Genomic DNA, 55648 nt, shown 5'->3' with positions numbered 1-55648 from the left:
GACCGCGAGGACATTCTGAACAAGCGTGCCTTCGGCCACGTGGCCACCATCGGGCCGCACGGCGAACCCCAGTCGAGCCCGGTGTGGATCGACTGGGACGGCCAGTACCTGAAGTTCAGCCAGACCAAGACGCGGCAGAAGTACCGGAACCTCAAGCGGGAGCCGCGCATCTCCGTCTCCGTGCACGACCCGGACGAGCCCTACCGGTACGTGGAGGTGCGCGGCAAGGTGACCAAGATCGAGGACGACCCGGGCAACGCGTTCATCAACAAGATGGCGAAGAAATACCTCGGCGAGAACGAGTACCCGTGGCCCCAGCCCGGCGAGGAGCGCGTGGTGGTCTACGTCGAACCGGAGCACTCGACGAGGCAGTGACCGCCGCGATCCGGCGATGCGCGAAGGGCACCTCCTGCCAAGCCACTCGGCGGGAGGTGTCCTTTACCTCGTTCACGTCGCGGGGAGGACCTGGGTGCCGGTGCGGTCGGTGGCGCCGCAGGTAGTAGCGGCTCGCCCGACGACCGCCATCAGCGGCGTCGTCCACACCTGGAGCTTGCTCAGCGCCGTCCATGCCATAGATGACCAGAGGCACCACGATCGGCGTCGTGATCAGGTAGGCGATGCCGACCAGCGCGGTCGTCGCCACCACTCCGGGCTTCTACCGGTGATAGCTGGGCGGGGCGAACCGGAGGGTGTAGTCCTCCAGCGTCTCCCGCACCGCCTGCCCTTCTGCGGACCGCTTGGGCAGAAATGTTTCGATCAAGGACGGCAGGTGTTTCGGTGTGTATGACACCGGGCGTGAATCGCATCGTCACCGCGCGGACCTGCAATTACCCCTTTCGGAGTAGTTGGGCTCGGAGGCAACCTGGGTATGAGTTTGCCGCGTCCTCCGAGCGGAAACCCAGAAGACGCCCATTGACCTGCGCAAGCAGCGGTTAGTAAGTTTCCCACATGGCCACTGACGACACGTTCCGCGAATCGGGCGAGTCAAGCCCGCTCGTCAAGATTCGCTCCCTGCTGCCCGGCCTCGCCCGAGCCGAACAGCGCGTGGCCAACATCGTGCTCGCCGACCCGGCTTCGATCGCCCGGCGCAGCATCACCGAGGTCGCCGAGGCCGCGGGCACCAGCGAAACCACTGTCACCCGGTTCTGCAAGGCGATCGGCGTCGGCGGCTACCCGGATCTGCGCATCGCGCTCGCCGCCGACACGGCGCGCACCTCCACCCGGGACCGCGAGCTGGGCAGCGACATCGCCCCGGACGACGACCTCGGGCAGATCATCGAGAAGGTCGGTTACGCCGACGCCAAGGCGGTCGAGGAGACCGCGGATCAGCTGGACGCCGCGATCCTGGGGCGGCTCGTCGACGACGTCGCCACGGCCCGCCGCATCGACGTCTATGGCGTCGGCGCCAGCGCCTTCGTCGCGCTCGACCTGCAGCAGAAGCTGCACCGCATCGGCCTGACCTGCTTCGCCTGGGCCGACACGCACAACGCGCTGACCTCGGCGGCAGTGCTGCGGGAAGGCGATGTCGCCGTCGGCATCTCGCACACCGGCGCCACCACCGAGACGGTCGAGGCGCTCCGCGAGGCGCGGCGGCGCGGAGCCACCACCGCCGCCCTGACCAACTTCGCCCGCTCGCCCATCACCGAGGTCGCCGACCACGTGCTGACCACCGCGGTGCGCGAGACCACCTACCGCTCCGGCGCCATGGCCAGCCGCATCGGGCAGCTGACCGTGATCGACTGCCTGTTCATCGGCGTCGCGCAACGCCACCTGGACCAGGCGAAGGCAGCGCTGGAAGCCACCTACGAAGCGGTGGCCGGCCACCGCCTCGGCAGCCGGCCGGACCGCCGGCGGCAGAAGGAGACGTGATGCGCGCCCCCCACCCGCACCCCGACCGGGTGTCCGCAATGGCCGCAGGAGGCGCGATGAGCCGGGATCGCGCGGTCCGCGTCGACGCTCCCACCGAACGAAACAACCCCAGAACCAGGGACATCGACCTGCTGCCGACCCTGGACGTCCTGTACGTCCTCAACGGCGAGGACCGGACGGTGCCGGTTGCGGTCGGCCGGGTGCTGCCCGAGCTGGCCCGCGCGGTGGACATGGCCGTCGCGGCGCTGCGCGCGGGCGGCCGGGTGCACTACGTCGGCGCGGGTACCTCCGGGCGGCTCGCGGTGCTGGACGCCGCCGAACTGATCCCGACCTTCAATGTGCCGCCGAACTGGGTCATCGCGCACCAGGCCGGCGGCCCCGACGCCTTCCGGCACGCCGTGGAGAACGCCGAGGACGATGTCGAATCCGGTGCCGCGGCAATCCGCGAGGGCGCGAGCGGGCTCGACTTCGTCCTGGGGCTGGCGGCGTCCGGGCGGACGCCGTACGTGCTCGGCGCGTTGGAGGCCGCGCAGGAGCTCGGGGCGCGGACCGCGCTGGTGACGTCGAACCCGAACGTCGGGAAAGTGCCCGCCGACGTGGTGATCGCGGTGGACACCGGGCCGGAACCGATCAGCGGGTCGACGCGGATGAAGGCGGGCACCGCGCAGAAGCTGGTGCTCACCTCGTTCTCCACCGCGGTGATGATCCGGATGGGCCGGACCTACTCGAACCTGATGGTCAGCATGCTCGCCACCAACGCGAAGCTGCGCGGCCGCACGATCAGCATCCTGCAGGAAGCGACCGGGGCTTCCGAAGAGGTGTGCGCGGCAGCGCTCACGGCGGCGGACGGCGACCTCAAGACCGCGCTGGTGCACCTGCTCACCGGCGTCGACATCGAGCGAGCGACGGCGGCGCTGGCGGTCTCCGACGGCCACGTCCGCGACGCGCTCCGAGCCGTCGAGGGCTGACCGGGAGCCCTGTTTCCCGCCGCGTCGGCGACCAGGGGCTAGAAGGCTTCGGCGTCGAGGTCCGTGAGTGTTTTCCGGGGCTATCGCACCCGAAAACACTCACGGGCCACGACCGGGCAAAACCAGGTTCCCGGCCCGCTCAGCCCTCCTGGACGGCGTCGGCGATCGACTTCGCCTCGCGCGCCCCGACCTCCAACGCCTGGCAGCAGTACACGATCCAGGCCGCGACCTCGTCGATCTCGCCGGTGGCGAAGCCGAGGGCCCGCTCGGCGTACTCCTCCTGCCGCCGGAAGTACGCGACCTCGGGAACCACCAGGCCCTTCGGGTCGAGCCCGCTGCCGATCACGCTCAGCCGCGCCGCGGCCCGCGCGATCACCCCGTCGGCGGTGCCGAACGGCTGCAGCGCGAGGAGCTCGCCGTGCACGACCGCCGCCAGCACCGGGCCCGGCCCCTGGGCTTCGCGGTCGGTGATGATCTCGGCGAGCAGGTCGAGCCGCTCGGCGATCAACGGGTCTGCCTGCGGACGGCCGAGCCGGTCGGGGTCGTCGATCAGGTCGGCCGCCGCGAGCACGTGCATCCGGGCCAGCGCCTGCCGCGGCGCGCGCTGCCAGGTAGGCAGCAGCGTGCCCACCGCCTCGGCGATCCGCAGCGAACCGGCTAGTAGCGGGTCAGTGACCTCGCCGGATTCCGGGATCTCGGCCGCGCCGCCCGCGATGGCCGCCGACGCGCGGGCGGCCCGGACGGACGCCTCGGCCGCGGTGGCGGGCCAGCCGCGCCGATTGGCCGGGTGCCGGTGCACCTCGTCGATCGCCGCGCGGGCGGCGGTCACGGCGTCGGCGACGCCGTCCAGCTCCAGCAGCGGCACCAGCGATGGCTTCTCGGTCACGCCCGACGACGCTACCGGCACGTCAGCCCCCCGCCGCCGACCCGGGTTGCGACATGTGACACAGTGACGGCGCTGCCGGCCTCCGCAAAACGGCGATTTCGGACCGTATCGCGTGATTGGTCTGAACCATTCGGACGAACCCCCTGTTGTAGTGAGCCTGACCGCATTACGGTTCCACTGGCAATGGCATCCATATCCAGGGAGGTTCTCGGCAATGAACCAGCCCGACGGGCAGAGCAACACGCTCGACAACCTGCTCATCGAGAGCAGGACATTCCCGCCGTCCCAGGAATTCGCGGCGCAGGCAAACGCCACGTCGGCGCTGTACGAGGAAGCTTCGGCGGACCGGGAGGCGTTCTGGGCCGAACAGGCTGGGCGGCTGCACTGGGACAGCAAGTGGAACCAGGTCCTGGACTGGTCGAATGCCCCGTTCGCGAAGTGGTTCGTCGGCGGCAAGCTGAACGTGGCCTACAACTGCGTGGACCGGCACGTCGAGGCCGGCAGCGGTGACCGCGTCGCGATCCACTGGGAAGGCGAGCCTGGGGATTCGCGCACGATCACGTACGCGGAGCTGCAGCGGGAGGTCTCCCGCACCGCCAACGCCCTGGCCGCGCTGGGCGTCGGCGCCGGCGACCGGGTCGCGATCTACCTGCCGATGCTGCCCGAAGCGGTGTTCTCGATGCTCGCGTGCGCCCGGCTGGGCGCGATGCACAGCGTCGTCTTCGGCGGGTTCTCCTCGGAGGCGCTGCGCACCCGTATCAACGACGCCGAGGCGAAGGTGGTGATCACCTCCGACGGCCAGTACCGGCGCGGCAAGGCGATGCCGCTGAAGGCCAACGTGGACGAGGCCGTCGCGGAGACCCCGAGCGTCGAGCACGTGGTGGTGGTCAAGCGCACCGGCGGCGAGGTCGCCTGGGACGACGCCCGCGACAAGTGGTGGGATGACGTCCTGCAGGGCCAGCCGGAGACCCACGACCCGGAGTCCTTCGACGCCGAACAGCCGCTGTTCATCCTCTACACCTCGGGCACCACCGGCAGGCCCAAGGGCATCCTGCACACCTCCGGCGGCTACCTCACCCAGGCCGCCTACACGCACCAGACCGTCTTCGACCTCAAGCCGGAGTCGGACGTGTACTGGTGCACCGCGGACATCGGCTGGGTCACCGGCCACACCTACATCGTGTACGGGCCGCTGGCCAACGGGGCGACCCAGGTCATCTACGAGGGCACCCCCAACACGCCGCACGAGGGCCGACACTGGGAGGTCGTGCAGAAGTACGGGGTGACGATCTACTACACCGCCCCGACGACGATCCGCACGTTCATGAAGTGGGGCGCGGAGATCCCCGCGAAGTACGACCTGTCCTCCCTGCGCCTGCTGGGCTCGGTCGGCGAGCCGATCAACCCCGAGGCCTGGATCTGGTACCGCAAGAACATCGGCGGCGACCGCACGCCGGTCGTGGACACCTGGTGGCAGACCGAGACCGGGGCGATCATGATCTCACCGCTGCCCGGGGTCACCGTCGCCAAGCCCGGCTCGGCGCAGCGGCCGCTGCCGGGGATCTCGGCGAAGGTCGTCGACGAGACCGGGGCGGAGGTCGGCAACGGCGGTGGCGGGCTCCTGGTGCTCGACGAGCCGTGGCCGTCGATGCTGCGCGGCATCTGGGGCGACGACGACCGCTACCGGGAGACCTACTGGTCGAAGTTCGCCGACCGCGGCTTCTACTTCGCCGGCGACGGTGCCAAGTACGACGCCGACGGCGACATCTGGCTGCTGGGCCGGGTCGACGACGTCATGAACGTCTCCGGGCACCGCATCTCCACCACGGAGGTCGAGTCCGCACTCGTGTCGCACCCCAACGTCGCCGAGGCGGCCGTGGTCGGGGCCTCCGACCCCACCACCGGCCAGGGCATCGTGGCGTTCGTGATCCTGCGCGGCGGCATCGACGACACCGCCAGCGGCGAGGCCGCGCTCAAGGAGCTGCGCGAGCACGTCTCCCACGAGATCGGCCCGATCGCCAAGCCCCGCCAGATCATGGTCGTGCCCGAGCTGCCCAAGACCCGCTCCGGCAAGATCATGCGGCGGCTGCTGCGCGACGTCGCGGAGAACCGCGACGTCGGCGACGTCACGACGCTCGCCGACTCCTCGGTCATGGACCTCATCTCCAGGGGCCTGAAGAAGTCCAGCGACGACTGACCGCACTGGTGAAGCGCCGGGGACGTCCTCTTCGGAAGGCGTCCCCGGCGCTTCCCTCCATGTCAACGGGTCGTGAGCTTTCCGGCCGAACCGCCCGAGAAATACGTCTTTACCTGCACGAACACCGCTCCCCCTGTGCTTGCGAAGGCAATCAGCCGGATCGGGGATGTTAAAATATCGGGAAAGGTGTGCCGGGAAGACTGGTCGGCGTTGTAGCTCGTGCTACCCGCGATCGGAGCCGCCAGTGTCGAAAGCCGCCCACAACAAGTCCCGGCCCGCCAAGGCCGCGCGATCTGCGCGAACGTTCGACTTCGGCTCCTACTTGCGGACCGAAACCGTCGGCGGCATGGTCCTGCTGGCCGCCACCGCCGTCGCGCTGCTGCTGGCGAACTCCCCCGCAGCGGGGCTCTACCACGCGATCCGTGATTTCGAGATCGGGCCGGCGGCCCTGCACCTCGACCTTTCCATCGGCGACTGGGCAAAGGACGGGCTGCTCGCGATCTTCTTCTTCGTCGCGGGGCTGGAGCTCAAGCGCGAACTCGTGGTCGGCGAGCTGTCCAACATCAAGAGCGCGCTGCTGCCGGTGATCGCGGCGATCGGCGGCATGATCGTGCCCGCCGTGCTCGCCTTCTCGATCAGCCACGGAACGCCCGGCGCGCATGCCGCGTGGGCGATCCCGGTCGCCACCGACATCGCCTTCGCGCTGGGTGTGCTGTCGCTGACCGGCTCCTGGATGCCCACCGCGGCGCGAGTCTTCCTGCTCAGCCTCGCGGTGGTCGACGACCTGGGCGCGATCGTGGTGATCGCGGTGCTGTTCACCGACGGGCTCAGCGTGCTCGCGCTGCTCGCTGCGGTCGTGCTCTGCGTCGCGTACTGGTACCTGCAGCGCAAGCGGATCACCACGCCGTGGCTGTACGTGCCGCTGGCCGTGGCCACCTGGATCGCGGTGCACACCAGCGGCATCCACGCGACGATCGCCGGCGTGGCGCTCGGGCTGCTCACGCGTGTGAAGCGCGACCCGCACGAGCCGGCGTCGCCGGCGATGCGCCTGGAACACCGGCTGCAGCCCTGGTCGGCCGGGCTCATCGTGCCGGTCTTCGCGTTCTTCGCCGCCGGGGTTCCGGTGAACGGCGAGGCGCTGGCCGCGATCGGCGCGGACCGGGTGGCCATCGCGATCATCATCGGACTGCTGGTGGGCAAGCTGATCGGCATCTTCGGCAGCTCCTTCCTCGCGGTGAAGCTGGGCATCGGCGCGAAACCGGACTCGGTGCAGTGGCGCGACATGGCGGCGCTGGCGATGCTCGGCGGCGTCGGCTTCACGGTCAGCCTGCTGATCGCCGACCTGTCGCTGGCCGGTGCGGCGGCGGAACGCGCCAAGGCCGCGGTGCTGATCGCGTCCGCCATCGCGTCGCTGCTCGCCGCGGCGGTCCTGCTGCGGCGCGGCCGCAAGCTCAAGAACGCCGACGGCACCGACGCCTGAACCGCGCGGCCTGACCTCGGGAGAACGCAGTTTCAGCCGAAACTGCGCCGCAGGGCCCCGGCACGAGGTTCAATTGAACCTGCGGAACACCTGCCGATGCGGGTCACTCACGGGTAACGCACCGCGAGTCGCCCGGTCGCCCGTTGATCGCGCGTGGCACGATGGGGCACGTGAACAGCGCCCAGAAGAGCACCAACGGCAGCCGTGACGGTGCGGGGTGGACTGCGGTCACGTCCATCCCGCTGTCCGAAGAGGGCACTGCTCCCGACGGGCAGTCCATCGGCGCGTTGGTCCGCGATGCCACGACTCACCTGTCCACCTTGGTCAGGTCCGAGGTGGAGCTGGCCAAGACCGAGCTCGCCGGCGAGATGAAGAAGGCCGTCAAGGGCAGCGTCTACTTCGTACTCGCGCTGACCGTGCTCGGCTTCAGCCTGTTCTTCCTGTTCTTCACGCTGGCCGAGGGGCTGGCCCAGCTCGGCCTGTGGCGGTGGGCGGCCTTCGGCATCGTGTTCCTGGTGATGCTGCTGGTGGCGGGCCTGCTGGCGCTGCTCGGCTACATGCGGGTGCGCAAGATCCGGGCACCGAAGCGCACCATTGAAACGCTCAAGGACACCAAGCAGATCACCAAGCGCCACCACGCCGAACCCAAAAGCCCGTGAGTGCTTTTGGGTGCCACAGCCCCCAAAAGCACTCACGGGCTTTTTTGCCTTTGAATCAGTGGGTGCAGGGGCCGGTGGCGACCTCGGTGGACAGCCGGGGTGCGGCAGCCACCTCGTCAGCGACCTGTTCCGCGGTGAGGGCGAAGCCCGTCTCCGGGTCATCCACCGCAGCGCCGAAGACCACGCCCACGACCTTGCCGCTCGGGTCGATCAGCGGCCCGCCGGAGTTCCCGCTCTGCACCTTGCCGCGCACCGTGTAGACGTCCCGGACCACGGTGTTCGCGTCGTAGATGTCCGGCCCGCGCAGCCTGATCCGCTCCCGGATGCGGCCCGCCGACGCAGTGTAGGGCCCGTCCAGCGGATAGCCCAGCGCGATCACGTCGTTGCCCGGGCTGGCGGGACCGGGCGCGAAGGTCATCGCGTCCGCGTCCAGGTCCGGCACCGCCAGGATCGCGACGTCTTCGTCGGGTTTGTAGAGCACGACCTCCGCGTCGAACTCGCCGCGGCCGATCTCGATCGCCACCCGGTCCGTGCCCGCGACCACGTGCGCGTTCGTCATCACTCGGTGCGGCGAGATCACGAACCCGGTGCCCTCCAACGCCCGCGCGCATGACGTGGCGCGGCCCCGGACCTTCACCACGCTGGTCCGCGCGTTGCGCACCGCCGGGCTGTTGGCCAGCGCCGCGTCCGGCGGCGCGATCTCCGCGACCGGGGTCTGCGAGAACGGTTCCAGCGCCTGCGGGAATCCGGACACCCCGAGCATTTCACGCAGGTCGTCCGGCAGCGCCTTGGCCGATTCGGGCATCACCGAGTTGACCGCGGTCAGCACCTTCGACCGGCTTATGGCGGCCGCGAGGCCGGGCAGCGCGGACGCCGACGTGAACGGCAACGCGATCAGCCACGCCACCACGAGGACCGCGACGAACTGCAGGACCGCGCCCAGCGCGTTGTCCACACCGGTCAGCTTCGGGGAGGTGATCCGGTCCCGCAGTTCCCGGCCGGCCCACATACCGAAGGTCTCGCCGAAGGCCACCAGCAGCACGACGATCCCGACGCCGAAGGCGAGGCGGGCGACCGGGCTGTCCAAGCGGTCCAGCAGCAGCGGCGCCACCTTCAGGCCCACGACCGCGCCGACGAACACGCCCAGGAACGAGAACAGGGCGGTGACCAGGCCGCTGCGGGCCCCCGAAAGCGCGGCGAGCAGTGCCAGCAGCACCACCAGCAGGTCGACCCAGTTCACCCGCTCACCTCATCCTCGCCGCGACGATCGGTGCCCGCACCACGTTCTCAGAACCCGTCCTCGAAGCGGCACAGCCCCGGCGCGACGCGCGCGACTCGCACCGCCGCGGCGATCAGCCGAGTTCCGAGAACAGGCTCTCAAACCGCTCAAGAACGTCCGAAACCGATGTCCTCCGCCTCCTCGGCGGCCCGCCACGCCTCGTCGAGTTCCCGCACGTCGGCGCGGTTCCAGCGGCGCGACCAGCCGGCCAGGTCCAGCAACCCGGACAGCAGGCCGCCGGTGAAACCCCACACCAGCATCCCGGGCACCAAGAACGCCGGGCTCGGATGCCGCCCGGCCAGCTCCACCCGCAGCCGGTTCGCCGGATCGGTCAGCCAGGAGATCGGCACCCGGGCCACCGCCGCCGTCTCACCGGGGTCCACCGGCGCGACCGGGGATGGTTCGATCCAGTGCGCGAGCACGGGGGTCACCCGGAATCCGCTGTGCGCCACGTGCAGTTCCGGCAGCGTCGCCACCGGGCGGACGCCCTCCGGCCGCAACCCCACCTCCTCGACGGCTTCCCGCAGCGCGGCGTCGATCGGCCCCCGATCGACATCGTCGAGCGAGCCACCGGGGAAAGCAACCTGGCCGGGGTGCGAGCTCAGGCCGTCGGCGCGGCGCAGCAGCAGCACGTCCGGACCGTTCGGACCCTCGCCGAAGAGCACCAGCACCGCGGCCGGGCGGGCGTCTGCCGGCGGACTCTCGCGCGGCCAGCCGCAGTGCCCCGGGTCAAGCTCGGCGGCGCGCTTGACCAGGCTCTGCAACCAGCCGGGTAGCTCCACCGGGTCGACCAGCGGGCCCGTTCGTCGCTGGTTCACCGGTCACTCCCCAGGGTTCGCTCGACGGCGGCCCGGACGTCGTCCGGTGACTTGAACACGACCGGCGGATCGATGCGGCGAACCTCGCCGGAGGCGGTCACCACGTAGCTCATCGGCAACACGTTCGGCGCCTTCAGCGCGACCCGGACGCGGCTGTCTCCGTCATGCACGTTGGGGAAGTGAACGCCCAACTGGGTAAGAAGGTCAAGACCGTCCGCCGGATCGCTCTGGACCTGGACACCCAGAACCCGGACCGCGCCCGGCTGGTCCGCGTAGGCCTGCAGCGCGGGCAGCTCGGTGCGGCACGGCGCGCACCAGGTCGCCCAGAGGTTGATCAGGGTGGTGCCACCGGCGACGGCGGCACCCACGTCAGCGGGCTGTCCGTCGGCCAGGCAGCTGCCGGTCACCCCCGCCAGGTCACCTGGAGCGCCGCTAGCAGCTGGGCAGGGTTGCAGCGCCGCCGCGGCCCGCTGCGCCGGGTCGACGGCGCGGGCCGCTGGCGCCGGAGCCGGTGCAGCGGACTGCTGTTGCTGCTGGTCCGCGCCACGCGGCCAGAGCGCGATCACGCCCAGCACCGCGAGCACGACCACCACGATGGTCCAGCGGATCTCATTGCGGTAGGCGCGCAGGTTCACGCGACCGGCTCCTTGGCCGCAGCCTGCTCGATGGTGCGCTCCGGGACCTCGTCGACGACCCCGGCAAGCGCCAGCAGCCGCGGCGTCTCCGGGCCGCGCACCAACTTCGCCGCCTGCGCGGGCTCGATCGGACCCACCCCGTAGGACGGGCAGTCCTTGGCCAGCAGGCAGGCCCCGCAGGCGGGTTTGCGGGCGTGGCAGACGCGGCGTCCGTGGAAGATCACCCGGTGCGAGAGCATCGTCCACTCCTTGCGCGGGATGAGCTCGCCGATCGCGTGCTCGACCTTGACCGGGTCCTCCTCCTCGGTCCAGCCCCAGCGCCGGACCAGGCGTCCGAAGTGGGTGTCCACGGTGATGCCCGGGACGTCGAAAGCGTTGCCGAGGATGACGTTGGCCGTCTTGCGGCCGATGCCGGGCAGCTTGACCAGCTGCGCCAGCCTCCCCGGCACCTCGCCGTCGTACTTCTCCACCAGGGCCGCGCCCAAGCCCATCAGCGACGCCGCCTTGTTCCGGTAGAACCCGGTGGAGCGGATCATCTCCTCCAGTTCGGTGCGGTCCGCCGAGGCGTAGTCGGCGGCCGTCGGGTACTTCTTGAACAGGGCCGGGGTGACCTCGTTGACCCGCTTGTCGGTGCACTGGGCGGACAGGATCGTGGCGACCGCGAGCTCCAGCGGAGTCTCGAAGTCCAGCTCGCAGTGCGCATCCGGGTACGCCTCGGTCAGCGACCGCAGCATCCGGCGAGCCCGCCGGACCAGCCCCAGCCGGGTTTCATCACCCGAACGGGTCGCGGCACTCTTGCGCTTGTTCCGAGCCAGGTCTGACACCCCACCAGCCTACGGATCCGATCGCCCCGGAAACCCGCCGCACCGGCGCGGCCCAGGGCCGCCGGAGTGTGTCCAACGCCGACTGCGTTGCGTATCCGGGTTAGGCTGCGCCCCGACACGGTCCGGGGACCCCCGCCGGACCATGAGAAGAGTTCGTCACGGAAGGTGGCCTTACAGTCACGCTCGCCGGGAACCCGACCCCGGTTGCACCCGCCCCGAAGGTATGAGCGAGGATTCAAGTCATGATGGCTGCCTGGTTCGTCATCGTCGTGCCGCTCGTGATCATGTTCTTCACCCTCTTCATGGAGCGCGTGGAGGCCCGCCTGCGGCACGTCGCGGTGCAGGAGAACGAGGTGGAGGAGTTGCTGGAGAACGCTCGCCCCGACGAGGTACGGGCGCTGTTCCGGCAAGGTATTGGACGCGCGCTGGAGTTGTTCCAGCTCCGCAGGGTGGGACGTGCAGGTAGGTTGCGTACTCGCCGTTCCCGCGACCAGTCTTAGAATTACTGGTAGTGATCGGCGGCACACCGCTAGATTCGCACTTGCGGGTCCGGCACCACAGACAGCCGCCGCGTCTCAACATGGAGGGACGAGGTGGACGAGACACTGGCCCGGGCCGGCATCTTCCAGGGCGTTGAGCCGGCCGCGGCAGAGGCACTGGCCCAGTCGCTGGAACCCGTGGAGTTCCCGCGAGGACACGTGATCTTCGCCGAGGGCGAGCCGGGCGACCGGCTCTACATCATTCAGTCCGGCAAGGTGAAGCTCGGACGCAAGTCGCCCGACGGTCGCGAGAACCTGCTGGCGATCATGGGCCCGTCGGACATGTTCGGCGAGCTGTCCATCTTCGACCCGGGGCCGCGCACCTCGACGGCGACCACGGTCACCGAGGTCCGCACACTGAGCATGGACCGGTCGGCCCTTCGGCAGTGGATCGCCACGCGCCCGGAGATCGCCGAGCAGCTGCTGCGCGTGGTCGCGCGCAGGCTGCGCCGGACCAACGGCATGCTGGCCGACCTGATCTTCACCGACGTGCCGGGCCGCGTTGCCAAGGCGTTGCTGCAGCTCGCGCAGCGCTTCGGCAGCCAGGAGGCGGGACTGCTGCGGGTCACCCACGACCTGACGCAGGAAGAGATCGCGCAGTACGTCGGCGCTTCGCGGGAGACCGTGAACAAGGCGCTGGCGGACTTCGCGCACCGCGGTTGGCTGCGACTCGAGGGCAAGAGCGTGCTCATCCTCGACCCCGAGCGGTTGGCCCGCCGCGCTCGCTGAGCACTGGTGCAGTAGCGACGCCGTGAACTGACGCGCGTCGGCCGACGGGTTCGGGACCCCTACCCGGACTTTTCAGCTGACGTGCGTCTTTTTCGTGCCCGAAAGTCAACCCGATGGCCGCCTGCGGCGTGTAGAACCTTGATCGGTCGATCGAGAGGCGGGCGGCATGCACTGGATTGGTTACGTCGGGGCGGGCATGTTGCTCTTGCTCGGCATCGGCATCGTCAGGGACCGGTGGGTCGCTCGCGCCCGGCGGCATCGCCGGCGCGTTGGAGCCGACTACGCCGCCGCGCGCCGACGGGCCGCCGCACGCCGGAAAGTTTCCAGGCGGAGCGACAGCGGATCCAGCGGCGTCGACACGAGCTGGGGCTGGGGCGAAGGCAGTTCGTTCGACGGACACCACGGCGGCGGACACCACGGCGGGTGGGATTCCGGCGGTGGGTGGGACTCGGGCGGTTCGGGCGATTCCGGCGGCGGCGGTGGCGACTGAGGCTCCTTCACGTTTCGTGCTCGACCTGGAACCCCCGGTGGCCGATGGGCGTCCTACGGACGACCGAGGAACGGAGACCTGAGGGGGCAAACCGATGGGCGGAATCTTCGCAATCGCGATCGTGGCGGCGTTCGCGATCTTGATCGCCGCGTCCGTGCGCTCCAAGGGTGGTCGCGGCCGCTGCTACACCGGCAGTTCCGGCGGGGCCTACTACACCAGCGACACCGGCAGCTACAGCGACACGCGCGATGGATTCGGCGGGAGCGACAGCGGGGGCGGCGGCTTCGGGGCCTGTTCCGACGGCGGCGGTGGCGGTTTCAGCGGGGGCGGCGACGGCGGTGGCGGCAGCTGCTGACGCCCGAACCGGCTCCAGCACATGTGTGAAGGGGCCGGACGCCGCCCCCGACGCGGCGCTCCGGCCCCTTCACATGTGCGTGGTTCGTCCCCCGACGACTAACCACGCTCCCCCGATCCTCCGATGCGTCGGCCCCGAATCCTTGGCACCAGAGGAAAGCCTTCTTGTCGAAGATGCTGGACGGCCGGTGCCGCCAGCAACCCCTCTCACCTTCCAGGACGCGGCTGTCCGCAGCTCGGTTGCAGAGTTCACCCGAATTGCGTAGCCACTCTTATTTAAGTGTGCCCTCTTCGGTCGGCGGCCGAACCGGGTAGAAGGTCCCTTTTTTCTCGTGTGAGGGGATTACCCGAATCCGTGAGAGAGATAACCCGAATCAAAGTTGGTACTGTCGTACCAAAATTGGAATACTGTTCACGTGTCCCAGTCCACGTCCCTAACCGACTACCGCACCGCCCTGACCGCTCCCGGCGCCCGCGGGCCCGTCATCGCCTCCCTGCTCGGCCGCCTGCCGATCGCGTTGGTCGGCCTCGCGCTGATGCTCTACGTACAGCAGGAGACCGGCTCGTTTGCGGCGGCGGGGCTGGTGTCCGCGGGTGCGCTGATCGGTGTCGCCTGCGGCTCGGTCGCGCAGGGCCGGGTGATGGACCGGGTGGGACCGACCGTGCCGCTGTACGTCATGTCCGGCGTGTTCGCGGCACTGGTGACCGTCGAGGTGGTGGCCATCGAGCTGCACGCCCCGATGGCGCTGATGACCGCGCTGGCGTTCCTGGTCGGGATCAGCGAGCCGATGGTGGGCCCGGCCTCGCGGGCGCTGTGGCGGCGGCTGCTGCCGCCCGGCCCGGCGCGAGACGCGGCCTACTCGTACGAGGCCATCAGCATGGAGGTCTTCTTCATCCTCGGCCCGGGCCTGGCCGGCCTGATGGTCGCGATGCCGTGGCCGGGGACCGGGGTCGTGGTCGGCGCCGCCTGCATGGTCATCGGCAGCGTCGGCTTCGCCTCCACCCGAGCCGCCCGCGGCCATCGGCCGGACCCTGCGGAGCGGGTCGGCAGCAGCCTCCTCGGGGCGATCGCGAGCCCGGGGATGCGGACCGTGGCGCTCGCCGCGCTGGGCTTTGGCATCCTGATCGGCTTCATCGAGGTCGGCGTGCCCGCGACGGCCGTGGAGGCGGGCCACCCCACGGCCGGCGGCCTGCTGCTCAGCCTGCTGTCGGTGAGCTCGGTGGTCGTCGGTGTCGCCTACGGGCTGCGCCCCTGGCCGCGACCGATGCACCTGCGGCTGCCCGCGCTGCTGTTCGGCTTCGCCGCGCTGCTCACCCTGCTCGCCGTGCCATCGACGCTGTGGGGCTTGTGCCTGGCGCTGCTGGTGGCGGGCAGCCTGATCACGCCGCAGTCCACCGCGCACTCGGTGGCGATCGAGATCGCGGCGCCGGCGGGCACCGCCACCGAGGCGTTCGGCTGGGTGGTCACCTCGGTGACGCTGGGCGCGGCCATCGGCCAGTCGATCAGCGGTCAACTGGTCGAGATCAGCGGCCCGGCGGCGTCGTTCCTGACCGCGAGCGCGGTCGGCGTCGTACTCGCGGCGGTCCTGTGGCTGCGTCGCCGCACCCTGGCCCCGCCGTCCCGCTCCGACCTCACCCTGGCTGGCATCTGACCTGGTCAGCGCCCGTGATTGCCCTTTGGCGGCCCGAGCGGCTGCCGGGAACGCGCGTGGTACGGGGCGAACGGACTGTTCACCTGATAGGCGACCCAAACGGGCCGTTCGCTCCACACCAAGTCACCACGTCCACAACAGGCGTACCGCGCCTGAAAGTGCTCACGGGTGATCAGCTGCGGAAACGACCGGTGTCGGCGCCCGAGCTCGCCGGGGCGGTGCGCCGCGTGGCGCCGTTCGCCGGGGCTCAGGGCACGGTGTTGTTGGAGGTCGGCGACGCCGAGGTCCGGGTGCGCGCGGCCGATCAGCAGTTCGGCGAGGCCGAAGAGGCGGTCAAGGCCACCACCAGCGGTGATCGCTTCACCACCACCTACCAGCCCCGCTACCTCGCCGATGCGCTGCAGGCGTTCGGCGCGCAGGCAGTCCGCATCGGCCTGCGCTCCGAGACGCCGCTCGACGATGATCACCGGCGCGGAACCGGACCCGTCCGGCGCCGAGCTGCACTACGTCCTGATGCCGAAGCGGTCGTGAGTCAGTCCCGGAGTTCGCCCTGTTCTCGCAGGTAGGCGAGTTGGGCTTGGACGGTCAGTTCCGCCGCGGGCCAGACCGAGCGGTCCACGTCCGCGTAGACGACCTCCACGACCTGGTGCGGCGTGGCCGCCGGTCCGAGGTCGCGGACGGCCGAGCGGACCTGGTCGAGGCGCTGTTCGCGGTGCTGCAGGTAGGCCGTCGCGATCGCTTGGGCGTCGGGGAGCTCCGGCCCGTGGCCGGGGAGCACCCGCAGGCCGGGCGGCAGCGCGGCCAGCAGGCGCAGCGACTTGAGGTAGGAGCCCAGGTGGCCGTCGGGGTGGGCCACGACCGCCGTTCCGCGGCCGAGGATGCTGTCGCCGGTGAACACGGCGGGTTCGTCGTGGTCGGCGATGAAGCACACCGAGTCGGCGGTGTGGCCCGCCGTGGCGACCGCACGCAGGTCCACGCCGCCAGCCTTGATGATCTCGCCGTCCCGGATCGCTTCCGCTGCCCTGCACAGCGCCGGGTCCAGCGCGCGCACCGGAGCGCCGGTGAGCTCGACGAACTGCTCGACTCCGTCGGTGTGGTCGCCGTGGTGGTGGGTGAGCAGCACCAGCGAGACCGAGCCCTGGTCGGCGACGCGGCGAAGGTGCTCGGCGTCGGCCGGGCCGGGGTCGATGACCACGCAGTCGCCCGCGTCCCGCTCGCGCACCACCCACGTGTTGGTGCCTTCCAGCGTCATCGGCGACGGGTTGTCCGCCAGCAAGACCGATGCGTACGTCGTGACCTGGCGAAATGCCCCGTAGGCGGGGTGCTGCATCACTTCGCCTCCTGGAATCCGGGTTCGCCGGGCAGGACCGCATGCCACCGGTCGTTGCGCCGCACCAGCTTCGGCAGGATCTTGTCCAGGGTGCGTTCGGCCGCGAACGCCGTCGGCAGGGTGCCGCACTCGGCTAGCTCGCTGAGCGTGACACGGGTCGGTGGGAGCAGGTGGCAGCGGCCCTGCTCGAAGTCCTCCAACACCTGCTTCGGCGTGGCCCAGTACGCCTCGGCCGCCTCCGTGGTGACCGCGTCGGCGCGCTGCCCTTCGGGCATCGCGGCGAGGAAGAACCGGGTGTCGTAGCGCCGCGGCTCGCGTTCCGGGGTCACCCAGTTCGCCCAGGGGCGTAGTAGGTCGGCGCGCACGACCAGGCCCTCGTCGGCGAGGAACTTCGCCAATGAAACCTCGCGGGAGACCAGCGCGGCACGCACATCGGCGTAGCGGCTCGTGTCGCCGACGACCGTCGTGTGATCCGGCCCGGCCAGCAACACCCCGGATTCCTCGAACGTCTCGCGCACGGCCGCACACACGAGCGCGCGGGCCACGTCCGGTGAGCAGCCGAACCGCTCGGCCCACCAGTCCGCATCCGGCCCGCTCCAGGCCACCGAGGCGTCAGCGTCGCGCTGGTCGACGCCGCCCCCGGGGAAGACCGTCATGCCGCCGGCGAACGGCATGCCCTTCACTCGGCGCTGCAGGAACACCTCTGGACCCGTCGCGCCGTCGCGGAGCAACATCACGGTCGCCGCGTCCTTGGGCGCAGCCGGCTGCTCTGGCGGCGTTCCGGGGACGAATCCCGTTGGCAGGGACCGATCTTCGGGCAGTTGCACCATGCAGGTCACCCTATGCCGGAAAACCCTTGGAATGGGATTCCAGAATCAATTTCGCACGGAGAGCGCAGCGTCCGACACGCCCGCCGCGCCAGGGCCCCCAATGGCCGCAACAGCGATGGTTCAACGGCACCATTGCGGCATGGACGAAGCACTGCGGGTCGGCGTAGTCGGAGCCGGTCCCTGGGCCCACCGAGTGCACGGCCCGGGTTTGTACGAACATCCAGGAACGCGGTTGGCGGCCGTGTGGGCGCGACGGCCGGACGTGGCCAAGACCTTCGCCGAACCGTACGACGCGGCGGTCGTCGACGGTTTCGACGAACTGCTGGAGTCAGTAGACGCGGTGGCATTCGCGGTGCCACCTGCGGTGCAGGCCGAGTTCGCGCCGCAAGCTGCCCGCGCGGGCAAGCACCTGGTGCTCGAAAAGCCGTTGGCCGCCGATCCGGCCGGTGCCCGCCGGATCGTCGAAGCGGTGGACGACGCCGGGGTGGCCGCGCTGATGATGCTCACGCGCCGGTTCGCGCCGGAGGTGCGGGAGTGGCTGGCGGGCTTGCGGGAGCGCGACGGCTGGCAGGGCGGCACCGGTCGGTGGCTGGCAGGAGGGCTGCTGGCGGGTGATTACGCCATGTCGGAGTGGCGCCAGGAGCAGTACGGCCCGTTGATCGACGCGGGCCCGCATGCGATCGACCTGCTCGACGCGGCCCTCGGCGAGATCGAGCAGGTGCACTACGCGCACCGCAGCAGCGACGGCCTCTGGCAGATCGTGTTCGGCCACGCCGGCGACCTGACCAGCACGCTGACGCTGTCGCTGCGCATGCCGGTGCAGCCGTCGCTGGTCGACTTCGCGGTGTACGGCGAGCACGGCCAAGCACCGCTGCTGGGTCGGCGGACGGCGGCCCGCGAGTGCTACGCGCGGATGCTCGACGACCTCCTCGCGATGGTCCGCGAGGAGCGCACGGAGCACTCGTGCGACGTGCGCCGGGGCCTCCACCTGCAGCAGGTCCTCGCGGACGTCCAACAGGCGGCCTAGAGAGGCACTGCTTTGCTGGTCAGCTGCCGCGAGTGTGTTTGGGCATAGAGCCTGTTCGGGAACTGCGTTCCGCGGACTGGTGCATCCCCGTTGGCTGGTGTGGAGCGAACGGCCTGTTTGCCTCGATAGGTGAAGTGAGTCCGTTCGCTCCATCCCACCGCACCGGCCTTGCGCTGCCGTGGCTGCGGCGAGCGGACCGTTCGCCGCACGCGCTGCGGGGTGGACAGATGGCTTCGCCGCTTCGAAGACACACACCGCCTTACTGCGACCACGTCCCACCGCATCCAAAGCGCGCTCTATGGCGACTCAGCGTGCTCATGAGTTTTTACCAGCTTTGAAACAGCGCTCCTCGGAAACCTGGTCAGGAGCGCTGTTGCTGGGGGGCGTAGGCCTGGTTGTTGGCCGGCGCCGCGCCGATCGGCGGGAAGCCGCCGGTGCCACCCGGCATGGTCGACGTCCAGGCCTCCTCGCCGTTGTTCGACCCGTTGGGCCGCCGCGTCTCGGACCGGTCCTGCTCCCGCTGCGCGAGCTCCTCGTGCAGCTTGCGCAACAAGTTGCGCTCGCGGTCGGTCAGCTTCGCGTCGACCGCCGGCGGTACCCGCATCGCGTTCACCTCGGCGGAGGCTGCCGCCGCAGCGGCGGGCAGTACCGCCACCGCCTGCGCGTGCTCCGGCTGCGCCGGCTGCGGGATCGAGCGCTCCGGCTCCGCCGCTCGCTCCGGCTCCGCCCGTGCTGCCGCCGCAGCGGCTCCGCCGCGCGCTTCTCCTCTGCGGGGCGCTCCGCCGGACGCTGCGCGTCCTCCCGCGTGACCGGGCGCTCCACCGGACGCTGCGCTTCCTCCGTCCGGTGGCGCTCCCGCGTGACCGGGCGCTCCACCGGACGCTGCGCTTCCTCCGTCCGGTGGCGCTCCGCCGGCCGGGAGGCAGGTGCGTCGAGGCGCACCCGGTGTGCCGCCGCAAGGGCTTCGCGGTGGTATTCGGGCAGTTCGGCGCCGCTGTCGAAGACGTCGACCGAGCAGTTGATGCCGACCCGCCGCAGGGCCTCGATCAGCTGGTAGGCGACCGCCGTGGTCGAGCCTTCCGGGCTCACCTCGGCGAGCAGGATGCGCCGGGGCACCGCTCCGTAGGTGGCGCCGGCCGGGGTGGTCCGCGAGGCGCACCACATTCCGCGGACGCCCTGGAGCCGCCCGGTGACCGACTCCAGCGCCGCTATCAGGTCTCCGTCGTCCTCGGCCGGTTCGCCGAACCGGTGCTCGTCGGACGGCAACGAGTCCACCACGTGCACCCGGTCCGCCAGGGTGTGCGTGGAGCGGGTTTCGTCCAGCACCCGGCGCAGGTGGTACTGCTCGGACGAGGTCACTGGGATGTGGCCGGCCAGCAGGCAGCCGGTGAGGAACTCGGCCGCGGCGTCCGGCTGGCCGATGCCGAGCAGTTCGCGCGCGCTGTTGATCCCGTCGTCGTCCACCCGTCCAGTCATGGCCAGCAAGAGGTTGTGCAGCCGGTCCACCGGCCCGGCCCCCTCAGCCACGTCCACCACGCACGCCTCCTTCACGGATGCCGCCCGCTCAACCGCGGCGGCCGGCAAGTTCTTCGGCTCCCGCGCACACCAGCACCGATTCCGCGAGGGCGGCATGGTGGTACGCGGTGGGTTCCAGCTCGGGCGGGAGCACCTCGACGCAGGGGGCGGGTTCGCCGAGCGCTCGCAGGATGCGCTGGATCTCCCCGGTGAGGCCGACGACGTCGGCGGACGCCTTAACCAGCACTACCAGCTTTGTCGCGCCGCCCTCGTCGCGCCGCCAGCTGCTGCGTACCTCGCGGACCCCGGGCCGGCCGCGCAGCGTGGCGCCGAGCACCAGCACCGCGGAGTCGCCGACGCTGCTCGCGGGGCGTTCGGGACTGAACGCGTGCTGCGGGACGGCGTCGGGTTCCGCGGGGAGGACGGCGTTGACCATCGCGAGGTCGGCGCCCAGCGGCGCCAGCGCGTCGGCCAGCAGTTGGTGTTCGGCGTCGTCGAGTGCGATCCGCTCGCGGACGAGCGTGCCCGGCAGCATCTTCGCGACCACGTCGGCGGCGTCCCCGGCCAGCCAGTCGCGGAAGCGCCACAGGCGCCGGTCCGGCAGCCGCCCGGCGAGCCGAAGAAGTAATTCGTGGCACCGCAGATCGGTTTCGCGCACCGCCACGCCGGCCCCTCCCACCCTCGTACACCATCGATGTGGGTGTCGCTCGCCGCCCCCGGCCGCTAGCTACACCCGTCCAGGTGAACTTTGGTCGCGAGAACCGGATCAATCAAGCCTTTGAACCGTCTTTCCGCAACACACTGGAATCGATACCCCTATTCGGGCTATGCCAGATCTGACCAACCTAAAGCAGGGGGTGATCGCAGCGTACTGGTCGTGGGCGGTGCTTCGTTGGCCGAGCCACCGAAAACACCGTCCGGGATATCCGCCAACAACCCGTTGTGACGTATTCGAAACGCGGCGTTACCCGGAACCGGGCAACGCCGCGCAAATTACGTCACGGGTGCTTATTCGACCTCGACGATCAGTTCCACCTCGACCGGGACGCCGAGCGGCAGCTCGGCCACGCCCACCGCCGAGCGGGCGTGCTGGCCCGCCTCGCCGAAGATCTCGCCGAGCAGCTCCGACGCGCCGTTGACCACCCCGGGCTGACCGGTGAAGCCCTCCGCCGAGGCCACGAAGCCGACGACCTTGACGATCCGCACCACCGAGTCCAGGCCGACCAGCCCGTCCACCGCGGCGAGCGCATTGAGCGCACAGATCGCGGCATGCTGCTTGGCCTCCTCCGGGGTGATCTCCGCGCCGACCTTGCCGATCCCGGCGGGCTTGCCGGCGACCATCGGCACCTGGCCGGACGTGTACACCAGCGAACCGGTGCGCACGGCGGGCACGTACGCCGCTACCGGAGGCACGACCTCCGGTAGCGGGATGCCGAGCTCCGCGAGGCGTTCTGTCCACCGACCCATGTCAGGCCTCCTTCGGGCGCTTCAGGTAGGCCACCAGCTGCTCGCCGGTCGGACCCGGCAGGACGGAGACCAGCTCCCAGCCGTCCTCGCCCCACTGGTCGAGGATTTGTTTGGTCGCGTGGATCAACAGCGGCACCGTCGCGTACTCCCACTTCTGCATGCGTGCAGCTTAGGAGACCCGCCGCCCGCCCTCCGCGTCGCCGCGCTCACGCTGTCGTCTTGACGGGCAAGCCCAACCCGCCCCAGTCCTGAATGCCTTCGCGGTACTTGCGGACGCCCGTGTAGCCGAGCCGCTCCAACTTCGACGCGACGGCCTGGCTGTTGCCCCCAGGCGGCGGTCCGCGACCTCGCGGAGAGCGCCCTGCGCTGATCGGCGCCGATCCCGACGCGTGGCGGGAGTTCACGGTCGGCAGACATTCGGGGAACTCGGCACTTACGCTGATCGTGTGACCGACTGGGACGGGGAACTGGATCAGGCGCGACTGCACGTCGTCAGCGGCAAAGGCGGCACCGGCAAGACGACCGTCGCAGCCGCGCTCGCCCTCGCCCTGGCCACCGGCGGACGCAAGGTGCTGCTGATCGAGGTGGAGGGTAGGCAGGGCATCGCCCAGCTCTTCGACACCGCCCCGCTGCCCTACGCCGAGGAGTGGATCGCCGCGGCGCCCGGCGGCGGCGAACTCCGCGCGCTGGCCATCGATGCCGAGGCGGCGCTGCTTGAGTACCTGTCGATGTTCTACAACCTCGGCTTCGCCGGTCGCACGCTGCGCAAGATGGGCGCGATCGAGTTCGCCACGACCCTCGCGCCGGGCCTGCGCGACGTGCTGTTCACCGGGAAGATCAAGGAGTGCGTCGGCCGCACCGACGGGCGCGGCCGCTACGTCTACGACGCGGTGGTCGTCGACGCGCCGCCGACCGGCCGCGTGGTCAAGTTCCTCGACGTCACACGCGCGATGGCCGACCTCGCCAAGGTCGGGCCAATCCGGGACCACAGCGACGCCGTGGTGCGCCTGCTGCACTCCAGCGACACCGTCGTGCACCTGGTGACGCTGCTCGAGGAACTGCCGGTACGGGAAACCCTGGAGGCGGTCGCCGAACTCGACGCCGCCGACCTGCGGCCGGGTGGCGTGGTATGCAACCGGGTCCGGCCCAACCGGCTGCCGCCCCGCTCGGTCGCCGCGGCCGCAGCGGGCCGGGTGGACGCGGAGCGGGTGCGCACCGGGATGGCCGCCGCCGGGCTCCACGTCGACGACGAGACCCTGGACGGGCTGGTGCACGAGACGATCGAGCACGCCATCCGGGCCGAGACCGAGGACGACGCCCGCGCGCAGCTCGCCGAGCTCGACCTGCCGACCGTCTCGCTGCCCGACCTCACCGCCGGGATCGACGTCGCCGAGCTCTACGAACTCGCCGAGATACTCACCGAGCACGGCTTCCGGAGCCCACGATGAGCGAACCGCTGCGACCGGCGCAGGTCGACGTCGACGCGTTGCTGGACGACCCGAACACGCACATCGTCGTCTGCTGCGGCTCCGGCGGCGTCGGCAAGACGACCACCGCGGCCGCCCTCGCGCTGCGCGCCGCCGAACGCGGCCGCAAGACCGTGGTGCTCACCATCGACCCGGCCAAGCGGCTGGCCCAGGCGCTCGGCCTGCGGGAACTGAGCAATCAGCCCAAGCAGGTGTCGATCGAGGGCTTCGAACCGGCCGGCGACCTCAACGCGATGATGCTGGACGTGCGCCGCACCTTCGACGACATGGTGCTCGCGCATGCTGGCCGCGAACGCGCCGAGCAGATCCTGAACAACCACTTCTATCAAACGATCTCCACGTCGTTCTCCGGCACGCAGGAATACATGGCGATGGAGAAGCTCGGCCAGCTGTCCGCCGCCGGCACCTGGGACCTGATCGTGGTGGACACCCCGCCGAGCCGGTCGGCGCTGGACTTCCTGGACGCGCCGCAGCGGCTGTCCACCGTGCTGGACGGGCGACTGATCAAGATGCTGTCCAGCCCGGCCCGGGTCGGCGGGAAGGGCCTGCGCAAGATCGTCGGCGCCGGTTTCGGGATGTTCGCGAAGGCGGTGTCCACCATCATCGGCGGCCAGCTGCTGGCCGACGCCGCCGCGTTCGTGCAGGCATTCGACTCGACCTTCGGCGGGTTCCGGGTGCGCGCCGCACAGACCTACCGGCTGCTGCGCTCCCAGGGCACCGCGTTCCTGGTGGTCGCCGCGCCGGAGCCGGATGCGCTGCGAGAGGCCACCTACTTCGTGGAACGGCTGGCCGGGGAGCGGATGCCGCTGGTCGGCCTGGTGGCCAACCGGACCCACCCGGTGGTCGCCGGGCTCGCCGGCACCCGGGCGGCCACCGCCGCCGAGGAGATGGAGGCGACCGGATCCGCGCCGCTGGCTGCGGCCGTGCTGCGGGTGCACGCCGACCGCGTCGCGGTGGCCGAGCGCGAGAAGCGGCTGCTCGCCCGGTTCACCCGGGCGCACCCGGACGTGTCGCTGGTCGGTGTCCCGGCGCTGCCGTCGGACGTGCACGACCTGGCCGGGCTCCGGGAGATCGGCCGCCGACTGGCCGGTGAATAGCAGAAGTCGGTTCGGGCAATCCGCGGTTGCGAATTGCCCGGACCGACCTCTAACGGACTAGCTCACTTGGTACTCGGTGAAATCGGCATAATCCTGCCGGGCAGCTTCCAGCAATTCCCGCCAGTTGCGGACGTCGGGCCGGCGCCTCAACAACGCACGCCGCTCCCGCTCCGTCATTCCGCCCCAAACACCGAATTCGATCTTGTTGTCGAGCGCCTCGCTGAGACACTCGGTGCGGACCGGGCAGCCGAAGCAGACCATTCGCGCCTTGCGCTGCTCAGCTCCCCGGACGAACAATTGGTCCGGATTCTGGTCACGGCATGCGGCGTTAACACGCCAGTCCCCCTGCTCGAACATAGAGTTCCCCCAGCTCCTCACTGGATCGTCGGCGACCGTATTTCGTCCGGAGCCCCCCGGCACCGGATGTTGTGCCCTGAACTGTTTTGACCACAACAGTGCTGTCGCTGGACGTAGACGGACTGTAGAGCCCGCTGGTTCCATAACCAAACAAGGGTTGTCGCTCCGTTATCTTTCGAACTCATCACATCGGGCGGATCTTGCCCGTGACACTCCGTCACGAAGCCGCCCCGACTTACTCTGGCGGAGTGCGTGCCCGAGACGGCTTGTTGAAGCTATTCGGTCTGTGTGTGCTGGCTGGCGTCCTGGTGGCCGGTTTGCTGTTCCCGATAGCGGGGTCACTCGGAGTGGTCTCCAACCGCGCCAGCGACGCCGTCAACAGCATCTCCACCGACTTGATGACCAAGGAACCGCCACTTGTGACGACCGTCACAAATCGGGACGGTCGGCCGATCGCGTACCTCTTCGACCAGAACCGGACCCCGGCCCAGCCGGACCAGATCGCCGACACCATGAAGGCGGCGATCGTGGCGATCGAGGACCGGCGGTTCTTCGACCACCACGGCGTGGACTGGGCGGGCACCGTGCGCGCCGCCGTGACCAACCAGATGTCCGGCGAGATCGCGCAGGGCGGCTCGACGCTGACCCAGCAGTACGTGAAGAACTACCTGGTGCACGTCGTCGCCGCCGACGACCCGGTGAAGCAGGCGAAGGCCATCGAGCAGACCCCGGCGCGCAAGCTGCGCGAGATCCGGATCGCGCTGCAGCTGGAGAAGCAGCTCAGCAAGGAGGACGTGCTCGCCCGCTACCTCAACGTGGTGCCCTACGGGAACCAGGCCTACGGGATCGCCGCCGCCTCCCGCACCTACTTCGACACCACGCCCGACCAGCTCACGATCGCGCAGGCCGCGCTGCTGGCCGGAATGGTCAACAGCCCGAGCGCGCTCAACCCGGAGAACAACTCCAGCGAGGCGCTCAACCGCCGCAACCTGGTGATCAAGGCGATGGAGGACCAGCACCGGATCACCCCGGAGGCCGCCGAGGAGGCCCGCAACTCGCCGCTGGGACTCGCGCAACCGCTGCGCGGCATCCCCAACGGCTGCGTCGGCGCCGGACCGTCGGACGGGTTCTTCTGCAAGTACGTCATCGACTACCTGGAGCGCGCCGGGTTTACCGAGGAGCAGCTCAAACGCGGCGGCTACACCATCCGCACCACCCTGGACACGCGCGCCACCGACGCGGCGAAGGCAGCCGCCGAGCGCGGCGTGCCGAAGACGGCCAAGGGCATCGCCAACGTGATGAGCGTGGTGGAGCCCGGCCAGGACAAGCACCGGGTGCGCGCGCTGGTCGCCAACCGCGACTTCGGGCTCGACGCCTCCAAGGGGCAAACCGCGTACGCGCTGCCCAGCGGCGTGGTCAAGTTCGGCGCAGGGTCGGTCTACAAGGTGTTCACCTCGGCGGCCGCGCTGGAGAAGGGGATGGGCATCTACAACACCATCCAGGCGCCAGGCTCCTACACGTCCTCGGTGTACAAGAACGGCATGGCGCCCTACACCGTGGGCAACGCCGAAGGCGTGGCGCCCGGCCCGCGTACCCTGCAGATGGCCCTGGCGACCTCGCCGAACACCGGTTTCGTGGCGTTGCAGGAACGCGTCGGGCTCGCGCAGACGGTGGACATGGCGGCGCGGCTCGGGATGCGCGAAACGCTGCTCGCCCACACCGCGGGCGGCGACCCGCTGGCGCCGAACGGGGCCAACGGGCTTTCCCAGGCCGAGCAGGTCAAGCAGCGCAACATCGGCGCGTTCACGCTGGGCTACGCGCCGACCAGCCCGCTGGAGCTCAGCAACGTCGCCGCCACGATCATGAGCGGCGGCGTGTGGTGCCCGCCGACGCCGGTCGAGCAGATCCTGGACCGCAACGGCAACCCGGTGTCGATCACCGAGGACCCGTGCGAGCAGGCCGTGGACACGGGCCTGGCGAACGCGCTGGCCGTCGGGATGAGCCACGACGACCTGCCCGGCGGGACCGCCGCCGCAGCGGCCGCAGCGGCCGGCTGGAACCGGCCGCTGGCCGCGAAGACCGGCACCACCGAGGCCCACCAGTCGGCCGGTTTCCTGGGCGCCACCCCGCAGTTCGCGGGCGCGGTGCTGACCTTCAGCGACGGCACCTCGCCGCAGGGCATCTGCGACTCCGACCCGCCCAGGTTGTGCGGGGTCAACGGCGGCAACATCTACGGCGGCAAGGTGCCGGCACGGACCTTCTTCGACGCGATGAAGGTCATCCACGAGGGTCTGCCGGTGCTGCCGCTGCCGCCGACCACCAAGCGGTACGAGGACGGCGGCGACGAATTTCAGGTGCCCAACGTCGTCGGCACGGACGCGAAGCGGGCCACCGACACGCTGGAGAAGGCGGGCTACACGGTCCAGCAGCGCTCGGTGAGCAGCACACGCAAGCAGGGCACGGTGACCAGCCAGACGCCGCGCGGCTTCGCGCTGCCCGGCGAGGTCGTGACGATCTCGGTCAGCACCGGATACGTGCCGCCGCCGTCGCCGGAAAAGCCTCCACCCGGCCCGCCGCAGCAGGGCCAACCGCCGCAGCAGCCGGGCGGCCGGCCACCGCAGCAGCCGGAACAACCCGTGCTGCCGCCGGGCATCTTCCCGCCGTGACCGACCGTTCCCGCCGTGACCGACCGCAAGTTCCATTGAAATCGGACCTTCGATTTCAATGGAACTTGCGGATCTCCGGCGTGTCGGATCCCGACACGCCGGGGGCTGTGGGGAACTTCCGCAAGTTCCATTGAAATTGCGGTCGTGGGACCGTCGCGCGATGGGTCGAGTCGGCGGTTCTTAGACTCGGGGCGTGACGAACACGCAGGTGAGCACAAGGCGCGCGCGATCCCGCTACCGTTTGCTGGAGGTGCGGGCGACCAAGCGAGTCACGCCCCGGATGGTGCGCGTCACGCTCGGCGGCTCGGAGCTCTCGGACTTCGTCAGCAACGGCAGCGACCAGCGGATCAAGCTGTGCCTGCCGCAGCCCGGCCAGCCGATGCCGCTGGGCCGGACCCGCGCCGAAGTGTTCGCGCTGCCACGCGAGCAGCAGCCGCGGCAGCGCACCTACACGGTCCGCTGGTTCGACCCGCAGCGGCAGGAGCTGGCGATCGACTTCGTCGTGCACGACCACGACGGCCCGGGAAGCACCTGGGCGGCGCAGGCCGCGCCCGGCGAGCAGATCGTCACCGTCGGTCCCAGCCCGGCGTACCAGCCGCAGCCGGACGCCGACCCGCTGGTGTTGGTCGGGGACGAGACGGCGCTGCCGGCCATTACGGCGATCCTGGCGGAGCTGCCCGCGGCGGCCCGCGTGCAGGTGTTCGCCGAGGTCGCCGACGCCGCGGAGGAGCAGGCGCTCCCCTCCGACGCAGAGGTGGCCTGGCACTGGCTGCACCGCGACGGCGTCCCGGCGGGCGAAAGCGCGCTGCTCGTGGACGCGCTGCGGTCGGCCGAGCTCGGCCCGAACCCGCACCTGTGGATCGGCGCGGAGGCCGATGTGGTCCATCAGCTCCGCGAGCACTGCCAGCAGGAATTAGGCCTGGAACGGCGTCGCCTCTACGCCCTCGCCTACTGGCGCCGCAACGCCGCAGGCGAATAGAAGCCGTTTCCAGGCTCATTTGGCGGTGCGGGATCCCCGGTTTGTGCAAGACCAATACGCGGCTTCGTGGACTGGCCTCGCCAAGAGCCCGACGGGGTGGACACGGTCTGAGATCCGGCGGCGTGCCAGCTGCGAGGTGGGCCAAGCGCCTCCGGCGCTTCAAACGGAGAACGAAAGCTAATCGGAGATCTCGCTCGCCCGCGGCGCCGCCGGCACGGTCCTGCGCCTGTGGTGACGGGCCGCCGACCGGCCGCGAAACCTTGGAGAGCCAGGTCTTGCGCGCCGACCCGCGCGGCCTACTGCCGTGGGTCCTGGAGAACCCGGCCGTCGCGGTGATCGCCTACGCCCAGCACGGGCGGCTCGACCTCGCCGAGGAACTCCCGCACGCCCTGACCGCGATGCTCGCCGCGCCCCTCGCGAAGACGTCACCGCACCTGGAGGACTTCCCGATCTGCGGTGCGCTCCTGCTGGCACTGGCCTGGCGGACGTCGACCGGGCCGACCGCGCCGTCGATGCGCGGGCGGCCGAGTCGGCGGGGCGCCTGAGCGCCTTGGCGGAGCGCTTCCGCTTCCTCCGGGGCCACCAGTCCACCATGTCCACCATGTCCACCGCCCGCGTTCGCTGCGGGCTGGTATGGCGCCCCGAAAAACCCACGACCCCGTGACCAGCGAGAACAAGACCTCGGGTGTCAGTCGGCGAGTTCGGCCTTGACCAGGGCTGCGACCTTGCCGCCTTCGGCGCGGCCCGCCACCTTTGCGTTGGCCGCCTTCATGACCTGGCCCATCTGCTTCATGCCCGGCCGCTCGCCGATTTCGCCCTCGACCTCCGCGACGGCGTCCCTGACGAGCTGCGCCAACTCGTCGTCGCCCAGCGGCTTCGGCAGGTAACGCCGCAGGATCTCCGCCTCGTCGAGCTCGGCGTCGGCCTGCTCCGCGCGCCCGGCCCCGCGGAACGCCTCCGCGGCCTCGTCCCGCTTCTTGGCCTCCTTGTTCAGCACGCGCTGCACCTCTTCGTCGGTGAGCTCGCGTGCCTGCTTGCCGGCGACCTCCTCCTTGCTGACGGCGGCCAGCGCCATCCGCAGGACCCCGGTGACGGTGGTGTCGCGTTGCTTCATCGCGGCGGAAAGGTCCGCGCGCAGCTTGTCCTTGAGCTCGGCCATGCGGCGATTATCCCGCTGCCGGCGCGCCGGCCGGCCACGACCTCGATCTCCGGGTCGGCACCGTCGGTAACGGGCCGTCAGTCGCCGGAGGCGGTGTCGTCGTAGGGTTGGTGGGGTGAACAAGTTCGGGCGGATTTTGCTCAGCACGGGCGCTCTCGGCGCCGCCGCGGTCGCCTACTCGGCCGCGATCGAACGTCGCCACTGGACGCTGCGGCAGGCGACGCTGCCGGTGCTCGCCGAGGACGCGGCACCGCTTCGCGTGCTGCACATCTCCGACCTGCACATGACCCCGAACCAGCGGTCCAAGCAGCGGTGGGTGGCCGCCCTCGCCGAGCTGGACCCGGATCTGGTGGTCAACACCGGCGACAACCTGGCGCACCCGCATGCGGTGCCCGCGGCGCTGCGTGCGATGGGACCGCTGCTGGACCGGCCGGGCATCTTCGTCTTCGGCAGCAACGACTACTACGGGCCGACCGCGAAGAACCCGGCCCGCTACCTGCTGCCGTCGCGGAAGGCCAAGCGCATCCACGGGGAATCGCTGCCGTGGCGCGACCTGCGGGCGGCGATGACCGAGCGCGGTTGGCTGGACGCGACGCACCGGCGGCACGAGATCGAGGTCGCCGGGATGCGGATTCACCTGGCCGGGCTCGACGACCCGCACCTGGACCTGGACCGCTACGACCTGATCGGCGGGCCCGCGCCCGCCGACGTCCAGCTGCGCCTGGGCGTGACGCACTCCCCCGAGCCGCGGGTGCTCGACTCGTTCGCCGAGGACGGCTACGACCTGGTGCTGGCCGGTCACACCCACGGCGGGCAGCTGCGGCTGCCCGGCTACGGGGCGCTGGTGACCAACTGCGAGCTGGACCGGTCGCGGGCGCGCGGCGCGTCCACCTGGGGCGAGCGCATGCACCTGCACGTGTCGGCCGGGCTGGGCACCTCGCCGTACGCGCCGGTGCGTTTCGCCTGCCCGCCGGAGGCCACCCTGCTGACCTTGCTCCCGAGGTCCGAAAAACCGACATCTACCAGCGAAAACACCCATAAGAGGACCCCGTTCGGGGCAGGTGAGAGCGTCCGCTAAACTATGATCCAGCGGTTGGACGAGCACCCGATATGTTCACCGCTGGAAGATCGGGGTGTGGCGCAGCTTGGGAGCGCGCTTCGTTCGGGTCGAAGAGGTCGTGGGTTCAAATCCCGCCACCCCGACGCAGAAAGTGGCCTTGGCCGGAGTATTCGGCCAAGGCCACTTTCGTTTCTCCAGGCTGGTTCTGCTCTACGGCAACACCAAGCTGTCCGAGCGCACGGCCGGCGATCTCCTGATGGCCCCGGAGGTCGCGGTGGTGCATGTGCGGGCCGTGGAGGTCGGCTGCTTCCCTGTTCGAGATGCGTCGCTGACGCCGACCTGGGGGGTGCGCAATTTCGCGAGAAATTGGCGTTCACCCGGGTGACGGTCAATTTCTCGCGAAATCGCGTCGCTTCAGTCGAACGGGTGATGGTGCACCTGCTCCGCAGGTGGCTGCGTCATCGGGCAGTATCGAGGCGTGAGCACCTACCCCGAAGCGCAGATCCCCAAGAAGCTGTTCGAAGACCCGGATCGCGAGGCCCGCTGGCGGGCCCGGTTCAGTGCGCCCCGCGTGTCGCTGCCGGACTGGGCGCGGGACGCGGCGCAACGCAGCCTGTACGTGTCGAACGTCAGCGGTACCTGGGAGATCTACGCATGGGACCGCGACTCCGACGAGCATCGCCAGATCACCGACCGTCCACAGGGGACGTTCCACGGCACGTTGTCCGCGGACGGCGAACAGGTCTGGTGGTTCGACGACACCGACGGCGACGAGTTCGGCAGCTGGGTGGTCGAGCCGTTCGTCTCCGGTGAGACCCGGCCGGGTCTGCCGGACACCCACCCCGGGTACCCGGCGGGCCTGGAGCTCGGGTCGTCGGTGATCGGCGTGGGGATGTCCACCGACGACGGCGTGACGGTGTGGGTGACGCGCGACGGCGGCCGTCCGGAGGTGCTCTACCAGCACGAGCAGGACGGCGGGTTGTCCGCCATGTCCTGGGACGAGTCGATGGTGGTGATCTCGCACTCCGAGCACGGCGACAGCCGCCACCCCGCGCTGCGGGTGCTGCGCGTCGACGGCTCCGAGGTCGCCGAGAAGTGGGACGGCCCCGGCAAGGGCCTGGACGCGCTGGCGTTCGCGCCGGTCACCGGCGACCCCCGGCTGCTGGTGCTGCACGAGCGGCGCGGCAAGGAGGAGCTGCTGATCTGGGACGTCGCTGCGGACACCGAGAGCGAGATCAAGCTCGACCTGCCCGGTGAGGTCTCCGCCGACTGGTACCCGGACGGCAAGGCGCTGCTGATCGCGCACACCCACCACGCGCGGACCACGATGCACCGCTACGAACTCGCGGAAGAGACCCTCACCGAACTGGCGACCCCGCCGGGCACGGCGGCGGGCGCGTCGGTGCGCCCGGACCACTCGGTGGAGTACGTGTGGTCGTCGGCGGCGACGCCTTCGCTGGTGCGGACGGTTTCGCGCGACGGTGAGGACCGGGTGCTGCTGACGCCGCCCGGCGACCGCGCGCCGGGTTCGGAGGCCGTCAACGACGTGTTCGTCGAGGTCCCGTACGGGCCGAACGAGACGGTGCACGCGCTGGTGGCGCGCCCGGCTGACGCCGGGGAAGGGCCGTTGCCGACGGTGTTCAACCTGCACGGCGGGCCGCACGCGGCCGATGAGGACCGGTTCTCCGCCTACCGGGCGGCTTGGCTGGACGCCGGGTTCGCCGTGGTGGAGATCAACTATCGGGGTTCGACCGGGTACGGCTCGGCGTGGCGGGACGCCATCGAGGGCCGGCCGGGCCTGACGGAGTTGGCCGACGTCGCGCGGGTGCACGACTGGGCGATCGAGGCGGGGCTGACCACGCCGGCGTTGAGCGTCGTCGCGGGTGCGTCGTGGGGCGGCTACCTGACGCTGCTGGCGTTGGGGACGCAGCCGGAGCGCTGGGCCGGCGGCGTCGCCGGCGTGCCGGTGGCCGACTACGTCTCGGCGTACGCCGACGAGATGGAGCCGCTGCGGGCCTACGACCGGGCGCTTTTCGGCGGCTCGCCGGAAGACGTGCCAGAGGTCTACCGGAAGGCTTCGCCGATCACCTACGTGGACGAGGTGCGGGCGCCGGTGCTGGTGCTGGCCGGGGACAACGACCCGCGCTGCCCGATCCAGCAGATCCTGAACTACCTGGACCGGTTGGGGCCGCGGGAGATCCCGTTCGAGTTCTACCGCTACGACGCGGGCCACGGCTCGCTGGTGGTGGCGGAAACTCTCCGCCAGGTCGCGGCGGAGATCCACTTCGCCCGCCGCGCCGTCGGCATCGGCTGATCCTCGATAAGACTCCGCAATGCGGAACCCAAGCTCCAGGTAGCACAATTTCAATTGAAATCGGAGGTCCGATTTCCATTGAAATTGCACAAAATGAACTTGGGTTCCGCACTGCGGAATTTGGGTCTGCTTGTCCGGGTCACAGAGTTTCGGCCCGGACCACGTCGAGGTTGTGGAAGGTCGGTTCCTCGTCGCATAGGGCGCGCATCTTGCGGGAGATCTCGTCGGTCTCCGGGAGCCGAGAATTTCGCATCGCCTCGTCGTAGGACGGGAACTCGACGAACTCGTAGTAGCTCCCCGGGTACTCGTGGTCCCGGGCCAGCACCGCTCGCTTCGCGGTGCGCTTGCCTCCAGTGGCTTCCTCCCAGTCGTCCATCAGCTTGTTCAGCTCGGCCTCCTTGCCGGTCTTGAACTCGATGAGCTGCACGAAGCTCACGCCGTCGGCGGCCTGCTCGTCAACCAGCAGCTCGCGGATCTGGTCCCGCAGTCCGGGGGTGTCCTCGTGCTGGTGCACCGACACCGCGTGCTCGGTGGCGGCGCGCAGGACCTCTTCTTCCTCGCCGATGATGGTGAGCGAGCAGTTGACCTCGCTCGGGTACTTGCGGCAGTCCGCTATCTTCCTGGCCACAACGGGTCTCCTGTCCTGCGAATCGGGTTGCGCAACCACCCCAGTTCGCGCTCGTACTGGGGGTCGGGGTGGGTGGCGACGCCCTGCACCAGCGGCGCGCGCACGTGCGCGGACGGCCAGTACCAATCGGCGCGGCGCACCACCAGGCCGGCGCGTTGCAGTTGCACCAGCACCTCGACGTTGAGACGGCAGCGGCGGCAGCCGTGCAGCATCTCCTGGGCCCGGTCCTGCGCCTCGCCGACGACGCCGGGCGCCCGGGTGTGCTCGAGGAACAGCAGTTGGCCGATCGGCCGCAGCACCCGGCCGATCTCGGTCAGCGCCGATTCCGGTTTTCCCGTGCTGCACAGCGAGAACCGGCAGACCACCACGTCGAAGGCGCGGTCCGGGAACGGCAGGCTCGCCGGGTCTCCGTCGATGAATTCGGTGGGCAAGTCGGGACGTTCGCCGCGCAGGTCGGGTTTCGCGTCGAGCATCGCGAGGTAGGAGACGTGGTGGTAGGCCAGCAGGTCTTCGAGACGGAACGCCCCGATGTCCAGCACCCGCCCGGCGGCCCGCTTCCGGGCCAGCACCCGGAACCGCTCCAGCATCTCGATCGGCGGCGACACCCCGGCGCGCTTGTAGTGACACGTCACGGTGGTGGCTGAGCGGACGGCGTGGACATCGTCCGACGGCATGCCAGCAGCATGGGCACGGCGCGGCGGCTGACGCCAGGGGCTTCCGACCCCGGCGACCGGTCCGATCCGGTAGCGATCCCGGCTGGCGGATGCTCGAAGTCGCAGGAATCGAGGTCGTTTCGCGCAATATCGAAGAGGGGGGTGGCGATGGGCGTCAACCGACGGGGATCCCTCGTCTCGATCGCGCTCCGCGGTTTCGCGTTGGGCAGCGGCATGGTCGTCGGCACCAACGGGGTCTGATCCACAAGCCCGAGGTGCTGTTCCTGGATGAGCCGTCCACTCCGCACCCACCCCGACCACTGGCGGGACCGGCTCGCCCCCGGGCATCGCCCGGGTAGCGGAATCCGACGCGCTCGAAACGAATTCCCCTGTTCCGGCCGGCGGGCAGCTGCCGACTGCCGTCGTCGGGCACGGCCGGGTGCTGGTCCAGCATCTCGACCAACCGCTCCGAGGCCGCCCGCACGGCGGTCACGGTCATGGTGATCTGCCCGAGGTTCTGCAGCGGCGGGTAGAGGTAGCCGAGGTAGGCGGAGAAGGCCAGGAGCCCGCCGATGGTGATGCGGTTCGCCGAGATCTCCCAGATGCCGACGCCGATCACCAGCAGGATGCAGATCGTTTCGACCACCGTGACCAGCGGCGCGTACAGGGCGGACAGCCGCGCCTCGGCGAGCTTCGCGCGGAACCAGCGGACGGACTGGGCGTGCAGCTTCGTGGCCTGCCGCTCCTGCTGGTTGTACGCCTGCACCAGCTCGATGTTGGACAGCCCTTCCTCGACCACGGTGCTGATCGCCCCGTTGGCGGCCCGCTCCTCGGTGGAAACGGACCGGATCTTCTTCGAAAAATTCCTGGCAACGATCCAGAAAACCGGCGCGAGCGCGAAGGAGAGCAGCGCCAGGTCCCAGCGCAAGTACAAAGCGGCGCCCGCGTACAGAACGACGCCTACGACAGCGGCGACCGTTTCGAGCAATCCCGAAGCGACCAGCCTTTCGACCGCTTCGACATCTCCGGAAAAACGGGCTATCAGGTCTCCCGTTTTGCGTCTTGCGAAGAAGTGCGGCGGCATTTTCTGAACGTGCTCGTAAACGTGCGAGCGGAGTCGCAGCAAGAACTTCTCCGCTATTTTGGCGGACAGGATTTCGCCGCCCCACGACGCGGCGGCACCCACCACCGCGATGCCCAGCCAGGCCGCGGCGGGCGCCCAGAAGGCGGCGAGTTCGCCGGTGGCCAGCGCATCGTCGGTGAGCACCATGAACATCCAGACGCCCGCGGTGTCCATCAGCGCGGACACCACGAGCAGGGCCCCGGCCAGCGACAACGCCAACCGATCCCGGCGCAGGAACGGCCAGAACCGGCGGAATAGCGCGCGCACTCCCACTACGACCTCCCAACGGCAACCGAGAGGGCCGGCGATGAGGGGCACGCCCGCGGCGGCGCGTGGGACGGCTTCGGAGACGAGCGTCCGCGAATGGCTGCCCCGGCTCCGGCAGGGCCTCGGCGGTTCGGATGCCGAGGCGACGCTGGCGCTCGCGGCGCTGCGCGGCCTGCTGCTCGACCTGCTCGCCACCGGCGACACCGCCCGTGTCGCGGCCGCCTTCGAGGAGCTGCTGGGCAAGCTCTGAGGCGCGCCGGGAGCCCGCATTGTGAGATGGACGGCGCGTCGGAATACCTCGTTCCGCCGCAGCGTCAATGCCGCTCGTGAGCCATCTTTTCGAACCGATCAAGCTGCGCGACGTCGTCATCCGGAACCGCGTGTGGGTCTCGCCGATGTGCCAGTACTCGGCCACCGACGGCGTGCCCGACGACTGGCACCTGGTGCACCTCGGCCAGTTCGCCACCGGCGGCGCCGGGCTGATCATCAGCGAGGCGACCGCGGTGGTCCCGGAAGGCCGGATCAGCCCGCAGGACACCGGGCTGTGGAACGACGAGCAGGTCGCGGCGTGGCGGCGCATCAACGACTTCCTGCACGCGCAGGGCGCGGCGACCGGGGTGCAGCTCGCGCACGCCGGCCGCAAGGCGTCGACGACCCCGCCGTGGGAGGGCGGCCAGTCGGTCTCGCCGTCCGAGGGAGGTTGGCAGACGGTCAGTTCGACCGGCAACGCCTTCGGCACCCAGGCCGCGCCGCGCGCGCTGACCGAAGGCGAGATCGCCGAGCTGCCCGAACAGTTCGCGGCGGCGGCGCGCCGGGCGGAAGCGGCGGGCTTCGACGTCGTCGAGCTGCACTTCGCACACGGCTACCTGGCGCATCAGTTCTACTCCCCGCTGGTCAACGACCGGACCGACTGCTACGGCGGCGACTTCGACAACCGGGTGCGAGCCCTGCTGGAGATCAGCGAAGCCGTGCGCTCGGCCTGGCCAGCCGACAAGCCGCTGATCGTCCGCCTCTCGGCGACCGACTGGGCCGACGGCGGCTGGACCGGAGACGACTCGGTGAAGCTGTCGGCGCTGCTGGCGGAGCGCGGGGTGGACCTCATCGACGTCTCGACGGGCGGCGCGGTGCCCAAGGCCGACATTCCGATCGGCGCTGGCTACCAGGTGCGCTTCGCCCGCCAGATCCGCGCGGAGGCGGACGTCCCGACGGCGGCGGTCGGCCTGATCACCTCGCCGGAGCAGGCGGAGGAGATCGTCGCATCCGGCTCGGCGGACGCGGTGCTGCTCGGCCGCGAACTCCTCCGGGACCCGCACTGGCCGCTGCGAGCGGCAGACCGCCTGCACGCGGACAACATCTGGCCCAAGCAATACGAACGAGCCCGCCGCGTCTGACCCGTTGCGGGCGCCGGGAAGGCCAACGCACCAAGCCGATCCGGGTGAATTTTTCGAGCTGAGGGGCACCCTCGGGCGGCACAATTGGTCGTGCCGCTGCCGCAGCAGCGGCACGGGCGCCCGTCGGCCCGCGGGAACGCGTCGAGCTGCTCGAGGGCGAGTTCACGGCCCAACCGGCCTCGGAGGCGGACTCGCGGGGACCGCTCGGTTTCCTGTTGCGGCGCAAGAATGATCCGCGTCCTGGTGGTCGACGACGAGGCGCTGGTTCAAGACGAGTTCCCACCATGCCCGAAGGCACCCACGGGTCCGGCGCTACTCTGCGAGCTGGGCCTGCCACATCCAGTGCGACTTCTCCAGCTCCCGCGCGATGCCGATCAGCAGGTCCTGGGTCACCAGATCGGTCTTGTCGGTCTCGTCGATGCGTTCGCGGAGCCGACGGTTCAGCTCCGCCAACGTCTTCGTGATCGCCTCGACCACCTCGCGATCGCTGCGCCAGTTCGAGTCGAACTTCGGCACCCCGGAGCCGTCGGCAACCGTCGAGGCGCGCCCGTCCGGCGAGATGCCGATGGCGGCGGCGCGCTCCGCGACGTCGTCGGCGAAGCCGCGCGCGGTGGTGACCAGCTCGTCCAGGTGAAGGTGCACGTCGTGGAACAACCTGCCGACGACGTTCCAGTGCGCCTGCTTCGCCACCAGGTGCAGGTCGATCATGTCCAGCAGCGTGCCCTGCAGCACTTTGCCGGTGATCTCCCGGTCCTGGTCGTCGCCCAGCGGGCTGGTGATCGGGGCCTTCTTCGAAGCGGTCTTCTGAGCCATGAGCGCTGCTACCTCCTCCAACGCGAGCAGACCCTTCGAGGGTGCTGCCTGTGAGGTACCCGCGCACTTCGAAGCGGTATGCAGGGCCGTGGGGATCTGTCGCGAGCGCCACACCGCTCAACCCCCTGCGCGGACGTTATCCGGCGAGGGCAACGCCGAAGCCGCAGGTCATGGACGCGCCCAGGCTTGCGTGCGTGGTTCCGCCACCCCCAGCGCCAGGCAGGAGATCAGCCGCGGTTGGCGAAGTCGACCACCTGGTGGCCGATGGCGCGGAGGACGTTCGCCACCTTCTCGTCTGCGCACTCGCCGCCGGACTCGAATTGCGTTTCGGCCGAGTTCACCGCTCCGCCGAGCGGCGTCGGCCAGCCTCGCAGGGCGTGCACCACCGAGCGGAGCGCCTGCAGCGTGGTGACCGTCGCCTGCCAGCCGTACGCGATGCCGATGCAACCCACGGCTCGCCCGTCCAGGTAAGGGCGGTCGTCGCCGCGCAGGTCTTCTGCGTAGTCCAGGGCGTTCTTGATCAGCCCGGAGATCGTGCCGTGGTAGCCCGGCGAGGCGAGGATGACGCCGTCCGCGGTCCGCAGGGCGTCCACCAGCTCCAGCGCGTTGTCGGTGCGTTCGGTCAGCTGCGGGTCGTAGAACGGCATCGACAGGCTGCTGCCCGTGATCGCGTGGACCTTCGCCCCCGCTTCACGCGCCCCGGCGAGCGCGGCATTCAGGGCTCGCTCGGACTGCGAATCCGGCCGGACCGATCCGCCGATCCCCACCACGGTCACCGTCATGCACTGATCCTTTCACCCGGAGCTGCGCCTGTCGCCCCTCGCAGGACTTCACGCCACGCTACGACTTAGAGCTTGCTCGAGGTCAAAGCCGACCCGCCGTGTCCCGCACCATAGCTACCTGCGGGTAACCTCGGCAGGACCTGTCGCCTTCCCGGGGAGGTCACGCCGATGTCGAAGGTCCTCGAACGGGTACAGCCGACGCTGGAGGCCGCCGCCCTCCGCGGCCGGCATCTTCTCGACCTGCCCACACCCCGCGGCCAGTGAGGCGAACGGACCGTTCACCTCACACCACGACAGCGTGAGAGCAGCAGGAAACGGATGAAGCGAACGGAACCTACACGCTCATAGACGGCACACCTTCCAGGTGAGTCCGTTGCGTTGACATAGCTGTTGGCAGAGCTGCTCAAAAGGCGCACGGGCCCGTTTCGTCAGTGGCCGAGGAGTTCGCGGAGGCGGTTGAGGAGGTCTTCGCGGTTGGCGCAGCCGAGGCGTTGCTTTATGCGGCTTATGTGGTGCTCCACCGTCTTCGCCGAGATGAACAGGCGCTTGCCGACCTGCTTGTAGGTCAACCCGGCCAGCACCAGTTCCGCGACTTCCTTCTCCCGCTCGCTGAGCAGGTCGGTCTCCGCCGACATCGCGCCGCGTACCGCACGCGGCCGCGGCGGCTTGCCTTGCAACGCCCGGGCGCATTCCAGCAGCGCGAGCATCGCGCGCCGATCCGCCGTGCGGATCGCCGCCTGCCCCGCCAGCCGCGCTCCGTCCCACGCCAGCCCGGCCGCGTGCAGCGCCCGCGCCGCCTGCTCCGCCTCGTCCTGGTCCACCTGCCCCGCGAGTATTCGCAGCCACACGCCGGCGGCATCGGCCATCGCCGCCGCCAGTGGGTTGTGGTGCGCCATGCCGCCCAGCTCCGCCGCAAGCTGCTGCGCTTCGTCCAGCTCCTCCAGCACGACCGCCGCCTGCAGGCGCTTCCAGGTGAGCATCGATGTCCACAGCGGAGGGTTGCCGAGCCGGTCCAGCAGCGCTCGCGCCTCCGCCAGGTACGGCGCGATCCAGTCCTGGTCCCGCAGCCGCGCCGTGGCGACCACGAGTTCTCCCAACGGCAGCAGGGCGAACAGGTCCACCGAGTGCTCGGCGACGGCCTGCCGGGCCCGACCGCGGGCGGCGGCCAGGGCCGCCGTGTCGTTGTCCCGGCTCGCGATACCAGCCTCGATCGCGGTTGCCAGCAGCCGATCTCGCGCCGCCAGCTCGGCCACGGGGAGGTTCGCGCGGGCGGCCACCGTGTCGCCCCGCAACAGCGGCAACCACGCCGCCAGCAGCCGGTGCCGGTAGTGCAGCAGTGGGCCGCCGGAGCCGGAGCCGATCGCCTTGTCCAAAGTGGACTGGACGACGTCCAGTTCGCCGCAGTGCAGCGCGACCAGTGCGGCGACCGCCGCCGGGCTGTCCGGCACCAGGGCACCGCGCCCCACCGGCTCCGACAGCGATGCGGATCGCACCAATGTGGACAGTGCCGTCGCGGCCGATCCCACGACCGATTCCCGGACTCCGGCGGCGAGTTGCGCGGCGGCACCGGTCATCGACGTCGGCGGCCCGGCGTCGTCGGAGGAACGCAGCAGCTCCTCGGCGTCGCCCAACCGACCGGCTCCGATCAGGCCCACCGCGGCGAACGCCCGGTCTCCGGGCCAGCGCAAGTGCCCCACCGACCACCGGCACAGTTCCGCCGAGCGCTCGAGCAGCCCCCGGTGCGCCAGGACGCTCGCCGCGACCTGCACGCCGAGCTCCCTGTCCGGCACCGAATCGTCGACGATCACCTGATCGGCCAGCCGCAACGCTTCGTCCAGATCACCGGCCACGGCGGCGGCACGTGCCTGCCGCGCCGCCACCGAAGCCGGTGGAGTTCCGGCCGACACCGCAGCGGCGAGCAGCCGTCGCGCCAGGTGCGGCGCGGACTGCAAGGCCTCCTCGCCGGCTTTCTCGAACGCCGCCGCCAGGGTCGATTCCGGCAGCAACGCGATGTCTGCCCCGAGCAGCGGGCGGACCAGCGGCAGCACCGAACCGCCGCGCGCCAGCTGGATTTCGACGAGGCGACGGGTCACCCGCAGCCGAAGTTCCCACGGCGTCAGCCGCAGCGCGGCCGCGCGGGCGATCGGCAGCAGCACGTCATCAGCGCCGACCAATCCGCTGGCCCGGATCGCCAGCAGCGCGGAACCGACCGCCTCTGGAGTGAGTTCCAGCAGCGCCGCGAGCAGGTCGGGGTGCGGGGTCGCGCCGACCGCCATCGCCGTCACGCACTCCGAGCCGGCTCCGCCGAGCTGGTCCAGGTCGTGCTGGAACTGGTCGAGCGCGCGGGGCGGCAGCTCCGCCGTGCCCGGCTCGGCGGTCGCGAGCACCCTGCTCACGTAGCGCGGGACGCCCCCGGTCTGCGCGTGCAACCAGCCGATCCACTCCGGCGCCGCCCCTCCGGCCTGCGCCGCGATCTCCTCGCGCCCGAGCGCGGCGAGCAGCACCGGCGCGCCGAGGTCGCCGATCAGCTCCGCCAACGCCGCAGGTCGCGGCCCCGGCCGGTAGGCGAAGACCAATCGCGCCCCGGGCCGCCGGGCGATCTCGCGGAGCTCGCCGAGCACCGTTGCGTCCAGCCGGTGGGCGTCGTCGACCAGCACGGCGCCTTCGTCGGCCCGGGCGAGCTCGTTCGCACCGAACACCGCCACCCCAGCGTCGCGGTAGGTGCGCGCGAGCTGCTCCAGCAGCACCGTCTTTCCATATCCCCCGGCGCCCTGGATCCCGGCGACGAGCGACGCGGTCGGGTCTGCGGCGATCGCCGACCGCAGCCCGGCCGCGTGCCCGTCCGGCATCGGGGCGGGCCGGGAGGTCGTCGACTGGTTCACGCCTGGAGTCCTTGTCATCCGGGTCACTGGCGCAGGTGTTGGATCGCGCCGAGCACGCCGCTGAAACCATTGGGCAGCAAGAAGGTGAGCAGCAGGCCGCCGATGATCAGTGCGGCTGCCATCGACAGCTTAATGATCTTGATCCGGCGGGCGCGATCCTCGTCCCGTGTTTCCACCGGCATCGGCTCCACCTCGACCGGCGGACGCGGCGCGGCAACCAGTTCGGCATCGAGGTCGAACGATTCCTCGGAGCCCTCGATGCGCATCAGCACGCTGGTCTCGGCCACCGAACCCTCGTCTGTGTCGGTCGACAGCACCTGCACCGCCGCCAGCGCCGCCCCGCCGGCCGCGGCCAATTCGGGCGCGACGTCGACCTGCGGCTGCAGCTTCAACCGCTCGGCCACCAGCTTCTTCAGCAGCGGCGTGCGCGAAGTTCCGCCCGCCAGCACCACGGAATCGAGGTCGTCCGGCGACAGCGTTGCCGACTGCACCGCCTGCAAGATCAGCTCGGGCACCCGCTCCAGGTGCGGCCGGGCGAGCTGCTCGTACCGCGAGCGCGACAACGCGAATTCTGTTCGCACCCCAGGCAGTTCTACCCGCAGCTGCACGCCCGGCTGGTGCGACAGCGCTTCCTTTGCCCGAACACACTCGGCACGCAGGTGCGCGAGGGCAGCCCGATGGTTGAGGTCGCCGAGGTCCAGCGTGTCCAGCCGGTCGCCGAATTCGGCGCGCACGACGGCGAAGATCTCGTCGTCCAGGTCCTGGCCGCTGGGATGATCGGCGTTCAGCGGCGAGCCGACCACCTCGAACCCGGGCTCTCGCCGCCGCAGCACCGTCACGTCGAAGCCGCTGCCGCCGACGTTGGCGACGACGACCGGTTCGTGCTCGGAAACGCGTTGCTTGGCCGCGTAGTCCAGGGCGACCGCCATCGGTTCGGCCACCATCGTGACGTCCGTCAGCCCCAGCTGGACCAACGCCTGGTGGACGAGCCGGGTGCGATGCGGACCCCAGGTGGCACTGTGCGCGATGGCGATGTGCTCGGCGGGATGCCCCTGCCGGTGCGCGACCGCGTCGGCCACCCACTCGATCATGGTGGCGGCCAGCCGCTGCGCCGGGATGAACTCGCTGCCCACCAATACCGGCAGGTCGTCGCCCAGCCGCGCGGTGAAGCCGCGCGTGACCCATTCGTGGTGGGCGATCTCCTGCCGCTGGGCCGCTTCCCCGGCCAGGAACGACCCGTCCTGCACCTTGCACAGCACCGTCGGCACCACCGGACCGGCCTCCAGCGGGACCGGCACGGCCGCCGCCCACCGGCTGCCGTCGCGGCGGGCGATGGCAGCCGTGGTCGCCGTGGCGCCCAGATGAATGCCCAGGACGTAAGGCATGCAATCCCTTCGTGTTACCGAATCGGCCACCAACGGGCGATGCCCGCGTGGTGCAGGGTGGACACAATTTAGCGTGCACGCGGTTACACACAGGTGTCGGACACCCCAAGCTACCCCCCAATGGATCACCTACCCGATCCCCTAATAGAGATCCTGATAACTAGGAGTCGTTCCCGATGGCCCGGGAGGCTCCCGCCCCTACGGTGATCAACACAGGAGTGAGGGACCGCATGACCTCACTCGGACACCCATCCGAGTACCGCTGAGCATCGGGAGGCCCAACGATGGTGAACCCTCAGCACACGAGCGGTCATGCCGAGTCCTCCACCACCGGCCCCGGGAAGCACTCCACCACCGGCCAATCGGATGAGCCGACGCTGTACGAGTTCCTCACGCGCCTCGTCAGCGACCCGGCCGCCCGGTCGGCCTTCGACGCCGATCCGCAAGCCACGCTGGGTCAGGCCGGCCTCGGGGGCATGACCGCGACAGACGTACTCCAAGCCACGTCACTGGTTCTCGACTACGCGCCGGTCGAGGTCGTGGCGGAGTACGACCGCTCACTCCAGAGCAGCGTCGAGAAGTTCGCTGCGAGCACCCAGCACGTCGCGATCAACCAACTGCATCCCGCACATCCAATCGAGCAGGAAGAACTGACCATGCTGAAGCCCACCCCCGCCGACTACGGCAAGGACAACGACGTCGACGCCACCCTGCCGCCGGCCCCGGCCCCGGCTCCGGCTCCGGCTCCGTCGAACAAGGTCGATGTCGACATCGAGAAGAACTACACGGACTCGTTCAACCTGATCAGCGTCCACGACATCGCCAGCAACAACGACATCGCCAACGGCAACATCGTCGGCAGCATCGTGGGCAGCAACGTCACCCAGGCCAACGAGACCGCCACCCACGTCTTCGACACCAGCGTCGACCTGACCTCCGGTGCCGCCTCCATCGTCCACGGCGACGTGATCAACATCGTCGGCAACTCGACCAACGTCGACGTCCTGAACATCGCCAACGAGGCCCCGGTCGTCGGCGACATCACCGCCAACGTCACCCACGTGGTGGGCGACGTGACCGTTGGTGACGTCAACGCGATCGTTGCCAACGTCCCGGTCGCGGGCAACGTCGTCGGCGACGTCACCGCGATCGTTGCCACCGCCCCGGTCGTCGGCGACGTGGTCGCCAACGTCGCCAGTGGCAACATCACCAACGTGGGCGGCGTCGTTAGCGACGCGACCAACGTCGTGGGCAACGTGCCGGTCGTCGGCGACGTGCCGGCTGGCGACGGTCCCGGAATTCCGGCTGGCGACGTCTCCGCCCTGCCGGTCGAGGACGTGACCTCCGGGCTGCCGGCTGGCGACGTCTCCGCCCTGCCGGTCGAGCACGCGACCTCTACCCTGTCGGCCCCGAGCGACCTGCCGGTCGTCGGTGGCGGCCTCGAGAGCGTGGCGCACACCGCCACCTCGGCCGCGCCGCTGGACCTGGGTCTCTGAGCCTGAACGCAGTGAGCGACTGAATGCCGGGATTCGCGACATAGCGGATCCCGGCATTCCGCGCATTCGATCCCCGAGTTACAGGCCTTTTTGCACTTCCCGTACCCGTCGATGATGTGAGTTCAGCCGTTTGGGTTTCTCTATTCGCCGCAGCACGCCACAATCGACGCCGTGATCGAGACAGCGTTGGTGGAACTGATCGATCGCGTGACTGCGGAATGTGCCGAGCAGCAACGCGCCGATCTGCACGGTCGACTGCGGCAGATCCGCACCCGCGTGCTCGACCCGACGCAGCTCGTGCTGGTCGTCGGCGAGTCGAAGCAGGGCAAGAGCGCCCTGGTCAACGCGATCGTGAACGCGCCCGTGTGCGCCTCTGGCGACGACGTCACCACCGTCGTGCCCGCCCTCGTCCGGCACTCCGACGAACCGAGCGCCCTGCTCATCGAGCACGAGCCGGCGCAGGGCCCGGCCGCTCTTGATCGTGTTCCGGTCCCCATTGAGCAGGTCAGCGAGCAGCTGGCACGCGCCCTCGCACACGGCCGCCCGGTCACCCGTAGCGAGATCGGCATCCCCCGCGCCGTGCTGCAGAACGGTCTCGCACTGATGGACACCCCCGGCGTCGGCAGCGTGTCCTCGTCGCTGACCTCCACCACGCTCGCCGTGGTCGCCGAAGCCGACGCGCTGCTGATGGTCTCCGACGCCACCCAGGAACTCACCACAAACGAGCTGGCGTTCCTCAAGCAGGCCACCGCGTTGTGCCCGAACGTCGCGCTCGTGCTGCCGAAGATCGACCGGACCCCGCACTGGCGGAAAGTCCTCGAGGTCAACCGGAAACACCTGGACAACGCCGGTATTGCGGCCAAGATCTTCCCGGTTTCGGCCAACATCCGGATGCGCGCGATGCAGGCCAAGAACACCAACCTCAACGCCGAATCCGGGTTCCCGCCGCTGCTGGAATTTCTCAAGGAGATGGCCGGCAAGCACGAGAACCTGACCCGGCGCCTGGTGGCGCACAACGTCACCGAGGCGCTCACCCAGATCAACGACGCGCTGCGCACCGAACTCGCGGCACAGAACCCGCGCACCGCGGCGGAAACCCTGGTCGAGCTGGAAACCGCGCAGCGCCGCGCCGAAGACCTCCGGCGCGTCTCGAGCCGCTGGCAGAAGGCGCTCAACGACGGCATCTCCGAGCTGTTCACCGACATCGAGTTCGACTTCCGGGAACGCAGCTGGGCGGTGCTGCACCAGGTCAACGAGGCCTTCGAGACCGCGGATCCCCTCGAAGTCTGGGATGAATTCCTGGACTGGCTCTCCGCCCGGCTCACCGACGCGATCGTCGAAACCTTCGAGTGGATGGAACTGCGCCAGGCCCGGCTAGCCGAGCACGTCGCCGACGAGATGCTGGCCGAGCACGGCGGGGCCATCCCCGAGCTGGAGCGGCTCACCCGACCGGACCCGCTGGACGAGGTGCCCGAGCCGAAGCTGCCGCGCGGCTCCGAGTACAAGCGTTTCGACCAGTTCCTCACCGGCTTGCGCGGGTCCTACGGCGGGGTGCTGATGTTCGGCATGCTAACCACGGCGGTGTTCGGCCTGGGCCTGATCAACGTGGTGTCCATCTCGGCGGGCGTGCTGCTGGGCCTCAAGAGCCTCGGCGAGGACAAGGACACGCGGTTGCGCCGCCGGCAGGTCGAAGCCAAGAGCGCCGTGCAGCGCTACGTCGAGCAGGTCGTCTTCCACGTGAACAGGGAGGCCAAGGCCGCCATCCGCGGCGTCCACCGGGGCCTGCACACGCACTACATGCGCATGACCGAAGATGCCCAGATGGAGATCAGCCGGGCCATCCAGGAGATCAAGCGATCCGCGGAGCGCAGCGCGGTCGACCGCGACCAGCGGGCCAGGGACATCCGGCAGAAGCTGGAGGAGATCGCGGTGCTGCAGCGGCGCGCCACGATGCTGACCCAGAACCGGATCACCGCGGCATGAGCGGCGATGCCCTGCTGGATCGCGCGCGAGCGCTGCTGATCCGCACCATGACGTTCTACCGGGACGATCCGCGCACCTCGACGTGGCTGCGCGGCCGGCTGGAACGGCTCGACCAGCCGCTGCGCATCGCCGTCGGCGGACGGGTAAAGGCGGGCAAGTCCACGCTGATCAACGCGCTGGTCGGTGCGGAGCTCGCGCCCACCGATGCCGAGGAGCGCACCCAGGTCAACACCTTCTACCAGTACGGGCCGGAACCGAAGATCCTGGTGCACACCCCGCACGGCGCGGTGCAGAACGTTCCTGTGTCCACTTTGGACGCCGTCACCATCCGCGACCTGCAGCACTGGCGACCGGACGAGGTGGCCCGGCTGGTAATCGAGTCACCGACGCCGGGCCTGCGGGCCATCACGCTGATCGAGACGCCCGGCGTCGCGTCTGCGGTGGTGCAGGAGACCGGGCGGTCGGCGCTCGCGCAGATCCTGTCCGAAGCCGACGCGGTGCTGTACCTGACGCGGTACCCGCGGCAGACCGACCTGCAATTCCTGCAGTCCGTCAACGAATTGCAGACCGCCCGGTGCGTGCCGATCAACACGATCGTCGCGTTCTCGCGCGCCGACGAGACCGGCAGCGGCGGACCGGAAGCGCTGCAAGCGGCCGAGCGGATCGCCGAGCGCTACCGCAACGACCCCACGCTGCGGTCCTTCGCCCAGCACCTCATCCCGGTGATCGGGCTGCTCGGGCAGGCCGTCGCGACGATGACCGACGAGGACTTCCTGGCGCTGGGTAACCTTTCCCGGCTGTCCCAGAGCGACCAGGACGAGCTGTTGCTGTCGGCGGACCGGTTCATCAACAGCGGCATGGAATCGACGCCGGGCCCCGTCCGGCAGCGGCTGCTCGAACGGTTCGGGCACTACGGCATCGAGCGGGCGCTGGCGTTGATGCGCAGCGGCGTGACGGAGCGGAAGAAGCTGCAGGCCGCGTTGCTCGACGAAAGCGGCCTGAACCTGCTGCAGGAAACCGTGCACCAGCAGTTCGTGGAGCGGCAGGACGCGTTGCGGGCGCGATCGGCGTTGCTGGCCGTCGACATGGTGTCGCGCGCCAATCCCCGGCCCGGCGTGCAGCAGTTGCGCGGCGAGTTCGAGCGGCTGCTGGCAAACGCGCACGAGTGGAACGAGCTGCGGCTGCTGTCGGCGCTGGATTCCGGTCAGGTGCGGTTCGCCCGCCCGCTCCAGGCGGAAGCGAAGCGGCTGCTGGGAGCGCTCGGCGATGCGCCGCACGCGCGGCTCGGCCGGGACGAGACGGCGTTGGCGGTGGACCTGGCCGATGAGACGGTGGCAGCGTTGGCGCGCTGGCGGGAGCAGTCGGTGAACCCGCTGCACGACCGGCAGCACCGCGAAGCGGTCCGCACGGTCCTGCGCAGCTGCGAACGCCTGATCATCGACCAAGTCCACGGCCCGCAGCAGCAAACGCCTCAGCGCCAACCGAATCCGCAACACCAGCAGGACTCGCAGCGCCACCAGCAAGGTCCGCAGCACCAGCAGGGCCACCCGGCCGCGCAGCGCCCGCATCCGCCCCAGAACGCCTCGGGCGCCCACTCGCGCGACTGACGAGATCCGCTACCTCGGAGGAGGTGGGGTGTCGAGCGGAAACGAAGACTTCCACGTCGCCCGCGCCTTGCACCACCACGCAAACCAGCCCGAAAACCGCAGCTATAGAGGCTGTTTGGGGAACTCGTTGTGCGGCGGTGGTTTTGTCCACATCGGACGATTGGGTGTGCGCGGTGCAGGACCAAGGCCCGTGAGCGTTTTTCGGTGCTATGGCACCCAAAATCACTCACGGCCAGGTGGCGACCTTCGCCGCGGCGGCGCGTGGGGTCGGTAGCGGAAAGTCCGGCCGCGAGCGTCCGCGACGGCGGCCCGGCCTGTGGACCATTGTCCGGCGAGGTCGGAGCGCTTGACGGTCTCGCGGGACATCCGGCAGGGCACAGCAGTGGCGTCGGTGATCCACAGGTCGTCGAACCAGGATGGGCAGCACACAGCCACGGTCCAGACTGCCTACGCGCCTGGCCGGCCTCGTTCAGAGCTCCAAGACGCGCAGCGTCGCGTGGAGCTGCTCGACCAGGGGCCGACGGCGGGCCATCTCCCGGGCCGTCGCCGGATCCGGTGAGACCTTGCGCTCAGGAGTCACCAACTCGGCGGCGCGCTCCAACGAGTCGAACTCACCGAGCGCCCGCCACGCCAGCAGCACCGCGCCGAGCCCGGACCCCGCTGCCCTCGGCCAGCTCCAGGTCGATGTCGAGCGCCGCAGCGATCGCGTCCGCCCACACCCTGCTGCGGAACCCGCCGCCCGTGGCGCGCACCGCGCGCACCTCTGCCCCGGCATCGGCCACCGCGTCCCGCACCAGCGCGAGCTGCTGGGCGACGCCCTCGACCATGGCGCAGGTCATCTCGGCCCGGCCGTGCGAGCGCCGCAGCCCCACGAACGAGCCCGTCAGACCCGGCTCCCACCACGGAGCCCGCTCGCCGAGCAGGTACGGCAGGGCCATCAACCCGTTCGCCCCCGCCGGCACCGCAGCCGCCTCGTCGAGCAGGTCCGCGACATCGACCCCGAAGGACTCCGCGGCCCACTGCGCGACCACCGCGCCGTTGCTCACGGCACCGCCGATCACCCAGAGCCCGCCACCCATCGCGTAGCTGAACGTCCGGCACCGGTCGTCGACGCCCGGCCGATCGCGGGTCACCCGCAGCGCCCCGCTGGTGCCGAGCGACAGCGCGGCGACACCGGGGCTGACCGCCCCGACGCCGAGGTTGGCCAGCGGACCGTCCCCGCCGCCGAGCACCACCGGCAGCCCGTCGGGCAGCCCGACAGCCTTGGCGACCTGCGGTTTCAGCGGCATCGTGTCGGTCGGCGCGTGGATCTCCGGCAGCTGGTCGGCCCGGATGCCCGCGGCCTCCAGCGCCGGCTCGTGCCACTGCAGCGTCGCAATGTCCTGCAGCCCGCTTCCCGAGCTCAGCGAGTACTCGGTGACGAACCCGCCCACGAAGCCGGCGACGACGAAGTCCTTCAGCGCGCACCACCGCACGACGTCGCGGGTAAGGTCGGGGCGGTTCCCGGTCAGCCAAGCCAGCTTGATGGTCGGGCCAAGTCATCACGGACATGCCTCCAATATCGACTCCATCGAACACGGTTTGAGAATTGACGTTCACAAACTCACGTTCGAGTGGATCTCCCCGTCGCTACACCCGCAGCGATAAGGGCGCCTCCCTCCTGTTGCCAGGAGGAAAGGCGCCCTTCGGCCGGCGTGCGAGGTCAGCCGACGCGCGTGATCCGGTCGGTCGCCGGTGGGGCGATGCCGGGGTTCGCGCTCAGGTACTCGTTGAACGCGTCCAGGTCGATCGGGCCGCCGGTCAGCTCGGTGCCGCCGGTCAACGCGCTGAACCCGTCCCCGCCGGCGGCGAGGAAGTTGTTCACGCTGACCCGGTAGGTCGCGTCCGGCTGCACCGCTTGGCCGTCGATCGTGATGCCGGAGATCTTCGATCCGATCGGCGCGGACTCCGACCAGGTGTAGTGCAGGGTCGAGGACGGCTGGAGCATCCGAACCTGGACGCTGCCGTCCGGCTTCGGCAGCCACTGCTGCTCCAGCACCGCCTTGAGCTGCGCACCGCTCAGGGTGATCGTCTGCATGATGTTGGCGAACGGCTGCACGGTGTAGGCCTCGCCGTAGGTCACCACGCCGTTGCCCTCCTCGGCCGGCGAGGACGCGTACGTCAGGTCGGCGCGGACGCCACCCGGGTTCATCAGGGCGATCTGGGCACCGGCGGACCTGGTGGCCGCCAGTTGCGCATCCGCGATCAGGTTGCCCAGCGGCGATTCACCTGACGGCGCGGCGGTCTTCACGATGTCCGCGCCGATCGTGCCTACCTGCCGGTTCGCGATCGGCCGCGACTTCTGCACGGCCTGATCGACCAGCGCCTGCACCTTGGGGTCGGCCGGGACGTCCCGGGTCACGACGTTGTTCTGCGCCTTGATGGTGGACCGGACGACGTCCTTGGTGCGTCGGTCGACCTGGAGGTCCACAGTGGAAATGATCCGGCCGAACGACGAGCCCTGGATCATCGTCCGGGGCTGACCGGCCGGGTCGGTGACGCTGCACACGTACTGCTGGTGGCTGTGCGCGGTGAAGACCACGTCCACGTTGGGCGAGACCTGCTCGGCGATCCGCCGGGCGGGGCCGGGGGCCGTGCGGCAGTCATCCGGTCCGCCACCCTCGGTGTTGTCGCCCTGGTGCAGCGACACAACGATGGTCTTGACGCCCTGGCGGTCCAGTTCGTCGGCGTAGCGGTTGATCGCGTCGATCTCCGGGCCGACCTTCAGCCCCTTGATCCCGTCCGGGGACACCAGAGTCGGCAGATCCTCAAGCGTCGCACCGATGACGCCGACGGGAATGCCATTCATGTTGCTGATGGTGTAGGGCTTGAAAGCCGGCTGACCGGTCTGCTCGGCGGTCACGTTCGCCGAGAGGAAGGGGAAGTTCGCGCCGTTGTACGTCGGCTGGAACTGGCACCCGTCGACGGGGTGGCAGCCGCCGTTCTGGATGCGGTTCAGCTCGTCGTAACCCTCGTCAAGCTCGTGGTTGCCCACGACGGAAGCCGTAATGCCCATCGTGTTCAGCACGTCGATGGTCGGCTCGTCGTGGAACAGCGCCGAAGACAGCGGCGATCCGCCGATGTTGTCGCCGGTGCTGAGCACCATCGAGTTCTTCACCTGGCCGCGCAGGTTCTTCAGGTGGGCGGCGAGGTAGGCGGCGCCACCAGCGTCGACGGTGTTGCCGTCGGCCAGCGTGACCCTCCCGGACGACCCGGTCGGCGGCTCCAGGTTGCCGTGCAGGTCATTGAAGCTGAGCAGCCGGATGTCCGTGACGGCGGGGTCGGCGGCGGCAGGCACCGCGCCGAGACCGACGCCGACGACGGCGCAAACTGCGGCGGCCGAAACGGCAACTCGCCGCAACGACCGGGAATGACGAATCATTGGGTTCCTCCAGACACGCACGCCGCATCGCAGCGGAAAATGCGCTCGGCGCTGGAGTCTGCCCAATGTGGGCTATCCGAACCAGACGGCTCCGCGAACCGTGACTGAACGGAGAACTACATTTCGCACCAAACCAACCTGATCGGGTCATGAGTGAGGGGCACCCTTGACCGACTTGGTCAAGGTGCCCCTCGTGCCCCTCACTCAACTAAGATCCACTTTGGAGTGTGGGTCAGTTCGCCAAAGTTTCGGCGATCTCGTAGGTGTTGAGCGCCGCGCCCTTGCGGAGGTTGTCACCGCAGACGAAGAAGTCCAGCGTGTTCGGGAAGTCCAGCGCCTGCCGGACCCGGCCCACGTAGGTCGGGTCGCCGCCGACCACACCCGCCGGGGTCGGGAACACGCCCTTGTCGTGGTCGTCTTGCAGCACGATCGTCGGCTGCGCCTCGAACACGCGGTGCGCCTGCTCGACGGTCACCTCGCGCTCGAAGGTGGCGTGCACCGCCAGCGAGTGCGTGGTCACCACCGGCACCCGCACACAGGTCGCGGACACCTTCAGGTCCGGGATGCCGAGGATCTTGCGGGACTCGTTGCGGACCTTCAGCTCCTCCGAGGTCCAGCCGTCGTCCTTGCGCGAACCGGCCCACGGCACCACGTTGAGCGCCAGCGGAGCCTTGAACGGCGTCTCCTCCGGCAGCCCGGCCGCGGCCAGCGCCTCGGCGACGTCGCCGGCCCGCGAGCCGACGCCCTTGCCCGCCACCGCCGCGATCTCCGCGTACAGCCGGTCGATGCCTTCCTGCCCGGCGCCCGAAGCCGCCTGGTAGGACGAGACCACCAGCTCGCGGAGGCCGAACTCGCGGTGCAGCGCCCCCAGCGCGGCCATCATCGACAGCGTCGTGCAGTTGGGGTTCGCGATGATCCCCTTCGGGCGCTCGTGCGCCTTCGCCGGGTTGACCTCGGGCACCACCAGCGGCACCTCGGGGTCCATCCGGAACGCGCCGGAGTTGTCCACCGCGATCGCGCCGCGCTCGGCCGCCACCGGCGCCCACTGCGCGGAGACCTCGTCCGGCACGTCGAACAGCGCGATGTCCACGCCGTCGAACGCCTCCGGCGCGAGCTCGACGACGGTGAGCTCCTCGCCGCGCACGGTGATCTTCTTGCCCGCGGACCGGGCCGAGGCGATCAACCGAATCTCGCGCCACGGCACCGACTCGCGGTGGTTGATGATGTCGATCATGACGGTGCCGACCGCGCCGGTCGCACCCACGATTGCCAGCGTCGGTGTCTTCTTCTCCTGGGCCATCAGCGGCCACTCCCCGCGTAAACCACGGCTTCCTCGTCGCCACCGAGCTCGAACGCGTCGTGCAGGGCGCTCACCGCGTCGTCGAGCTGGGTGTCGCGGATCAGCACCGAAATCCGGATCTCCGAGGTGTTGATGATGTCGATGTTCACCCCGGCGTTGGACAGCGCCTCGCAGAACGTCGCGGTGACGCCCGGGTGCGACCGCATCCCGGCGCCGACCAGCGAGACCTTGCCCACCTGGTCGTCGTAGACGACCTGCTCGAAGCCGACCTCGTCCTTGATCTTCTCCAGCTCGGCGACCGCCACCGCGCCGTTGCTGCGCGCCACCGTGAAGGTGATGTCGGTCAGCCCGGAAGCGGTGCTGGAGACGTTCTGCAGCACCATGTCGATGTCGATCTCGGCGTCGGCGACCACGCGGAAGATCCGCCCCGCGACACCGGGGTTGTCGGGCACACCGCGCACGGTGACCTTCGCCTCCGACCGGTCGTGCGAGACGCCGGTGATCATCGCCTGTTCCACGGAAAGGTCCTCCACTGAGCCGGACACGATCGTTCCGGGCTTGGGTGAGTAGGAAGAGCGGACGTGCAGCGGCACGCCGTAGCGGCGCGCGTACTCGACGGCGCGCAGGTGCAGCACCTTCGCGCCGGTGGCCGCCATTTCGAGCATCTCCTCGTAGGTGATGCGCTCCAGGTGCTTGGCGTTGGGCACGATGCGTGGATCGGCCGTGTACACGCCGTCGACGTCGGTGTAGATCTCGCACACGTCTGCGTTCATCGCGGCAGCCACCGCGACAGCCGTGGTGTCCGAGCCGCCGCGGCCGAGCGTCGTGATGTCCTTGGTGTCCTGGGAGACGCCCTGGAAGCCGGCGACCAGGACGACCTGACCCTGCTCCAGCGCCTCCTGCACCCGGCCCGGGCTGACGTCGATGATCCGCGCGTTCTGGTGCGCCGAGGTCGTGATCACACCGGCCTGCGAGCCGGAGAACGAGCGGGCCTCCGCGCCGAGCGACTCGATCGCCATCGCGACCAGCGCGTTGGAGATCCGCTCCCCGGCGGTCAGCAGCATGTCGAGTTCCCGCTCCGGCGGAGCCGGGTTGACCTGTTTGGCGAGGTCGAGCAGCTCGTCTGTGGTGTCGCCCATCGCAGAGCACACGACGACCACATCGTTGCCCGCCTTGCGGGTCTCAACGATGCGTTCGGCGACCCGTTTGATGCGATCAGCACTTTCGAGTGAGGAACCGCCGTACTTCTGGACGACGAGCGCCACGTGAAACAAACCTCCTCGACCGTGCGGCCGTCCCGGGCACGGGTTGTCCCCGCACTGACACCGAGTGGACGAAGGAGCCCCGGCACACCGCGTGGCGGGCCGGAGGGCCCCGCGACCGGGTAGGTGGCAGCGTCGGCCCACCGGGCCGAAACGGCCTCCTACCAGGTCGCTCCGCTGCCGGACTAGCCTACCGAACCGACACCGCCCGACCCCAACCCCGGAACGCGCCACTACCCTGTTGAAGGCGATTGTCGACAAGAGCGGAGGACCGGGTTGTCCACCACTCCAGGAGCGATCGACCCACCCCTGGCGGACATCGGAAACACCGCGGCTATGCAGCGGAAACAACCGGAACCGGGGTTGCTGGACCGGCTGCGTGCGGGGGCGCCCCGAGGGCACCGGCTGATCATCGCTTTGGGCCCGGCTGTGGTTTACCTCGCAATCCGGCTGGTCGGATTACTGGTGCTGGCGTGGCTGTCGGCCGCCAACGACGAGGCGCTGGTCGACAACCTGCGGGCTTGGGACGGTCAGTGGTACCTGGAGATCGCCGCGCACGGCTACGGCGGCGTGGACCAGAACATGGTGGACGGCTTCGGGCACCGCTACCCCGAGACGCCGTTGGCGTTCTTCCCCGGCTACCCGCTGCTGATCATGGCCCTGTCGTGGATCCCGGGGGTCAGCGTCACCGGCGCGGCGGTCGCCGCGAGCCTGGGCTGCGGTGTCGTCGCCGCGTTCGGGCTGGCTCGGTTGGGGCGTCGGATCGGCGGCTCGGACGGGGTCGGGTTGCTCCTGGTCGTGCTGTTCGCGGCGGCTCCGATGTCGGTGGTGCTGTCGATGGCGTATTCCGAGGCGCTGTTCTGCGCGTTGGCGATCTGGGCGCTGATCGGGGTCGTCGAGCGGAACTGGCTGCTGGCGGGGCTGTGCTGCGCCGGCGCCGGGCTCGTGCGGCCGACTGCTGCCGCGCTGATCGCGGCCGTCGGGCTGGCGGCGCTGGTCGCCATCGTGCGCCGCCGGGACACCTGGCGCCCGTGGCTGGCGATCGTGCTCGCACCGGCCGGGGCGCTGCTCTACATCGGCTGGGTCGGGCTGCAGACGAGCAACCTCACCGGGTACTTCGAGCTCCAGCAGCGGGGCTGGTCGTCGGCGTTCGACGGCGGCAAAGCCACCTTGGCGTTCATGATCAAGACCCTGACCACGGACCGGTCCGTGCTGGAGACGTTCACGGTGTGGATCGTGCTGGCCGCGCTGGTGCTGCTGGTGCTGTGTGTGCGGCAGCGGATGCCGTGGCCGCTGGTGGCGTTCGCCGCCGCGGTGGTGGTGCTGGACCTGGGCTCCGACGGGTTGATGTACTCCAAGGTGCGCCTGATGTTGCCCGCGTTCCCGTTGCTCATCCCGGTTGCGATCGGGTTGTCGCGACGGCGGACGACGACGGCGGTGACAACTGCGGTGCTGCTGGTGTTCTTCGGTTCGTGGTTCGGCGCCTATTCGCTGACGGCGTGGCAGTACGCGATCTGAGTCGTGAGTGCGTAACCGGGCTCGAACCCGGTCGCGCACTCACGACCGGCGGACCGGTGGACATCGGCGGGCGTGGTCGACAGACTCGCCACCAGCGATCCAGGAGGTGCCCGTGACTGCCGAGGAATACATCGCCGAGGTTCCGGCGAGCAAACCCGCAGAGACGTCGGTGCCGCTGCACCCGCTGCTGGCCGAGCGGTGGAGCCCGCGCGCGCTGGACCCGGACGCCGTGGTGAGCGACCGGCAGTTCACCGCGTTGTTCGAGGCGGCCCGGTGGGCTCCTTCGTGGGGCAACACCCAGCCCGCGCGGTACATCGCAGCGCGCCGGGGCGAGGCGACCTTCGAGCGGATCCACGGCACGTTGTCGCGCGGCAACAAGGGCTGGACCAGCAATGCCTCGGCGCTGGCGATCGGCGTTGCGCGCGTGGTCGACGAGGACGGCGAGCCGATGCCCTACGGCGAGTACGGGC

The 55648-nt window shown here is 70.0% G+C and carries 55 protein-coding genes and 1 tRNA gene (2 of these 56 only partly in view); 29 read left to right on the top strand and 27 right to left on the bottom strand.

Annotated features, from left to right (window positions below):
* Positions 1-375: the 3' portion of a PPOX class F420-dependent oxidoreductase gene (locus FDZ84_RS13565; protein WP_168586189.1), read on the top strand. The gene continues 18 nt to the left of window position 1, outside the view; the window shows 375 of its 393 coding nt (coding positions 19-393); its start codon lies beyond the left edge, outside the window; its stop codon occupies positions 373-375.
* 72 nt (positions 376-447) lie between these two features.
* Here FDZ84_RS13565 and FDZ84_RS39990 read toward each other — a convergent pair whose 3' ends face one another.
* Positions 448-573, bottom strand: a complete 126-nt coding sequence (locus FDZ84_RS39990; protein ID WP_256413686.1) for a hypothetical protein — start codon at positions 571-573, stop codon at positions 448-450.
* A gap of 375 nt (positions 574-948) precedes the next feature.
* On the opposite strand from FDZ84_RS39990, the gene FDZ84_RS13560 reads away from it, so the two are divergent.
* Both FDZ84_RS13560 and murQ read left to right on the top strand, forming a co-directional pair.
* Positions 949-1869, top strand: coding sequence for a MurR/RpiR family transcriptional regulator (locus FDZ84_RS13560; protein WP_168586188.1), 921 nt, complete (start codon positions 949-951; stop codon positions 1867-1869).
* A 56-nt stretch (positions 1870-1925) separates the two neighbouring features.
* The gene (gene murQ / locus FDZ84_RS13555) at positions 1926-2837 is read left to right on the top strand and encodes an N-acetylmuramic acid 6-phosphate etherase (RefSeq protein WP_168590036.1); all 912 of its coding nucleotides are present in this window, start codon (positions 1926-1928) and stop codon (positions 2835-2837) included.
* Between the two features lie 139 nt (positions 2838-2976).
* Here murQ and FDZ84_RS13550 read toward each other — a convergent pair whose 3' ends face one another.
* A complete protein-coding gene (locus FDZ84_RS13550) occupies positions 2977-3723 on the bottom strand; it encodes an oxidoreductase (protein ID WP_168586187.1) in 747 nt (248 codons plus the stop codon).
* A 214-nt stretch (positions 3724-3937) separates the two neighbouring features.
* On the opposite strand from FDZ84_RS13550, the gene acs reads away from it, so the two are divergent.
* The 3 genes from acs (at position 3938) to FDZ84_RS13535 (ending at position 8059) form a co-directional block, all read left to right on the top strand.
* Positions 3938-5920, top strand: coding sequence for an acetate--CoA ligase (gene acs / locus FDZ84_RS13545; RefSeq protein ID WP_168586186.1), 1983 nt, complete (start codon positions 3938-3940; stop codon positions 5918-5920).
* A 244-nt stretch (positions 5921-6164) separates the two neighbouring features.
* The gene (nhaA, locus tag FDZ84_RS13540; RefSeq protein ID WP_168586185.1) at positions 6165-7400 is read left to right on the top strand and encodes a Na+/H+ antiporter NhaA; all 1236 of its coding nucleotides are present in this window, start codon (positions 6165-6167) and stop codon (positions 7398-7400) included.
* 161 nt (positions 7401-7561) lie between these two features.
* Entirely contained in the window at positions 7562-8059 is a 498-nt protein-coding gene (locus tag FDZ84_RS13535) for a phage holin family protein (RefSeq protein WP_168586184.1), read from the top strand.
* 55 nt (positions 8060-8114) lie between these two features.
* On the opposite strand, the gene FDZ84_RS13530 is transcribed toward FDZ84_RS13535, so the two are convergent.
* From FDZ84_RS13530 to nth, 4 genes are all read right to left on the bottom strand, one after another.
* On the bottom strand, positions 8115-9299 hold the full coding sequence (locus FDZ84_RS13530) for a MarP family serine protease (RefSeq protein WP_168586183.1): 1185 nt from the start codon (positions 9297-9299) through the stop codon (positions 8115-8117).
* A gap of 146 nt (positions 9300-9445) precedes the next feature.
* Positions 9446-10156, bottom strand: coding sequence for a CoA pyrophosphatase (locus FDZ84_RS13525; protein WP_168586182.1), 711 nt, complete (start codon positions 10154-10156; stop codon positions 9446-9448).
* Positions 10153-10791 (bottom strand): TlpA disulfide reductase family protein, encoded by a 639-nt coding sequence (locus FDZ84_RS13520; protein WP_210435549.1) that lies wholly within the window; start codon positions 10789-10791, stop codon positions 10153-10155. The genes FDZ84_RS13525 and FDZ84_RS13520 overlap by 4 nt, the downstream gene beginning before the upstream one ends.
* Positions 10788-11525 (bottom strand): endonuclease III, encoded by a 738-nt coding sequence (gene nth / locus FDZ84_RS13515; RefSeq protein ID WP_371812893.1) that lies wholly within the window; start codon positions 11523-11525, stop codon positions 10788-10790. Before nth ends, FDZ84_RS13520 begins: the two co-directional genes overlap by 4 nt.
* 335 nt (positions 11526-11860) lie before the next feature.
* Here nth and FDZ84_RS13510 point away from each other — a divergent pair, with 335 nt between their 5' ends.
* The 6 genes from FDZ84_RS13510 (at position 11861) to FDZ84_RS13485 (ending at position 15945) form a co-directional block, all read left to right on the top strand.
* Positions 11861-12115 carry a hypothetical protein gene (locus tag FDZ84_RS13510; RefSeq protein WP_029535541.1) on the top strand — a complete coding sequence of 85 codons (255 nt, stop codon included), beginning with the start codon at positions 11861-11863 and terminating at the stop codon, positions 12113-12115.
* 93 nt (positions 12116-12208) lie between these two features.
* Positions 12209-12883, top strand: a complete 675-nt coding sequence (locus FDZ84_RS13505) for a Crp/Fnr family transcriptional regulator (RefSeq protein WP_168586181.1) — start codon at positions 12209-12211, stop codon at positions 12881-12883.
* A gap of 166 nt (positions 12884-13049) precedes the next feature.
* Positions 13050-13373 (top strand): hypothetical protein, encoded by a 324-nt coding sequence (locus FDZ84_RS37770; RefSeq protein ID WP_210435547.1) that lies wholly within the window; start codon positions 13050-13052, stop codon positions 13371-13373.
* Positions 13374-13467: 94 nt separating this feature from the next.
* Positions 13468-13728 (top strand): hypothetical protein, encoded by a 261-nt coding sequence (locus tag FDZ84_RS37765; RefSeq protein WP_210435546.1) that lies wholly within the window; start codon positions 13468-13470, stop codon positions 13726-13728.
* A gap of 415 nt (positions 13729-14143) precedes the next feature.
* The gene (locus FDZ84_RS13490) at positions 14144-15379 is read left to right on the top strand and encodes an MFS transporter (protein ID WP_168586180.1); all 1236 of its coding nucleotides are present in this window, start codon (positions 14144-14146) and stop codon (positions 15377-15379) included.
* A 191-nt stretch (positions 15380-15570) separates the two neighbouring features.
* Positions 15571-15945, top strand: coding sequence for a hypothetical protein (locus FDZ84_RS13485; protein WP_246868995.1), 375 nt, complete (start codon positions 15571-15573; stop codon positions 15943-15945).
* On the opposite strand, the gene FDZ84_RS13480 is transcribed toward FDZ84_RS13485, so the two are convergent.
* Both FDZ84_RS13480 and FDZ84_RS13475 read right to left on the bottom strand, forming a co-directional pair.
* Entirely contained in the window at positions 15912-16709 is a 798-nt protein-coding gene (locus tag FDZ84_RS13480; RefSeq protein WP_168590033.1) for an MBL fold metallo-hydrolase, read from the bottom strand. The two genes, FDZ84_RS13485 and FDZ84_RS13480, sit on opposite strands and share 34 nt — an antisense overlap.
* On the bottom strand, positions 16709-17539 hold the full coding sequence (locus tag FDZ84_RS13475) for an NUDIX domain-containing protein (protein WP_168586179.1): 831 nt from the start codon (positions 17537-17539) through the stop codon (positions 16709-16711). Before FDZ84_RS13475 ends, FDZ84_RS13480 begins: the two co-directional genes overlap by 1 nt.
* 139 nt (positions 17540-17678) lie before the next feature.
* On the opposite strand from FDZ84_RS13475, the gene FDZ84_RS13470 reads away from it, so the two are divergent.
* Positions 17679-18566, top strand: a complete 888-nt coding sequence (locus FDZ84_RS13470) for a Gfo/Idh/MocA family protein (protein ID WP_168586178.1) — start codon at positions 17679-17681, stop codon at positions 18564-18566.
* Positions 18567-18927: 361 nt separating this feature from the next.
* Here FDZ84_RS13470 and FDZ84_RS38830 read toward each other — a convergent pair whose 3' ends face one another.
* The 5 genes from FDZ84_RS38830 to FDZ84_RS13450 form a co-directional block, all read right to left on the bottom strand.
* Complete coding sequence (locus tag FDZ84_RS38830; protein WP_246868994.1) at positions 18928-19170, bottom strand: hypothetical protein; 243 nt, start codon at positions 19168-19170, stop codon at positions 18928-18930.
* 5 nt (positions 19171-19175) lie between these two features.
* A complete protein-coding gene (locus FDZ84_RS13465; protein WP_246868993.1) occupies positions 19176-20102 on the bottom strand; it encodes a hypothetical protein in 927 nt (308 codons plus the stop codon).
* A gap of 28 nt (positions 20103-20130) precedes the next feature.
* Positions 20131-20745, bottom strand: a complete 615-nt coding sequence (locus tag FDZ84_RS13460) for a hypothetical protein (RefSeq protein ID WP_246868992.1) — start codon at positions 20743-20745, stop codon at positions 20131-20133.
* A 344-nt stretch (positions 20746-21089) separates the two neighbouring features.
* Entirely contained in the window at positions 21090-21548 is a 459-nt protein-coding gene (locus tag FDZ84_RS13455) for a RidA family protein (protein WP_168586177.1), read from the bottom strand.
* 1 nt (position 21549) lies between these two features.
* On the bottom strand, positions 21550-21708 hold the full coding sequence (locus FDZ84_RS13450) for a DUF4177 domain-containing protein (protein WP_010307841.1): 159 nt from the start codon (positions 21706-21708) through the stop codon (positions 21550-21552).
* A gap of 286 nt (positions 21709-21994) precedes the next feature.
* Here FDZ84_RS13450 and FDZ84_RS13445 point away from each other — a divergent pair, with 286 nt between their 5' ends.
* Positions 21995-22996: an ArsA-related P-loop ATPase gene (locus tag FDZ84_RS13445; protein ID WP_168586176.1), complete on the top strand. Its 1002-nt coding sequence runs from the start codon at positions 21995-21997 to the stop codon at positions 22994-22996.
* A complete protein-coding gene (locus FDZ84_RS13440) occupies positions 22993-24132 on the top strand; it encodes an ArsA-related P-loop ATPase (RefSeq protein WP_168586175.1) in 1140 nt (379 codons plus the stop codon). The genes FDZ84_RS13445 and FDZ84_RS13440 overlap by 4 nt, the downstream gene beginning before the upstream one ends.
* Positions 24133-24189: 57 nt before the next feature.
* On the opposite strand, the gene FDZ84_RS13435 is transcribed toward FDZ84_RS13440, so the two are convergent.
* Positions 24190-24489, bottom strand: a complete 300-nt coding sequence (locus FDZ84_RS13435) for a WhiB family transcriptional regulator (protein ID WP_010307833.1) — start codon at positions 24487-24489, stop codon at positions 24190-24192.
* A 266-nt stretch (positions 24490-24755) separates the two neighbouring features.
* On the opposite strand from FDZ84_RS13435, the gene FDZ84_RS13430 reads away from it, so the two are divergent.
* The 3 genes from FDZ84_RS13430 (at position 24756) to FDZ84_RS13420 (ending at position 28679) form a co-directional block, all read left to right on the top strand.
* A complete protein-coding gene (locus FDZ84_RS13430) occupies positions 24756-27155 on the top strand; it encodes a transglycosylase domain-containing protein (RefSeq protein ID WP_246868991.1) in 2400 nt (799 codons plus the stop codon).
* Positions 27156-27363: 208 nt separating this feature from the next.
* Entirely contained in the window at positions 27364-28134 is a 771-nt protein-coding gene (locus tag FDZ84_RS13425) for a siderophore-interacting protein (protein WP_168586174.1), read from the top strand.
* Positions 28135-28409: 275 nt separating this feature from the next.
* A complete protein-coding gene (locus FDZ84_RS13420) occupies positions 28410-28679 on the top strand; it encodes a hypothetical protein (RefSeq protein WP_168586173.1) in 270 nt (89 codons plus the stop codon).
* Between the two features lie 143 nt (positions 28680-28822).
* Here FDZ84_RS13420 and FDZ84_RS13415 read toward each other — a convergent pair whose 3' ends face one another.
* The gene (locus tag FDZ84_RS13415) at positions 28823-29293 is read right to left on the bottom strand and encodes a GatB/YqeY domain-containing protein (RefSeq protein ID WP_168586172.1); all 471 of its coding nucleotides are present in this window, start codon (positions 29291-29293) and stop codon (positions 28823-28825) included.
* Between the two features lie 115 nt (positions 29294-29408).
* Here FDZ84_RS13415 and FDZ84_RS13410 point away from each other — a divergent pair, with 115 nt between their 5' ends.
* The 4 genes from FDZ84_RS13410 (at position 29409) to FDZ84_RS13395 (ending at position 32667) form a co-directional block, all read left to right on the top strand.
* Positions 29409-30371 carry a metallophosphoesterase gene (locus FDZ84_RS13410; RefSeq protein WP_168586171.1) on the top strand — a complete coding sequence of 321 codons (963 nt, stop codon included), beginning with the start codon at positions 29409-29411 and terminating at the stop codon, positions 30369-30371.
* Between the two features lie 51 nt (positions 30372-30422).
* A tRNA-Pro gene (locus FDZ84_RS13405) sits at positions 30423-30496 on the top strand.
* Positions 30472-30738, top strand: a complete 267-nt coding sequence (locus tag FDZ84_RS13400; RefSeq protein ID WP_168586170.1) for a DUF1203 domain-containing protein — start codon at positions 30472-30474, stop codon at positions 30736-30738. Before FDZ84_RS13405 ends, FDZ84_RS13400 begins: the two co-directional genes overlap by 25 nt.
* Before the next feature lie 93 nt (positions 30739-30831).
* Positions 30832-32667 carry a prolyl oligopeptidase family serine peptidase gene (locus tag FDZ84_RS13395; protein WP_168586169.1) on the top strand — a complete coding sequence of 612 codons (1836 nt, stop codon included), beginning with the start codon at positions 30832-30834 and terminating at the stop codon, positions 32665-32667.
* Positions 32668-32806: 139 nt separating this feature from the next.
* Here FDZ84_RS13395 and FDZ84_RS13390 read toward each other — a convergent pair whose 3' ends face one another.
* The 3 genes from FDZ84_RS13390 to FDZ84_RS13380 all read right to left on the bottom strand — a co-directional run bounded on the left by FDZ84_RS13390 (position 32807) and on the right by FDZ84_RS13380 (position 35344).
* Complete coding sequence (locus tag FDZ84_RS13390; protein WP_168586168.1) at positions 32807-33295, bottom strand: DUF1059 domain-containing protein; 489 nt, start codon at positions 33293-33295, stop codon at positions 32807-32809.
* Positions 33280-33969: a class I SAM-dependent methyltransferase gene (locus FDZ84_RS13385; protein WP_168586167.1), complete on the bottom strand. Its 690-nt coding sequence runs from the start codon at positions 33967-33969 to the stop codon at positions 33280-33282. Before FDZ84_RS13385 ends, FDZ84_RS13390 begins: the two co-directional genes overlap by 16 nt.
* Before the next feature lie 154 nt (positions 33970-34123).
* Positions 34124-35344 carry an ABC transporter ATP-binding protein gene (locus FDZ84_RS13380; RefSeq protein ID WP_168586166.1) on the bottom strand — a complete coding sequence of 407 codons (1221 nt, stop codon included), beginning with the start codon at positions 35342-35344 and terminating at the stop codon, positions 34124-34126.
* Between the two features lie 34 nt (positions 35345-35378).
* Here FDZ84_RS13380 and FDZ84_RS13375 point away from each other — a divergent pair, with 34 nt between their 5' ends.
* Positions 35379-35588, top strand: coding sequence for a hypothetical protein (locus FDZ84_RS13375; RefSeq protein ID WP_246868990.1), 210 nt, complete (start codon positions 35379-35381; stop codon positions 35586-35588).
* Positions 35589-35655: 67 nt separating this feature from the next.
* On the top strand, positions 35656-36729 hold the full coding sequence (locus FDZ84_RS13370) for an NADH:flavin oxidoreductase/NADH oxidase (protein ID WP_168586165.1): 1074 nt from the start codon (positions 35656-35658) through the stop codon (positions 36727-36729).
* Positions 36730-37041: 312 nt separating this feature from the next.
* On the opposite strand, the gene FDZ84_RS13365 is transcribed toward FDZ84_RS13370, so the two are convergent.
* The 4 genes from FDZ84_RS13365 to FDZ84_RS13350 all read right to left on the bottom strand — a co-directional run bounded on the left by FDZ84_RS13365 (position 37042) and on the right by FDZ84_RS13350 (position 42591).
* Complete coding sequence (locus FDZ84_RS13365; protein WP_168586164.1) at positions 37042-37542, bottom strand: Dps family protein; 501 nt, start codon at positions 37540-37542, stop codon at positions 37042-37044.
* A 227-nt stretch (positions 37543-37769) separates the two neighbouring features.
* Positions 37770-38324, bottom strand: a complete 555-nt coding sequence (locus FDZ84_RS13360; protein WP_168586163.1) for an NADPH-dependent FMN reductase — start codon at positions 38322-38324, stop codon at positions 37770-37772.
* A 428-nt stretch (positions 38325-38752) separates the two neighbouring features.
* Entirely contained in the window at positions 38753-41206 is a 2454-nt protein-coding gene (locus FDZ84_RS13355; RefSeq protein ID WP_246868989.1) for a helix-turn-helix transcriptional regulator, read from the bottom strand.
* Positions 41207-41229: 23 nt separating this feature from the next.
* The gene (locus FDZ84_RS13350; RefSeq protein WP_246868988.1) at positions 41230-42591 is read right to left on the bottom strand and encodes an Hsp70 family protein; all 1362 of its coding nucleotides are present in this window, start codon (positions 42589-42591) and stop codon (positions 41230-41232) included.
* Positions 42592-42875: 284 nt separating this feature from the next.
* Between FDZ84_RS13350 and FDZ84_RS13345 the strand changes: the two genes are divergently transcribed.
* The 3 genes from FDZ84_RS13345 (at position 42876) to FDZ84_RS13335 (ending at position 47677) form a co-directional block, all read left to right on the top strand.
* On the top strand, positions 42876-44087 hold the full coding sequence (locus FDZ84_RS13345; protein ID WP_168586162.1) for an IniB N-terminal domain-containing protein: 1212 nt from the start codon (positions 42876-42878) through the stop codon (positions 44085-44087).
* Between the two features lie 189 nt (positions 44088-44276).
* Complete coding sequence (locus tag FDZ84_RS13340; protein ID WP_246868987.1) at positions 44277-46070, top strand: dynamin family protein; 1794 nt, start codon at positions 44277-44279, stop codon at positions 46068-46070.
* Positions 46067-47677, top strand: a complete 1611-nt coding sequence (locus tag FDZ84_RS13335) for a dynamin family protein (protein WP_168586160.1) — start codon at positions 46067-46069, stop codon at positions 47675-47677. Before FDZ84_RS13340 ends, FDZ84_RS13335 begins: the two co-directional genes overlap by 4 nt.
* Before the next feature lie 469 nt (positions 47678-48146).
* Here FDZ84_RS13335 and FDZ84_RS38820 read toward each other — a convergent pair whose 3' ends face one another.
* From FDZ84_RS38820 to FDZ84_RS13310, 5 genes are all read right to left on the bottom strand, one after another.
* Positions 48147-48317, bottom strand: a complete 171-nt coding sequence (locus FDZ84_RS38820) for a hypothetical protein (RefSeq protein WP_246868986.1) — start codon at positions 48315-48317, stop codon at positions 48147-48149.
* Positions 48289-49152 (bottom strand): FGGY-family carbohydrate kinase, encoded by an 864-nt coding sequence (locus tag FDZ84_RS13325; protein WP_246868985.1) that lies wholly within the window; start codon positions 49150-49152, stop codon positions 48289-48291. The genes FDZ84_RS38820 and FDZ84_RS13325 overlap by 29 nt, the downstream gene beginning before the upstream one ends.
* Before the next feature lie 227 nt (positions 49153-49379).
* Positions 49380-51098, bottom strand: a complete 1719-nt coding sequence (locus tag FDZ84_RS13320) for a bifunctional UDP-sugar hydrolase/5'-nucleotidase (protein WP_168586159.1) — start codon at positions 51096-51098, stop codon at positions 49380-49382.
* A gap of 232 nt (positions 51099-51330) precedes the next feature.
* On the bottom strand, positions 51331-52398 hold the full coding sequence (locus FDZ84_RS13315) for an aspartate-semialdehyde dehydrogenase (protein ID WP_168586158.1): 1068 nt from the start codon (positions 52396-52398) through the stop codon (positions 51331-51333).
* Positions 52398-53663 carry an aspartate kinase gene (locus tag FDZ84_RS13310; RefSeq protein WP_168586157.1) on the bottom strand — a complete coding sequence of 422 codons (1266 nt, stop codon included), beginning with the start codon at positions 53661-53663 and terminating at the stop codon, positions 52398-52400. The genes FDZ84_RS13315 and FDZ84_RS13310 overlap by 1 nt, the downstream gene beginning before the upstream one ends.
* Before the next feature lie 273 nt (positions 53664-53936).
* Between FDZ84_RS13310 and FDZ84_RS13305 the strand changes: the two genes are divergently transcribed.
* Entirely contained in the window at positions 53937-55178 is a 1242-nt protein-coding gene (locus FDZ84_RS13305) for a glycosyltransferase family 39 protein (RefSeq protein WP_168586156.1), read from the top strand.
* Between the two features lie 112 nt (positions 55179-55290).
* On the top strand, positions 55291-55648 hold the 5' portion of the coding sequence (locus FDZ84_RS13300; RefSeq protein WP_168586155.1) for a nitroreductase family protein. It continues 266 nt past the right edge of the window; 358 of the gene's 624 nt are visible here — the first part of the coding sequence; its start codon is at positions 55291-55293; its stop codon lies off the right edge, out of view.

This window comes from Saccharopolyspora sp. ASAGF58, assembly GCF_012277335.1.
Classification (GTDB): Bacteria; Actinomycetota; Actinomycetes; order Mycobacteriales; family Pseudonocardiaceae; genus Saccharopolyspora; species Saccharopolyspora hattusasensis.
The sequence above is the reverse complement of the archived record's forward strand: the minus strand, read 5'-3'. Positions and strand labels throughout refer to the sequence as shown.

Excerpts from the sequence above, each read along its gene's own strand:
- FDZ84_RS13320 (WP_168586159.1), bottom strand. The coding sequence starts at position 51,098 with ATGATTCGTCATTCCCGGTCGTTGCGGCGAGTTGCCGTTTCGGCCGCC.
- FDZ84_RS13315 (WP_168586158.1), bottom strand. The coding sequence starts at position 52,398 with ATGGCCCAGGAGAAGAAGACACCGACGCTGGCAATCGTGGGTGCGACC.
- FDZ84_RS13560 (WP_168586188.1), top strand. The coding sequence starts at position 949 with ATGGCCACTGACGACACGTTCCGCGAATCGGGCGAGTCAAGCCCGCTC.
- FDZ84_RS13455 (WP_168586177.1), bottom strand. The coding sequence starts at position 21,548 with ATGGGTCGGTGGACAGAACGCCTCGCGGAGCTCGGCATCCCGCTACCG.
- FDZ84_RS38830 (WP_246868994.1), bottom strand. The coding sequence starts at position 19,170 with ATGCGGGTACCGCCGGCGGTCGACGCGAAGCTGACCGACCGCGAGCGC.
- FDZ84_RS39990 (WP_256413686.1), bottom strand. The coding sequence starts at position 573 with ATGGCATGGACGGCGCTGAGCAAGCTCCAGGTGTGGACGACGCCGCTG.
- FDZ84_RS13475 (WP_168586179.1), bottom strand. The coding sequence starts at position 17,539 with ATGGTGCAACTGCCCGAAGATCGGTCCCTGCCAACGGGATTCGTCCCC.
- FDZ84_RS13370 (WP_168586165.1), top strand. The coding sequence starts at position 35,656 with ATGCCGCTCGTGAGCCATCTTTTCGAACCGATCAAGCTGCGCGACGTC.
- FDZ84_RS13440 (WP_168586175.1), top strand. The coding sequence starts at position 22,993 with ATGAGCGAACCGCTGCGACCGGCGCAGGTCGACGTCGACGCGTTGCTG.
- FDZ84_RS13385 (WP_168586167.1), bottom strand. The coding sequence starts at position 33,969 with ATGCCGTCGGACGATGTCCACGCCGTCCGCTCAGCCACCACCGTGACG.
- FDZ84_RS13535 (WP_168586184.1), top strand. The coding sequence starts at position 7,562 with ATGGGGCACGTGAACAGCGCCCAGAAGAGCACCAACGGCAGCCGTGAC.
- FDZ84_RS13375 (WP_246868990.1), top strand. The coding sequence starts at position 35,379 with ATGAGGGGCACGCCCGCGGCGGCGCGTGGGACGGCTTCGGAGACGAGC.
- FDZ84_RS37765 (WP_210435546.1), top strand. The coding sequence starts at position 13,468 with ATGGGCGGAATCTTCGCAATCGCGATCGTGGCGGCGTTCGCGATCTTG.
- FDZ84_RS13435 (WP_010307833.1), bottom strand. The coding sequence starts at position 24,489 with ATGTTCGAGCAGGGGGACTGGCGTGTTAACGCCGCATGCCGTGACCAG.
- nth (WP_371812893.1), bottom strand. The coding sequence starts at position 11,525 with ATGCTGCGGTCGCTGACCGAGGCGTACCCGGATGCGCACTGCGAGCTG.
- FDZ84_RS13360 (WP_168586163.1), bottom strand. The coding sequence starts at position 38,324 with ATGACGGTGACCGTGGTGGGGATCGGCGGATCGGTCCGGCCGGATTCG.
- FDZ84_RS13480 (WP_168590033.1), bottom strand. The coding sequence starts at position 16,709 with ATGCAGCACCCCGCCTACGGGGCATTTCGCCAGGTCACGACGTACGCA.
- acs (WP_168586186.1), top strand. The coding sequence starts at position 3,938 with ATGAACCAGCCCGACGGGCAGAGCAACACGCTCGACAACCTGCTCATC.
- murQ (WP_168590036.1), top strand. The coding sequence starts at position 1,926 with ATGAGCCGGGATCGCGCGGTCCGCGTCGACGCTCCCACCGAACGAAAC.
- FDZ84_RS13335 (WP_168586160.1), top strand. The coding sequence starts at position 46,067 with ATGAGCGGCGATGCCCTGCTGGATCGCGCGCGAGCGCTGCTGATCCGC.
- FDZ84_RS13415 (WP_168586172.1), bottom strand. The coding sequence starts at position 29,293 with ATGGCCGAGCTCAAGGACAAGCTGCGCGCGGACCTTTCCGCCGCGATG.
- FDZ84_RS13365 (WP_168586164.1), bottom strand. The coding sequence starts at position 37,542 with ATGGCTCAGAAGACCGCTTCGAAGAAGGCCCCGATCACCAGCCCGCTG.
- FDZ84_RS13470 (WP_168586178.1), top strand. The coding sequence starts at position 17,679 with ATGGACGAAGCACTGCGGGTCGGCGTAGTCGGAGCCGGTCCCTGGGCC.
- FDZ84_RS13350 (WP_246868988.1), bottom strand. The coding sequence starts at position 42,591 with ATGCCTTACGTCCTGGGCATTCATCTGGGCGCCACGGCGACCACGGCT.
- FDZ84_RS37770 (WP_210435547.1), top strand. The coding sequence starts at position 13,050 with ATGCACTGGATTGGTTACGTCGGGGCGGGCATGTTGCTCTTGCTCGGC.
- FDZ84_RS13510 (WP_029535541.1), top strand. The coding sequence starts at position 11,861 with ATGGCTGCCTGGTTCGTCATCGTCGTGCCGCTCGTGATCATGTTCTTC.
- FDZ84_RS13345 (WP_168586162.1), top strand. The coding sequence starts at position 42,876 with ATGGTGAACCCTCAGCACACGAGCGGTCATGCCGAGTCCTCCACCACC.
- FDZ84_RS13450 (WP_010307841.1), bottom strand. The coding sequence starts at position 21,708 with ATGCAGAAGTGGGAGTACGCGACGGTGCCGCTGTTGATCCACGCGACC.